Source organism: Actinokineospora sp. NPDC051303 (assembly GCF_055586285.1).
In genome coordinates, this window is record NZ_JBVJIN010000022.1 from 54249 (window position 1) to 111919 (window position 57671).

Consider the following 57671-nt stretch of genomic DNA (forward strand, 5'->3'; position numbering starts at 1 on the left):
TTGGGGTGGAGGGGGTGGTGTCCCTTGCTCTTGGGCTTGGGGGGGGGGGTTGGTGTGCTTGTCGGGGACCTCTTTTTGTCCTCCCCCCCCCCCCCCCAGCCCCCCTCCCCCCCCCCACGGCGGAAGATCAGGACTCGGCCGGGGTGTCGGTCGCGGCCTCGACCGCCGCCGCGGCCTGCTCGCCGTCGGCCGCTGCGGTCTCGGCGCCGACGAGCAGCTCCTTCTCCCACTCGGCCAGCGGCTCGCTGCCCGCGCCCACCTCGGGCTTGTCAGCACCGTTGCGCGCACCGGACCGCGCCATCAGACCGGCGGCCGCGGCCTCGGCCACCACCTTGGTCAGCAGCGCGGCGGAGCGGATCGCGTCGTCGTTGCCCGGAATCGGGTAGTCGACCTCGTCCGGGTCGCAGTTCGTGTCGAGGATCGCCACGATCGGGATGTGCAGCTTGCGCGCCTCGCCGACGGCGATGTGCTCCTTCTTGGTGTCCACGATCCAGATGGCGGAGGGGACCTTCGCCATGTCGCGGATACCGCCGAGGGTGCGGTCAAGCTTGTCCTTCTCGCGGGTGAGCATCAGGATCTCCTTCTTGGTGAGACCCTGGAAGCCACCGGTCTGCTCCATCGCCTCAAGCTCCTTGAGGCGCTGCAGGCGCTTGTGCACGGTGGAGAAGTTGGTGAGCATGCCGCCCAGCCAGCGCTGGTTGACGAACGGCATGCCGACGCGGAGCGCCTCGTTGGCGATGGCCTCCTGCGCCTGCTTCTTCGTGCCGACGAACAGAATCGAACCGCCGTGCGCGACCGTCTCCTTGACGAACTCGTACGCGCGGTCGATGTAGGTCAGCGTCTGCCGCAGGTCGATGATGTAGATACCGTTGCGGTCGGTGAGGATGTAGCGCTTCATCTTCGGGTTCCAGCGGCGGGTCTGGTGCCCGAAGTGCACGCCGGAATCCAACAGCTGCTTCATGGTGACGACGGCCATGGCCGGGTTCGCACCTTTGCTTTCGGGCGCACCGGGCGGGTGAGGCCTGGCACGCGGTGTCGGTTTGTCGCCGCGGACCGGTGGCCCGCCGCCCTGGTGCCGTGCAGACGCCCGGACCCGCTGGTGAACTGCACCATCGAGACCGCCGGGCGTCGGTGGCCGCGGTCTGAGAACCACGGACGCGCACTGGCACGCGAAGTCGTCCGATGTCGCCACGGGACGCGGACACAGTGTACGCCGACGCCCGGCCGGGCAGAGAATCGGAGCCCGAGTTGTCAACAGTCGGCCGATTCATCCACAGGTTCGGGCACACCCTGGCACCGCCCCACCCCGCCCGGCACAGTCGAACCATGCCCACAGACCAGCGCGAACACCGAATCCGCGCCATCGCGGCGACCATCGTCACAGCGTTGACAGCCGCCTTCCTGACGGTCATGTCCGCCCCGCCCGCCCCCGCGTCGCCGCCCGGCCGCGAGCGTCCCCTGTCACTCGGCGCCGCCACGCTCGCCCAGAGCCTCGACCCGCCTCCGCCGCCGGGCAGGCCCGTTCCCGGCCTTCGGTTCACCTGGCCGCTTGCCCCACCCAGACCGGTCACCCGCCCGTTCCAACCGCCCGCCACCCTCTACGGCCCCGGCCACCGCGGCGTCGACCTCCCCGGCGCCCCCGGCGAGCCGGTCCACGCGGCCGCCGCCGGTGTGGTCACGTTCGCGGGCCAAGTGGCCGCCCGCGGCGTGGTGTCGATCGAGCACGCCCCGGGCCTGCGCACCACCTACGAGCCGCTGAACCCCACGGTCACCCAGGGAACCAGAGTCCGCGGCGGCGACCAGATCGGCCTGCTGGCGGCAGGCCATCCCGGCTGCCGCCAAGCCCCCGCGTGCCTGCACTGGGGCCTACGCCGAGGCCAGGAGTACCTAGACCCGCTGATGCTGCTGAAAACTCACCACCACGTCCGTCTCCTCCCGCCCCACCCAGGGCCAGTCCCCCCACCCAACCCAGCCAACTTCCACCCCGAACCACCCCTCCACCGAGCCCGACACCCACCTCAACTCGACCCGCTACCCGCCTGACTCCGCCGACTCCCACTTCGGGCCGACGCCCTTCTCACCTGGCCCAGCCGGCAGCGCTCTGCCTCGACCATCTGTTTCACCACCTGCCCGGGGCTCACCACCGACCTGCGGCGCGCGTTCGCCCGGGGTCGCCGTGGTGACCGCCTCCATGGCCTCCAAGTGGCTTAACGCGCCTGCTTGGCGGTCTGGCAAACGGAATGCGCGCGGAGGCTCTGGGGTGAGCCGTGTCGCCAGGACGGCTTGGCACCGACAGCGATGGTGTGCGCGAGCTGGGTGGTGCGGGGTTGCCTAGGTGATCCCGTCAGGCTCGGGGGTCGGTGTGCCGTCGTGGAGGTTGGCGGCGGGACGGTCGGTGATGGGCAGGCGGGTCAGACCTCGGCGGTTTCCATCAGCTTGGCCCGTAGGCGCAGGACGGCTCGGGTGTGCAGCTGGCAGACCCGCGACTCGGTCACGCCGAGCACGCGGCCGATCTCGGCGAGAGTGAGGTTCTCGAAGTAGTAGAGGGTGACCACCACGCGGTCGCGCTCAACGAGCAGGCCGATGGCCTCGGCTAGTTGGCGGCGGTTGTCCTGGTCGACCAGGAGGGCCACGGGGTCTTCCGCGGTCTCGTCTTCGAGGATGTCGGCGAGTGAGTTCGCGCCGCGGCCAGCGGCGGCCAGTTCGTCCAGTGCGACGACGCTGGTGAGCTGGAGCTGGGCGTAGACGTCGCGGAGTTCGCTGACGGTGAGGCCGAGTTCGGCGGCGAGTTCGGCGTCGTTGGGGGTGCGCTGGAGTTTGGCGCCGAGCCGTTCGATGCCGCGTTCGACCTCGCGCGCGCGGCCGCGCACGGTGCGCGGCACCCAGTCCTGGGCGCGCAGGTCGTCCAGGATGGCGCCGCGGATGCGCTGCATCGCGTACGTCTCGAACTTGAGGCCGCGCTCGGGCTCGAACTTCTCGATCGCGTCGACCAGGCCGAAGATGCCGGACTGGATCAGGTCGGACACGTCGACGTGCGCGGGCAGCCCGGTGCCCACGCGGCCCGCGACGTACTTGACCAGCGGCGCGTAGTGCAGGACGAGCCGGTCGCGCAGCGACTGCTCACGCTGCTCGCCGAATCTTCGCCACAGCGCGACGATGCCCGCTTCGACGTCGTCGGCGGTGCGTTGGTCCCCGGGCAGCACGCCGTCCGGCCTGCCCGCCCTGGACAGGGCGGCGTGGCCGTTCACCTGGTTCGTCGGGTCGACCGGTGCGGAAGCCTGGGACGGCTCCGCCGGTGCCCGAGAGCCATCCCCGGCGCTATCGGGAACGGGGGTGGGTTCGGTCATGGATCGCCTTCAGCCGTTCGACGGTCACGTGGGTGTAAAGCTGCGTTGTCGAGAGCGTAGCGTGACCGAGTAACTCCTGGACGCTACGAAGATCAGCACCCCCTTCGAGCAGGTGTGTGGCCGCTGAGTGACGAAGCCCGTGCGGCCCCATGTCGGGGGCCCCGGGCACCGCGGCCACGGCCTCATGCACGATACGCCGTACGGCGGCCTGGTGGAGCCGTCCGCCGCGAACGCCTAACCACACTGCCGGCGGTGAATCGTCCCGGACAAGTGACGGACGGCCCTGACGCAACCACGCTTCGACGGCTATGGCGGCCGGAACACCGAACGGGACTGTCCGCTCCTTGCGCCCTTTGCCCAGCACGCGCAGCACTCGGGCGCCCAGGTCGATGTCGTCCACATCCAACCCGCAGAACTCCGACACCCGGATCCCCGTCGCGTACAGCAACTCCACCACGGCATGATCACGCAGCGCGACCGGGTCCTCCTCCCGCGCCCCGGACTCCGCCGCCCGCATCACCGCACCGGCCTGGTCCTGCCGCAACACCGAGGGCAACGCCCGGTGCCGCCGCGGCGCCATCAGCCGAAGCCCCGGGTCGACCGCCAGCCGCCCCCGCCGGTGCGCCCACGCGGTGAACGTCCGAGCCGCCGCCACCCGCCGAGCCAACGTCGTCCTCCCCGCACCCGCGGCGCGCTGCGCGGCCAACCACCCGCGCATGGCGGTCAGATCGAGCCCCACCGCGTCCAGGCTCGCCGCCGCCGCGCCTTCGTCTTCCCGCACATCGGAATCCCCCTCACCGGACCGCCCCAAACGACCCCCCACGCCGTCGCTGCCAAGCGACGACCCCGCCTCCCCTGGGCCGTGCGGCGAACCCGTCTCGCCCGGCTCTGAGTCCGGTGACGCCAAGCCGCCCGAACCCAGCGGCTCCAGACGGCGCCTTGGCGGCGCGCCCGGGCCCGCTGGTTCAGGGTTCGCGCCAGCCGGGCCCGCTCGGCCCGGGATCGGAGCGGCTGAGGGCAGGCTGTCCGAGGGTGGGTGGCCTGATGCCTGCCCGTCGGAATCCCGCGTCCCGGAACGCGTCTCCTTCGGTAGGTCAGGTTCACCTGATCGTGCCGTCTCCGAACCGGGCAGGACGCCCGGGACGCCGTGCAGGAAGCCGAGCAGGGAGACCGCGTCGCCGAGGTAGGCGCGGACCGTGTGGTCGGACAGGCCGCGTTCCAGGGCGAGATGCCGTTCGTACTCGGTCAGGACCGCGCGGACGTGGGCGGGCAGCACGGCGCGGACCCGGTGGAGGTCGGCTCGGGTGATGCGGGTGGACGCGTGCGGCACAGTCTTGACGCTGGGGCACCGGGGGCCCTTGGTCAAGCATCGCCACGCGGTTTCATGATCGGACTCTCGTCCAGCCCTCCTCTCCCCGGGCGGCCAGGCCGGTCAGTTCCAGTTCGGGCAGGAGCGCGCGAACCCGGTCCAGGGGCACGCCGGACTCCGCCGCGACCTGCTCGGGGCTGCGCCCGGCTCGGCCGCTGAGGGCGTCGTGGACGCGCAGCGCCTGCTCGCCCAGCCCGTCTGTCGGCCGCTTCGGCGCCGCGGCGACCGGGGCCAGTTCGCCGATCTGGCCGACCGCCTCCAGGATCTCCGGCACCGAGCACGTGAGGGTCGCGACCCCGGTGCGCAGCAGTTCATGGCAACCATGCGACATCGCCGAGCCGATTGAGCCGGGCACGGCCAGCAGGATCTTGCCCAGGGCCGCCGCGGAGCTTGCCGTGTTGCGGGCGCCGCTGCGCACCCCGGCCTCCACGACCACGGTTCCCAGGCCCATGGCCGCGATCAACCGGTTCCGGACCAGGAACCGGTGCTTGGCGGGCGGTGTGCCGGGGGCGTATTCGCTCACGACCGCGCCGTCCTTGGCGATGCGGTCGAGCAGTGCGGTGTGCGCGGCCGGGTAACTGAGGTCGACGCCGCACGCGAGGACGGCGATGGTCGTCCCGTGCCCAGCCAACGCCCCTCGATGGGCCGCGCCGTCGATGCCGTACGCGGCGCCGGAAACCACGGTCACGGACTCCTCGGCCAGCCCGTACCCGAACTCGCTCGCCACATGTTCGCCGTAGGCGGTGGCCGATCTGGCTCCCACCACCGAGACCGCGCGGTGGAGCGCGTCATCGAGCGGCGCCGGGCCGCGCACCCACAGGGCCAGCGGCGGCGCGGCCCACCGCAGTCCCCGGGCGAGGGCGTTGGTCAGGCACAGCAGCGGCCAGGCAGGCCACTCCGGGTCTTCTGGCACCACAAGCCGCGCCCCCACCGCCGCCGCGGCGGCCAAGTCCTGCGCGGCGAGATCCTGCTCCCGCCGCGCGGACGTCTCATCGCGCACCGCGTCGGGAACGCGTCCCTCCCGCACCAGAGCGGCGGCCCGCACCGGCCCGCAGTCCGCGACAAGCGCCCCCAACGCGGGCGCGGGCGGCTCGGCGACCCGAACCAGGTATGCCCGGGCAAGTCGGATGTCATCCACAGCCATGCCCCCAGCCCGACACGCCCGGCGACCGCGTTCTCCGGCCAGACCGTGTGGGCGGCGAACCCGGCGACCGGCAAGAACCTGATCGCGATGTCAGTGAGCGGCTGAGTGCAGTGGGACGCGGGTAGCAGCGACGATCAGCGAACACAGTGCGAACTCCTTGCTTTGGGTGGTCGATTGCGGGCTTGGTGAAACGTTCATGCGGCACTGGCAGTCGATTGGGGTCTGCGAGGGCGGTGGTCATGCGGCGCGGCGTTCGCGGAATTCGAGGGCGGTGGCGACGTGGTCCGCGGTGGGGGTGGGGGCGCCTGCCAGGTCGGCGAGGGTCCAGGCGACGCGGAGGCAGCGGTCGGCGCCTCGGGCGGTCACGGCTCCGGTGTTGAGGCCGCGGTCGAGCAGGGCGGTGGCCTCTCTGGGGAGGGAGAAGTCGCGGCGTAGTGCTGGGCCGGGCGCTTCCGCGTTGGTTTGCCAGCCGTGGGGGGACCAGCGGTGGGCGGCTCGGGCTCTGGCCTCTTCGACGCGGTCCCGGACCGTCGCGGTGCGCTCCGGGGTGATGTCGCCAGCGCGGGACATCGCGGTGATGGGGCGCATGCGGACCCGGAGGTCCACCCGGTCCAACAGCGGGCCGGAAAGGCGCGCGAGGTAGCGGCGGCGCGCGTACGGGGCGCAGGTGCAGTCAGCCTCGCGCGGCGGGGCGCAGGGACAGGTGTTGGTCGCGAGGACCAGTTGGAACCGGGCCGGATAGTGGACGACGGCGTCGCGGCGGGCCAGCCGGATCTCGCCTTCCTCCAACGCGGTGCGCAGGGCCTCCAGGCGGTCGGCGTGGAACTCGGCGGCCTCGTCGAGAAAGAGGATGCCGCGGTGGGCCTTGCTGATGGCGCCTGGTTTGGCCACGCCGACACCGCCGCCGACGAGGGCTGGAACCGAGGTCGTGTGGTGGGGCGCGATGAACGGCGGCACGGTGATCAGCGGAGACTCCGCGGCCAGGTCGCCCGCGACGGAGTGGATGGCGGTCACCTCCAGCGCGTGCTCACGCGGCAGCGGCGGGAGCAGGCCGGGAAGACGCTTGGCCAGCATCGTCTTACCGGTGCCCGGTGGGCCCAACAGCAAGATGTGGTGGCTGCCCGCCGCGGCGACCTCCAGCGCCCAGCGGGCCTCGGGCTGGCCGATCACATCCACTAGGTCCGGCGGAGCGGATGCCTGCGGGACGGCCGCTTCCCCCGGCCGCGACAGTGCCTCGGTGTCGCCGCGAGCCCAGGCGAGCACCTGGGACAGGGTGGCGGCTCCGCGCACGTCCATGCCGCTGACCAGGGACGCCTCGGCGAGCGCTGGCTCCGGGACGATCGCGCGGCGCAATCCGGACCGGCGGGCGGCGAGCAGGCACGGGAGGACGCCGCGGACCGTGCGGAGGCGGCCGTCGAGGGCCAGCTCGCCGAGCAGGACCGTGTCGGCGAAGGCGTCCGGCGGGATCTTGCGGTCGGCGACGAGCACGACGGCGGCCAGCGCCAGGTCGTAGCCGGAGCCGCCCTTGGGCAGGGCCGCCGGGGACAGTGCCAGGGTGACCAACTGGTCCGGCCACTCGATGCCGCTGTTGCGCACGGCCGCGCGCACGCGTTCCTTGGCCTCGTTGAGCGCGGCGTCGGGCAGGCCGACGATCTGCGTCCGGGGTTTGCCGCCGCCGATGTCCGCCTCGATCTCGACGGTGATGCCGTCGACACCGAACAGGGCCACCGACCAGACGCGGGCGAGGACCATCAGAACGCTCCGCGCAGGTGGCGGATCCGCGGCTCACCGCGCGGCGGCAGGACAACCGAGACGATGTCGAACCGGATCTCGCCCGGCGGAATGCCGCGGTCGACGCGCCAGCGCGTGGCGAGTCTGCGGATACGGGTCGCCTTGGCGTCGGTCACCGCTTCCGCCGGGGCGCCGAAGTCGGCGCCCGCGCGGGTCTTCACCTCGCAGACGACCAGGCGGGACCCGTCCGCGCAGACGAGGTCCAGCTCGCCGAGTTCGCAGCGCCAATTCCGGTCGAGGATGACGTGGCCGGAGTTCTGGAGATACCGCGCGGCGATGTCCTCGCCGCGTCGGCCGAGCAGCAGGTGTGCCGTCATGACCGCTCCTGTCGGGGATCGTGGCACGGCGGGCGCCGTGTCCGATTTCGACAGTGCCGTCAGGAGCGGGGGTGTCGCCAGGGGTGGTCGCGAGCTGTGGACAACTCTCGCGATTGGGGACAACCCGGCTCGCGATGATCTTCGCGAGCCGGGGGTTGTCGGTAGGCTGTGCTAGCCGCTGAACGGGCCGTCCTCGGGCAGCCTCAGGTCCGGTTTGTCGAGTTCTTCGACGTTCACGTCCTTGAACGTGATCACCCGGACGTTCTTGACGAACCGGGCGGGCCGGTACATGTCCCACACCCAGGCGTCGGACATCCGCACCTCGAAGTAGACCTCGCCATCGGCGTCGCGCACCTGCACGTCGACGCCGTTGGCCAGGTAGAACCGCCGCTCGGTCTCCACCACGTACGCGAACTGACCCACGATGTCGCGGTACTCCCGGTAGAGCTGCAGCTCCATCTCGGTCTCGTACTTTTCGAGATCCTCCGCGCTCATCTGCCGCGCGCCCCTCCTGGTAGTGGCCTGTGCCGCCCGCTACTGCGGGGGTTCACCATTCTGGACCACGGCCGATGCCGCGACACTCAGCGCCACCCGATGTGGCGCCCGAAGACCGTGCGCGACCCCCGCCGCGGCGACGTTCACATACGACCAGCGGTGCTCGTGGCTGGGCCCGTGCTCGCGCAGCGCCCGGCTGTGCAGGCCGGTGCAGTAGCCCTTGTGCACGTCGAACCGGTAGGCAGGCAGCGTCTCGTGCAGCTCCGCCATGATCCGGTCGCGGGTGACCTTGGCCAGCACCGACGCCGCCGCGACGCACGCGGCGGCCTGGTCGCCCTTGAGCACCGGCATGCTCGGCGCGGTCAGCCCCGGCACCCGGAACCCGTCGACAAGCACGTACCCGGGATGGGTGGTCAACCGGGCCACCGCCCGCCGCATGCCCTCGATGTTGGCCACGTGCACGCCCATCAGGTCGACCTCGGCGGTCGGCACGACCACGACGGAGTAGTCGACGGCGCGCTCGGTGACCAGGTCGAACATCCGCTCGCGCGCGGCGGCGGTCATGAGCTTGGAGTCGGTCAGCCCGTCGAGCCGGGCCGCGTCGCCGGGGCGCAGCACGCAGGAGGCGATCACCAGCGGGCCCGCGCACGCGCCTCGGCCCGCCTCGTCCACGCCCGCGACCGGGCCCAGGCCGCGCCGGTGCAGCGCGGCTTGCAGACTCCAGGTCCCCGCGTCGCGGCGCAGGACCGCGCGTGGCGGCATCAGCATCGCTCCCCCTTTCACCGCTCCCCCGTCCCGGGCCGGACCAGCGAGCGCACGCGCCTGCCCAGCCACAGCGTCGGCCACGCCGCCGCGACACCCAGACCAGCCGGAATACCCGCCTGCCACGCCGGAGCGGACAACGCCTGCGGATCGTGATCACCCACGCCCCGCCACCGCGACGGCGGCAAAATGATCGCCCGCGCCTTCCCGATCACATTGTCGACCGGGACAAGGCCGTTGAGCCCGCCGTTGCCCTGGGTGCGGGAGTCGCCCGAGTTGTTGCGGTTGTCGCCCATCACGAACAACAGTCCCTCCGGCACCGCGACCGGTGAGAACTCCTCTTGCTGGTTCCCCGTCTCAGGATCCCAGTGGATGTAAGGCTCGTCCAACGGCTTGCCGTCCACCAACACGCGGTTCTGGTCGTCGCAGCACTGCACTGTCTGCCCGCCGAGAGCGATGATGCGCTTCACCACGTCGTCCTCGTCCGGGGCGGCGAGCCCGAACTGCGCGCCGATGCCCTGGAGCCACCGCACGACCTCGTTGTCGGAGCGGTTCGCCCGGAACTCCGACCGGTTCCACGTGCCGGGCCGCTCGAAGACGACCACGTCGCCTGACCGCGGCTCGGTGAACAGGTAGGTGAGCTTGTCGACCACGATGCGGTCGCCGTAGCAGCCGGGGCAGCCGTGCAGGGTCTGCTCCATCGACTCGGACGGGATGACGAACACCCGCGCGATGAACGCCTGGATCAGGAACGTCAGCACCAGGGCGATGCCGATGAGAATCGGCAGCTCCTGCCAGAACGGACGCCGCTTCTTGGGTGATCCGGGGTCCCGCTCGGGCCGGTCGACGTCGTCCCGGTCGCCGTCTGGGGCGGTTGATCCGTCGGACACTGGGGCAGCCTACCGGGGCGTTCTCTTGTCATCGCGAGTCAGGACGCCGCGCACGCGCCTGCCCAGCCACAGCGTCGGCCACGCCGCCGCGACACCCAGACCAGCCGGAATGCCCGCCTGCCACGCCGGAGCAGACAACGCCTGCGGATTGTGATCACCCACGCCCCGCCACCGCGACGGCGGCAAAATAATCGCCCGCGCCTTGCCGATCACGTTGTCAGCCGGGACGAGACCGTTCTCCCCGCCGCCGCCCTGCTTGCGCGAGTCGAGGGAGTTGTTGCGGTTGTCGCCCATCACGAACAGCTTCCCGGGCGGGACGGTGATGGCGCCGAAGTCCTCTTGCATCACGTCCGCGTACGGGCGGTAGACGTACGGCTCGTCCAGCGGCTTGCCGTCCACCAGCACGCGGTTCTGGTCGTCGCAGCACTCGACGGTCTGCCCGCCGACCGCGATCACCCGCTTGACGACGTCTTCCTCACTCGGGTCGGCTAGGCCGAACTGCGCGCCGAGATCCTGGAACCAGGACACCAGGGGGTTGCCGGAGCGGCCGTTGAGGCCGGTCTGGTCCCAGGTCGAGGGGCGCTCGAACACGACGACGTCGCCCGGCGCGGGATCGCGGAAGTAGTAGACGACCCGGTCGACGAGGACCCGGTCGCCGGTGCAGCCCTCGCAGCCGTGCAGGGTCTGCTCCATCGACTCGGACGGGATGACGAACACCCGGGCGAGGAACGACTGGATCAGGAACGTCAGCAGCAGCGCGACGGCGATGAGGATCGGCAGTTCGACCCAGAACGGGCGCTTCTTCTTGGCCTGCTTCGCCTTCACGGGCACGTCGTCGCCGTCGGCGCCACCGGCCACTGTGTCACTGTCCACTGTGGGCGCGGTCTCGGCCTGGGCCATGGCGTCGACCTTGGCGATGGCGGCGTTCTTGTCCTGGGCGGCGATTTCGGCGGTCGCGGTCTCGGCGTCGATCTTGGTCTGGGTGTCGACCTCGGTCGATGGCCGCGTGGAGTCCCGGTCGGAGACGTCGAGATGGTCGGCGCCACGTCCATCCCCTGGCACGGCGCCGTGTGGGTCCGACAACTATTCAGCCTTCCTGGGTGTGAGGACGTCCTTGACGCGGCGGCTGAGCCAGAGCACTGGCCAGGCCGCGGTCAGCCCGATACCCATCGGGATCCCCTGATGCCAGCCTGCCGCCGCGAGGTCTGGGCTTTCCTGTGGGTTGTGGTCGCCGATTCCGCGCCACCGGGACGGCGGCAACACGATGTAGCGCGCCTTGCCGATGACCTTGCCGAGCGGAACGACACCGCGAACACCGCCACCACCCTGGAACCGGGAGTCCGACGAGTTCCCTCGGTTATCACCCATCACCCACAGTGTGCCCTCGGGCACGGTAACGCGTGAGAACTTCTGGCGCTCGTCGGGGCCGCCGTTTTCCCAGTACACGTAAGGCTCGTCCAACGGCTTGCCGTTGACCAGGACCCGGTTCTGGTCGTCGCAGCACTCGACGGTCTGCCCGCCGACCGCGATGACCCGCTTGACGAAGTCCCGTTCGTTGGGCGGGGCGATGCCGATGAACGCCCCGACGTAGCGCAGGCTGCGGGTGAAGACGTTGCCTTCTTCGGTCTTGACGTCGTTCTCGGTCCAGGTGTTGGGCCCCTCGAAGACGATGACGTCGCCCGGCTCTGGGTCGCGGAACGAATAGATGATCTTGTCGACGAAGACCCGGTCGCCCGTGCAGCCAGGGCAGCCGTGCAGGGTCTGCTCCATCGAGCCGGACGGGATCGAGTACACGCGGCCGACGAAGTGCTGGATGACGAACGTCAGCAGCAGCGCGACGCCGATCAGCACCAGGATCTCGCGCCAGAGCGGCTGACGGCGCGGCGGCCTGCGGTGCTTACCGCGCTTCGGACGGTCCTCGGCCTCTTCCGCGCTGTCAGCACTGTCCGCGACGCTCTGAACGGGCGTCTCGTCCGCGGTCTCCTCGGGCGGGGCCGTCGAGGGCTTCACGGGGGAATACGCCCGGACGCGCGGAATGAGGTCGGTGAGGTCGGAGTCGGCGCTGGCCACCGGCTCCCGCCTGCGCGAGATCGGCTCGGTGAGGCGCCGCGCGGTCGGGTCGGCGGGCCCGGCTTCCGGGGTGTCGCCCGGCGAGTCGGCCTCGGGCGGGGCCGGGGCGGGCGGCTGCGCACGTCCGGCGGCCTCCGGCGCGGCAGGACGCATGACCGGATCCGTGTCGGGGTCCGGGTCGGGCCGGAAGAGAACGTCCGTCGAATGAGTGGCCGGGGGGTCCACGGGCGGGTTGTCCGGCGACAATCGCGGCGCCGACAGGTCGTCCACCCGCAAGCGGGCGCTGTCTGACGACGCGGGGGTGATGCCCAGGCGGGCGTAGGTGTCTACCGGCGGCTCGGTAGCCGACGCCGGGAACCAGTCGGACGGATCGGACGGCTGCTCAGGTTCACCCGAACGGGTGGGCCGCGCGACAGGGGGCGGAGCGGCGGGCGTCCACCCCTCCGCAGGCGGCAGCGAGTCCTCCGGCAGCGGCGGGCCGAACCAGAACTCCGGCTCGGCTGGCTCGACCTGCGGCAGCTCCGGGATCTCGGGGAGCAGCGGCGGCTTGCGCGGGATGGCGTCGGTGTAGGCGGTCTCGCCGTTGGCGGCGATGCCGTTGGCCGAGGCCCCGTTCACGTGGTGACCATTGGTCTTGGTGCCGTTGACCGCACGACGGCTAATCGGTTCGGTGTACTGAACCTCGCCCTGATCATGCGAATGGTCGACCGCCTCCTGACGCCGCTGCTCCGGATCTGCCACGGCGTCCGGCGGCATGCGATGAAAGGGACGGTCGACCACGCACGTCAGACTACGTGAGCCGGTGTGCTAACCGCGTCAGGAAGCGGTCTGCGGCTCGCGCTTCTCCTTGATCTTCGCGGCCTTGCCGCGAAGCTCGCGGAGGTAGTACAGCTTGGCGCGGCGCACGTCGCCACGGCGGGCGACCTCGATCTCGGCGATGTTCGGGGTGTGCACCGGGAAGGTGCGCTCCACGCCGACGCCGAACGAGACCTTGCGCACGGTGAAGGTCTCCCGGATGCCGCCGCCCTGACGACGGATCACGACGCCCTGGAAGACCTGAACGCGCGAGCGCGAGCCCTCGATGACGCGAACGTGGACCTTCAGCGTGTCACCCGGGCGGAAGTCCGGGATGTCGGAACGCAGCGACTTGGCGTCCAGGGCATCCAGGGTGTTCATCGGTAGTCCGTCCTCGTCTTTGGAGAGATTCTTCGTGCCTCCCGGCCGCAGACGGCATGCTGCCGAACAGTCCAGCCTGGGAGTGGGCTTGGTGAGCCGCGCTCTGGGGGCGCGTCAACCCGGAAAGTATGTCAGACGCTGTCGGCGGATCGGAAATCGGCCCCCGCCGCCTGCTCCAGCCGGTCGATCAGCGCCCGGTCGTGCTTGTCGAGCGCGGCGGGCGGCAGCGCGGCGAGCAGGTCCGGCCTGCGCTCGAAGGTGCGCTCGATGGCCCGGTCGCGCCGCCAGCGGGTGATGGCCGCGTGGTTGCCCGAGCGCAGCACGTCGGGGACGGCGCGGTCGCGCCACACCTCGGGCCGGGTGTAGCTCGGGCCTTCTAACAGGCCATCGGAGAACGAGTCCTGTTCGGCGGAGGCGGGATTGCCCAGCACGCCGGGAAGCAGCCGGGCCACCGCCTCGACCATGACCATGACCGCGACCTCGCCGCCGACGAGCACGTAGTCGCCGATGGAGACCTCGTCCACCCGCATCCGGGTGGCCGCGTCGTCCACGACGCGCTGGTCGATGCCCTCATAGCGACCGCAGGCGAACACCAGGCGCGGCTCGGCGGCGTACTCGTGCGCCATGGCCTGGGTGAACGGCCTGCCCGCTGGCGTCGGCACCACCAGGCGCGGCGCCGGGTCGCCCGCGCACACCTCGTCCAGCGCCTCGCCCCACACCTGGGGCTTCATGACCATGCCGGGGCCGCCGCCGTACGGGCTGTCGTCCACGCCCTTGTGCACGTCGTAGGTCCACTTGCGCAGGTCGTGCACGCCCAGGCTGAGCAGGCCGCGCTCGATGGCCCGCCCGAGCAGCGCGGCCCGCAGCGGTTCGAGGTATTCGGGGAAGATGGTGACGACGTCGATGCGCACGGCTACTCGATCAGACCTTCCGGCGGGTCGAGGACGACCTTGCCGCCGCGCACGTCGACCTCGGGGACGATCTCGCGGACGAAGGGCACCAGCACCTCGCCGCCGCCGTCGCGGTCGAGGACCAGCAGCTCGCCGCCGGGGCCGTGCGCGATCTCGCGGACCGTGCCCACGCGCGTTCCGTCGACCAGGAAAGCGGCCAGGCCCTCAAGCTCGTGGTCGTAGTACTCGTCCGGGTCGCCGGTCGGCGGCAGGTCGGCGGTGTCGGCGAGCAGGAGCGCGCCGCGCATCGTCTCGGCCGTGTCGCGGTCGGGGACCTCGGTGAAACGCACGAGCAGCCGCCCGGAGTGACTCCGGGCGGCTGCCACGGTGAGCGTGCGTTCGACGCCGTCGCGCGGCCGGGCGGTGACCGTCGCCCCGAGCGCGAACCGCCGCTCGGGGGAGTCCGTGCGCACGTCCACGGCGAGTTCACCGGTGATGCCGTGCGCCTTGGCCACGCGGCCGACGACAACGAGATTCACAGCGTTCATGGATGTGCTTCGCCGATCAATGCGATCAGTGATCGGTGTCCACCACGTCCACGCGGATACCGCGACCGCCGACACCGGCCATCACGGTCCGGAGCGCGGTCGCGGTGCGGCCACCCCGGCCGATCACCTTGCCGAGGTCCTCCGGGTTGACGTGCACTTCGAGCGTGCGGCCACGACGCGTCGTGATCAGCTCGACCTGCACGTCGTCGGGGTTGTCGACGATGCCGCGCACCAGGTGTTCGAGGGCGTCCGCGAGGGCACTCACTCGGCCGCGGCCTCGGTCTCGGCGGCCTCGGCGGGCTTGTCCTCGGCCTTCTTGGGCGCGGACTTCTTCTTCGGGGTCGTCGCGTCGGTGGCGGGCTCCTCGCCCGCGGCCTTGAGCGCGGCCTCGAACAGCTCCTGCTTCGAGGGCTTGGGCTCCTTGACCTTCAAGGTGCCCTCGGCGCCCGGCAGGCCCTTGAACTTCTGCCAGTCGCCGGTGACCTCGAACAGGTGCTTCACCGAGTCGGTCGGCTGCGCGCCGACACCCAGCCAGTACTGGGCCCGCTCGGAGTCGACCTCGATGAGGCTCGGCTCCTCCTTCGGGCTGTACCGGCCGATCGTCTCGATCGCCTTGCCGTCGCGGCGGGTGCGCGCGTCGGCGACGACAATGCGGTAGAACGGCGCACGGATCTTTCCGAGCCGCTGCAGCTTGATCTTGACAGCCACGGGTTGGGGTGCTCCTCAAAGCTCTCGGTATCGCGGGGGTTGAGCGCGGCGGGCCCGAGTGGGGTCAGGTCGCCGAGCCCGAAGGTTCAGGCGTCATGGCGCGGTGAGAGGGTCCGGCCACGACGGACAGCCGCCAATTGTGCCAGACCCGCTCCCGCCACTCGACTCGCGGGTCAGGAAGCGAAGGCGGCGACCGTGATTCCGGCGCTGTCGAGGGCCGCCCGGACGGCCCGCGCGTGGCCGACCGCGCCGGGGGTGTCGCCGTGCAGGCACAGCGACCGGGCGGGCATGGACAGGACCGAGCCGTCCACCGCGACCACCTCGCCCGCCTCGGCCAGGCGCACGGCCCGCGCGACCACGGCGTCGGTCTCGGTGAGCAGCGCGCCCGGCTCGCCGCGCGGCACGAGCGCGCCTTCGGGGGTGTAGCCGCGGTCGACGAACGCTTCCCGGACCGCCGGTAGTCCGGCTGACTCGGCGGCGGTAAGCAGGCGCGATCCGGGTAGACCGAGGATCGGTAGCTCGCCGAACGCGCGAACACCGTCGACCACCGCGCGCGCTTGCGCGTCGTGGTGAACGGTGGCGTTGTAGAGGGCGCCGTGCGGCTTCACGTAGACCACGCGGGTCCCCTCGGCGCGGGCGCACGCGTCGAGGGCGCCGATCTGGTAGAGCACCTCGTCGGCCAGGCGGGCGGGCTCGACGTCGATGAACCGCCGCCCGAAGCCCGCGAGGTCGCGGTAGGACACCTGCGCGCCCACGGCCACTCCCCTGGCCGCCGCCGACGCGCACACCGCGCGCATGGTGGACGCGTCGCCCGCGTGGAAACCGCAGGCCACGTTGGCCGAGGTGACCACGTCGAGCAGCGCGTCGTCGTCGCCGAGGCGCCAGACGCCGAAGCCCTCGCCGAGGTCGCTGTTGAGGTCGACGCTCACGGCTGCATCACGCCCAGGCTGATGAGCAGCACGGCCAGCGCGGGCAGGAAGTTGTTGACCTGGTGGGCGACCACGCTCGCGCCGAGCCGGCCGGTGACGAGCCGGGCCAGGCCGATGGGCACGCCGATGACCAGCAGCAGCGACGTGCGCAGCGGTTCGAGGTGGCTGACGGCGAAGATGACGGTGGTGAGGGCGAACACCACCCAGCGGCCCCACTCCAGCCGTTCGAGGGCGCCCCAGAGCAGGCCGCGGTAGATGATCTCCTCCAGCAGCGGGCCGATCAGCCACACGTAGAGGAACAGCAGGACAGCGGCCGCCACGGGCATGGCCTGGTTGTCGACCAGCCTGCCGAGCGAAGACGTGGCGTTGTCCTCGCCGACGACGCGCGTCCAAATGGCCGCGGCGACGGTCGTGCACACCAGGCCGATGAGCCCGAACTTGATGCCGACCCGCACGTCCTCGCGGTTGTAGGACAAGCGGAGGTCTATTTTGGGGCCGTTTCCGCGCAGCTTGGTCACTAAGAGCGCGGCGGCGGTGGCGAGCATGGTGGGCACCATCGTGCCGACCAGAATCGCCGCGACCGAGTCGGTCGACTTCGGGGAGGCCAGGCCTATCAGCGCCCCGATAAGCACCGCGGAGAGCACGAAGATCGCGAAGACCAGCAGGAAAGCGCCGAAGCCCCACCGGTGATCGCGCACGGGCGGCGAGGCCGCCGCGTCGGTGATCGGTGCGGCGGTGGGCTCCCCCGGAAGCGGGGTCATCACGCGCCTCCCCCCTGTCCGATAATTGCTGTGTCGACGAGACTATCGGCCCGCGAAACGGGATCAGCCGACTACTCGTCCTCTCAGGATGATTCTGGTCGGCGCGCGCAGCACGTCGAGATCCGCGCGGGGATCACGGTCGAAAGCGAGCAGATCCGCCGCCGAGCCCTCCTCAAGGCCGGACCAGCCGAGCCAGCCGCGGGCCGACCACGACGCCGCGCCTATCGCCTGCTCGGCGGTAATGCCCGCGCGGTGCAAGGCGACGATCTCGTCCACGATCCGGCCGTGCGCGATGCCGCCGCCCGCGTCGGTGCCCGCGTAGACGGGCACGCCCGCGGCCACGGCCTCGGCGACCATCGCGCCCGCGCGGGCGTGCAGGTCGAGCATGTGCTTGGCGTAACCGGGGAACCGGCCCGCGCCAGCGGCGATGCCCGGGAAGTTCTCGATGTTGATCAGGGTGGGCACCAGCGCGGTGCCGCGCGCGGCCATCTCGGCGATGACCTCGGCGGACAGGCCGGTGCCGTGCTCGATGCAGTCGATGCCCGCGTTGACCAGGCCGGGCAGGGCGTCTTCGCCGAAGACGTGCGCGGTGACCCGGGCGCCCGCCTCGTGCGCGACGGAGATCGCCTTGGCCAGCACGTCGTCGGACCAGAGCGGGGCCAGGTCGCCCTGGTCGCGGTCGATCCAGTCGCCGACCAGCTTGACCCACCCGTCGCCGTAGGCCGCCTGCTCGGCGACGACCTCGGGCAGCTGCTCCGGCTCGATCTCCACGCCCAGGTGCCGGATGTAGCGGCGGGGGCGGGCCACGTGCCTGCCCGCCCGGATGATGCGCGGCAGGTCCAGCCGCTCTTGCAGCGGCCGGGTGTCGATGGGCGCGCCGCAGTCGCGGATGAGCAGGGTGCCCGCGTCCCGGTCGGTCTCGGCCTGCGTCGCCGCGGTGTCGAGGTCGACCGGGCCGCCCGGGCCGATGCCGACGTGGCAGTGCGCGTCGACCAGACCGGGCAGCAGGTAGCCGCCGTCCACGACCGTCTCCGCGTTCGGCACCGGCTGGGTGCGCACGCGGCCGTTGACCACCCACAGATCGCGTTCGTCGTGGCCGGGCAGGACCACGCCACGCACGTGCAGCGCGGTCATTTGCTCTTGGGGAACTTCAGCTTCGACGGATCGAAGCCGGGTGGGAGACCGTCGAGCCCGCCGAAACCGGGGGGCATGCCCGTCGGGTTCGGCGGCATGCCGGACAGGTCGGGCATGCCACCGGGGAAGCCGGGCATACCGCCGCGCACACGGGGCGGCGTCGGGCCGCGGCCCTTGCCCTTCTTCCCCTTCTTGCCCTTCTGCTTGCGCTGGTTGGCCCGGTTGCCGCCGGGCATCCCGAAGCGGCCCGCCATCTGCTGCATCATCTTGCGGGCCTCGTAGAACCGGTTCACCAGGTCGTTGACCTCGCGGACCTCGACGCCGGAGCCCTTGGCGATGCGCAGCCTGCGGGAGGCGTTGATGATCTTCGGGTCCTGCCGCTCGCCGGGCGTCATGCCGCGGATGATCGCCTGCAGCCGGTCGATGTGCTTCTCGTCCACCTGGGCGAGCGCGTCCTTCATCTGGCCAGCGCCGGGAAGCATGCCGAGCAGGTTCGCGATCGGGCCCATCTTGCGCACGGCGAGCATCTGCTCAAGGAAGTCCTCCAGCGTCAGCTCGCCGGAGCCGATCTTCGCCGCGGCCTTCTCGGCCTGCTCCTGGTCGAAGTGCTGCTCGGCCTGCTCGATCAGGGTGAGGACATCGCCCATGCCGAGGATGCGCGAAGCCATCCGGTCGGGGTGGAACGCGTCGAAGTCCTCAAGCTTCTCGCCGTTGGAGGCGAACATGATCGGCGCGCCGGTGACCTCGCGGACCGAGAGCGCCGCGCCGCCGCGCGCGTCGCCGTCGAGCTTGGTCAGCACCACGCCGGTGAAGCCGACGCCGTCGCGGAACGCCTCGGCCGTGGTCACCGCGTCCTGGCCGATCATCGCGTCCACGACGAAGAGGACCTCGTCGGCGGCGACCGCGGCCTTGATGTCGGCCGCCTGCCGCATCAGCTCCTCGTCCACGCCGAGGCGGCCCGCGGTGTCCACGACGACGATGTCGTGCTGGCTGCGGCGGGCCTCATCGATGCTGCGCCGGGCCACGTCCACGGGGTTGCCGACGCCGTTGCCCGGCTCCGGGGCGAACACGGTCACCCCCGCGCGCTCGGCGACGACCTGGAGCTGGGTGACGGCGTTGGGGCGCTGGAGGTCGCAGGCGACCAGCATCGGCGCGTGGCCCTGGCCCTTGAGCCAGCGGGCCAGCTTGCCCGCCAGCGTCGTCTTACCGGCGCCCTGGAGACCGGCGAGCATGATGACCGTGGGCGGGGTCTTGGCCAGATTCAGCCGCCGGGTCTCGCCGCCGAGGATGCCGATGAGCTCCTCGTTCACGATCTTGACGACCTGCTGCGCCGGATTCAGCGCGGCGGAGACCTCCGCGCCCTTCGCGCGCTCCTTGATCCGCGCGATGAACGTGCGCACGACCGGCAGCGCGACGTCGGCCTCCAGCAGCGCGATCCGGATCTCGCGCGCGGTGGCGTCGATGTCGGCGTCGGTCAGGCGTCCCTTGCCCCGCAGGTTCTGCAGGACCGAGGTGAGCCGATCGGAGAGGGTGTCGAACACGGGTGCGGCACTCCAGCCATGCGGTGTCGTCGTCGGACGGCCGCACGCGGTGCGGCTACTGGTCGAGGGTAGTCGCCCGGGGAACCCGACCGCTCGGACCTCCGCCGATCGGCCTGTGGATAACTTCCGACGGCCGTCTCCGCCCGGTGCTAGCTTCGATTCAAAGACCCACTACGACCAGGGGAGACGCACGGTGATCGGGATCGGGGCGAGGGAGCGGGAGGCGGGCCCGCTGGCGGCGCCCGCTGCCGCGCTGCTCATCGCCGCGGCCGCGATCGCGGTCTTCGCCATGGTCTTCACCGGGCTGCCGCCTGCCGTGGTCGTCTTCGGCGCGGTGATGTCCAGCGTGGTCTTGTGGCCCCGGCGAAGCGACTCGCGGCGCAGGCCGGGCGGCTCGCTCCACCGGCGATTCGGCTTGAGGCACCGGCGAAGCGACTTCTGACGCCGGTGGAGCGCCCCGCGCTTGTGGTGGGGCGGCTTGGGGCACCGACGGGGCGACTCGCGGCGGCCGAGGAGCGACCCGCGGGTCCGGCGGGGCGACTCGCGTGATCGGTGGTTCGCCAGGATGGGGCCCGACCCCTCGACGGGCCCCTTCCCGGCAGCTGTCTCGCCGAGCAGGGCGGTCCCTCTCCCGCTGATCCGCCCAACCCCCCGGTTCGGGCGGGCCCCCGAACCGGGTTCCCTGTCCGCCCTGCTCGGCGTGACAGGACAAAGATTGCCCTGGTTAGCCGGGCGGTCCCAGCGTGATGGCCCGTGAGTGGGGCTGAGTAGCACTACTCAACCCGGCACGGGGGCCTTCCTCACCGGCTGGCGCGCAGGACCGCTGTCTCCACTGTTCGACGCCAGCCCGCGGTGGCTCCGGGGGCGAAGCCGAACGAGTCCACCGCGGAGCCGCCCATGGTGGCCACCCGCGCCCAGAGCACGTCCACGCCGCACTTCTCCAACGCGGCGGCGACGCCGTGCAGGAGGCCGATGCGGTCCGCCGCGCGGAGTTCCAGGACCACGGCGCCGGAGTCGGGGCCGCCCGCCTCGTGGTCGAACCAGAGGACCTTGGGGTCCGGGGCGTCTTCGACGCGGCCGCCGTAGTCGCGTTCCTTGGCGGCCAGTTTCTCGGCCAGGGGGAGGGAACCGGCGATGACTCGGGCGTACTGCTCGCGCAGGAGGGCCGGGTCGGGCATGGAGCCGAAACGGGGGGTCACCGAGAACACCCCGACGGCGACGCCCTGGTGGGTGGCGACGGTCGCGGCGTGGACCTCCAGGGAATTGAGGGCCAGCACGCCCGCGGACTGCGACAGCACGCCGGGGCGGTCCTTGGTGACCAGGGTGACCGTGGACAGCCGGTCCACCGTGTCGACCAGCACGTCCGGTTTTCCGGACGCCGCTGTGGACTCGGCGAGGGCGCGTTGGGCCGCGTCCAGGGGCACCGGCTCCGGCAGGGGGCCGCCCGCCATCGCGGTGCGGCAGCGGGCGACCAGGTCGGCGGTGAGGCGGGCCTTCCAGTCCGTCCAGACGCCGGGGCCGGTGGCCAGCGAGTCCGCCTCGGTGAGGGCGTGGAGCAGTTCCAGCAGAACCGGGTCGCCGTCGACGGTGTCCACGACGCGGCGGACGGTGTTCTCGTCCTCGATGTCGCGGCGGGTGGCCGTGTGCGGGAGAAGGAGGTGGTGGCGAACCATCGCGGAAAGGGTGTCCACGTCCTGTTTGGACAGTCCGAGCCGGTGGCCGACCTGGGTGGCCAGGGCGGCGCCGACAACCGAGTGGTCCTGGTCGCGGCCCTTGCCGATGTCGTGCAGGAGCGCGCCGATGAGCAGCAGGTCCGGGCGGGACACCGAGGTCACCAGGCGCGCGGCGTTCACCGTGGTCTGCACAAGGTGGCGGTCGACGGTCCACACGTGCGCCGCGTCGCGCGGCGGGAGGTCGCGGACCGCGCCCCACTCGGGGAACAGCCGCGCCCACAGGCCGGTGCGGTCGAGGGCCTCCACCACGTCGGTGAGGCCCTCGCCAGCGCCGAGCAGCGCCACCAGGTCCTGGCGGACCTCCGTGGGCCACGGGGCCCTGGGCTCCGGGGCGGACTCGCCGAGGCGGGTCAGCGCGGCGGGGGCGATGGGGTGGCCGGTGCGGCCCGCGGCGGCGGCCACGCGCAGCAGCAGGCCGGGGTCCTTGCCGGGGTCGGCGTCGCGGGCGAGGGCGACCTCGGCGCCGTGCAGCACCACCCCCTCGTCCAGCGGACGGCGCTCCGGGGCCCGGCGCAGGACGCCGAGCACCTTGCGGGCGGGCGCGGCCGCGCCGGTCGAGCGCAGGGCCACGTCCAGCGCGTAGGCGACCGCGCGGCCCGCGCCGGACAGCGCGCGGGCGAGGGCGAACCGGTCGCCGAGGCCGAGGACGGCGGCGATCTCGTCACCGTCCTGCGGGCGGAGCACGTCGCGGGCGCGCCCGGCGATGCGGCGCAGCTCGGTGCGGGTGTCGAGCAGCAGCGTGTGCGCCTGGGCGACCTCGCCGCCGGGGCGGTCGATGAGCTGCGCCAGCGCGAGCGCGTCGAGGATCGCCAGGTCGCGGAGGCCGCCTCGGCCGTGCTTGAGGTCCGGCTCGACCCAGTGCGCGACCTCGCCCGCGCGCTGCCAGCGCTTGCGCACGGACTCGATCAGCTCGCCGAGCCGCTTGCGGACCCCGACCCGCCACTGGTCGCGGGCCGCGGTGGCGAGCCGGACGGTGATCTCGGCGTCGCCCGCCATGTGCCGGGCGTCGAGCAGGCCCATCGCGGTGCGCAGGTCGCTGGCCGCGACGTCGAGCGCCTCGCCGACCGTGCGCACCGAGTGGTCCAGCCCCACGCCGGAGTTCCACAGCGGGTACCACAGCTTCTCGGCGATCCCGTCGACGGCTTTGCGGCCGTCGTGCACCAGCACCAGGTCGAGATCCGAGAACGGGACCAGCTCCCGCCTGCCCAGCCCCCCGACGGCCAGCAGGGCGACCCCTTCGCCGCGACCGCCGACCCCGGCCTGCGCCGCGTGCGCGGTGAGCCAGAACTCGTGCAGGTCGGCCAGCGCTTCCCGCAGGGCGGCCGGGCCCAAACGGTGCCCCGACGGGCCGGACCTGGCCCCCGTGCCCGCGCCGAGCAAACGGTCGCGGGCGAGGACCAGGTCCGCCGCTGTCGGGGTTGCGGGTGTTCCGCGTTCCCCCTTTGTCATGTGCTAGATCGCGTCCGTGCCGCGCTCTCCGGTGCGAACCCGGACAACGGTCTCCACCGGCGTGACCCAGACCTTGCCGTCGCCGATCTTGCCCGTGCGGGCCGCCTCGACAACCGCGTCCACGACCTTGTCGCCGTTGGTGTCGTCGGCGAGGACCTCGATGCGGATCTTCGGCACGAAGTCGACCGAGTACTCAGCGCCCCGGTAGACCTCGGTGTGGCCCTTCTGCCTGCCGTAGCCCTGGACCTCGCTGACGGTCATGCCGAGCACGCCGATCTGCTCCAGCGCGGCCTTCACATCATCCAGGGTGAACGGCTTGATGATCGCCGTAACCAGCTTCATGACCTCAGCCTTCCTTGCCTGCGTTAGCGGAGACCTTCTGGGCATGCACGTCGGCGGTCTTGCCCGTGACGCCGCCGCCACGGAGGCTGGAGAACTCGTAACCGCTCTCGGCGTGCTCCGCCTCGTCGATGCCGGTGGCCTCGGCTTCGGCGGAGACCCGGAAGCCGATCGTCTTCTGAATGATAAAGGCGATGATCAGCGTAAGCACGAACGAGTAGGCCATGACCGCGACCGCGGCGATCACCTGCTTGCCCAGCAGACCCAGGCCGCCGCCGTAGAACCAGCCGTCCTTGCCCAGCGAGTTCACGCTGGTGGTGGCGAAGAAGCCGATCGAGACGGTGCCGATCAGGCCGCCGACGAGGTGGACGCCGACGACGTCGAGCGAGTCGTCGTAGCCCAGCTTGTACTTGAGGCTGACCGCCAGCGCGCAGACGCCGCCCGCGATGAGGCCGATGGCCAGCGCGCCCAGCGGGGTCACGAAGCCCGCGGCCGGGGTGATCGCGACCAGGCCCGCGACCGCGCCGGAAGCGGCGCCCAGGGTGGTGGGCTTGCCGTCGCGGATCTGCTCCACGATCAGCCAGCCGAGCACCGCGGCCGCGGTCGCCGCGGTCGTGGTCACGAACGCCACGCCCGCGAGGTCACCGGCGCCGAGGGCGGAACCGGCGTTGAAGCCGTACCAGCCGAACCACAGCAGACCCGCGCCCAGCAGGACGAACGGCAGGTTGTGCGGACGCATGGGCTCACGCGGCCAGCCCTTGCGCTTGCCCAGGACGAGGACGAGGGCCAGCGCCGCGGCGCCCGCGTTGATGTGGACCGCGGTGCCACCGGCGAAGTCGAGCGCGCCGAGCTTGTTGGCGATCCAGCCGCCGACGAAGTCGGTGCCGGTGGTCCCGTTGAAGTTGAACACCCAGTGCGCCACCGGGAAGTACACGATCGTGGCCCACACCGCGATGAAGATCGTCCAGGCCCAGAACTTGGCGCGGTCGGCGATGGCGCCGGAGATCAGCGCCGCCGTGATGATCGCGAACATCAGCTGGAAGACGAGGAAAACGAGGTGCGGGATCTGGTGGCCGTCGACCCACGGCGCGTTCGGGTCGGCGGGCGCGGTGCCGAACAGGCCGCCGACGGTGCCCTTGAGCCCGGTGAAGTCGAGGCCGCCGAGCAGGCCGCCCCCGAGGTCGTTGCCGAAGGCGAGGCTGTAGCCGTAAAGCACCCACAGCACCGTCACGACGGCCAAAGAGATGAAGCTCATCATGAGCATGTTGAGCACGCTCTTAGCGCGCACCATGCCACCGTAGAAGAATGCGAGGCCGGGGGTCATGAGCATGACAAGAGCCGCGCTCACGAGCACCCAGGCTGTATCTCCTGCGTTCACATCGTCCTCCCGTGAACCTGTTGATTGCCGGGAAGCATCGAGCCGCCCTGTTTCGCGGGATCGCGTGTCAGGTTTCAGCCCGGTGAACTACCGGCCAGGACGTGTTACAGACATGTTTCCTACACGGGTCGTGAACGATCGACTACAGAAGCGCACCTGTAACTTGACTTCGCGATGACCGACGTGCGGCACGTGTACCGGATCCTGGACGCCAGGCTGCCCCACCACGCGGGCGCGGCCACGGCGGGACTGGCCCCGACCTCGGTGGACGCGCTCGGCGACCGCCGGTGGGTCGCGGCGCAGATCGCGGCGGCGGGGCGGCTCTACCGGTGCGGGGACCAGACCGTCCTCGGTGTCCTGTGGTGGTACTCGGCGAGTTCGGTCCTGGTGGCCCCGACGGTGGAGTCACTCCTGGTGACCGGATTGGCGCTGGATCCCACCCGGGCGCGGCTGTACCTGCACCCGGATGGGCGACTGCTGGCGGCCAGATCGGACGCGGTGTGCCCAGCTCCCGGTCCGGCGCTGCGGGCGGTGCTGTCGTCGGCGATCGACTGTGTTGCCGAGTTAACCGGAGCGCGGGGCCGCGCGCTGTGGGCCGTGGCGGGTGACTCGCTGTCCAACCGGGTGTTATGGGCGGGTGGCACGCCTGCCGACGCGGTGAAGTTGGTCGCGGCCAGCGGGCCGATGCCGGTTCCGCGTTTCGTTTCCGTTGGCGGGCGGAATATCGTCCGGCGGGCGTCCTGCTGCCTGATCTACGCGGCGACCGGCGGCGAGAAGTGCGTTTCCTGCCCTAGGCAGGCGCCAGCGGAACGGATGCGCCGACTGCGCGCTCTGTGATGGCCGCGCTCATTTCTCACTCGACTCGGTGAAACGGGCGCGGAAATCCGCTTGGCCCGCCGCGGTGAGCGCGCCGTGCAGGCGGAGGCGGGCCATGCCGCCGTCGGGGTGGATGTCGAGGCGCACGTGCGTGGTTTCCGGCGAGCCGGTGAGCGGGAAGCGGTGGCGGGTGTCCGGTTGCAGGCGCGTGCGGGGCAGCAGCGGAAACCAGGCCCCAGGGTCGTCAAGGTCGGGGTCACTGATCGTCTTGTCGCTGCCGGTCGCGTTGTGGCCGGTCAGGGTCGCCCAGCCGGGGGCGTTGCCCTTGAAGTGCGTGGTGTCGAGTTCGGCGAAGCGCACCACGCCCGCGGCCGCGAGGGCCACGACCACCCAGTCGTTGCCGCCGTCGCGTCGGCGGGCCGTCTCCCAGCCCTCGCCCATGACGGCGGCCTGCCCGGGGGCCAGCAGGTTGCTGGGCGTCGAGTAGAACATGTTGCTGCACCCGACGATGTGGCCGCCGTTCTCCAGGGCGGCGAGGTCCAGCGCGGTCAGGTCGAGCAGCGCCGGGTCGGCCACGGGCTCGCCGTGCGCGCGCAGCCTGGCCACGCCGCCGTCCGGGTGGATCGTCAGCCGCAGGTGGGTGTAGCGCCGCCGCGCGCGGGGACCGGTGACGTCGAAGAGGTTGCGCGAGTCGCCCTTGAGTTCGGCGTGCTCGACCAGGACGTCCCACTCCGCGGCCTGGAGTTCGTCCGGGCTCGGGTATCCGGCCACGGCGCAGGCCGAGACAGTGCAGGCGGGCGGGTAGTTGCCGGTGAAGAACGCGGTGTCCACCACGACGCCACGGACGCGGCCGGGCAGGCCCAGCCGGATCACGGCGTGGTCGTCGCCGGGCTCGCGCCGCCGCCGGGTCTCCCAGCCGTCGTAGACCTGGCCCTTGTGGCCGAAGGTCGCCGGGCGGAACCCGGGCGCGGCGGGGGTGATCAGGTTCTCCCGCTCGGCGAAGGTCTCGTCGTTGGCCCACACCACCGACCCGCCGAACCGGCGCGAGGCCAGGTCCGGCAGGCTCACCCAGGCTCGCTCGGTCACGCGTGGCCCCTCTCCAGCAGTCGGCCGCGCGGGTCGTCGCCGGTCACCTCGACGCCGCGCAGCCAGGTGGACCGGACGACGCCGCGCAGGCGGGCGCCGTGGTAGGCGGTGACCGGGTTGCGGTGGCGCAGCCGCGCGGCGTCCACAGTGAACTCTTCGTCGGGCGCGAACACACACAGGTCCGCGTCGTTCCCGGGGCGGATGCGGCCTTTGCGGCGCAGGCCGACCAGGTCGGCCGGGCCGGCGGCCATCCAGCGGGCCACCTCGGGCAGGCCGATCCCCCGGTCGCGCGCGGCCGTCCAGACCGCGGGCAGCCCCAGTTGCAGGCTCGCGATGCCGCCCCAGGCCGCGGCGAAGTCGCCGGTGTCGGGGCGCTTGAGCTCCGGCGTGCAGGGCGAGTGGTCGCTGACCACGATGTCGATCAGGCCGTCGACCAGGCCCTGCCACAGCGCGTCGCGGTTGGCGGCCTCGCGGATCGGCGGGCAGCACTTGAACTGGGTCGCGCCGTCGGGAACGTCTTCGGCGGCGAAGGACAGGTAGTGCGGGCAGGTCTCGACGGTCAGCCGCACGCCGTCGCGGCGGGCGGCCTCGATCAGCGGCAGGGCGTCCGATGAGGACAGATGGACCACGTGGACCCGGCCGCCGGTGGCGCGGGCGGCCTCGATGAGCAGCCCGATCGCGGCGTCCTCCGCCGCTCTCGGCCGGGAGGCGAGGAAATCCGCGTAGGCGCGGCCGGGCGGCGGGTCGGTGATCGCGGTCGCGTCCTCGGCGTGCGCGATCAGCAGCGCGCCCAGGCCCGCGAGCACGCCCAGGTGCTCGCGCAGCTCGGTGGGGGCGAGGTGGCCGAACTCCGGGACGCCGGAGTCGAGCAGGAAGCACTTGAAGCCGAACACGCCCGCCGCGTGCAGCGCCGCCAGCTCCCCCGCGTTTCCCGGGACCGCGCCGCCCCAGAACCCCACGTCCACGTGCGCCCGGCCCTGGGCCGCGGCGCGCTTGGCCGCCAGCGCGGGCAGGTCCGTGGTCGGCGGGACGCTGTTGAGCGGCATGTCCACGATCGTGGTCACCCCGCCCGCCGCAGCGGCGGCGGTCGCGCTCGGGAAGCCCTCCCACTCGGCGCGGCCGGGGTCGTTGACGTGCACGTGCGTGTCGACCAGGCCGGGCAGCAGCACCTCGTCGTCGGCCAGGTCGATCACGCGGGCGTCGCCGACCGGCGCGTCGAACGGGTCTACCGAGACAATGCGACCCGCGCGCACGCGGACGCAGGCCGCGGTCTCGCGGTCGGTGATTACCCGGGCCGCGCGGAAAACCAGGTCCGTCACTCGCCAGGCCCTGTCTCGGAGTGCCGGTGCGGGTCAGTCGTGATCGGGGTGGTTCCTGGCGGTGCGGGCGCGGCGGCGCTCGTACCGGTGTTGTCCTTGGGCGTCGCGGCCGTGCCGTCAGGGGCCGCATCCGGCGCGGCTGGCGCGTGCCAGCACTTCGAGACAGGGCCTGGCCTCCGGCGCTCGATCAACGCGGTCAGGTCGTCCACGCTCAGCCCCGAGTGGCCCGCGGCCTCTTCCGCGCTCAGTGCGCCGCAGTCGACGGCCCGGCGCAGCGACCGGGCGAGCGCGGCGGCGGTGGCGGGCTCGTCGAGGACCGCGCCGCCGGTCCGGGCGACATAGGCGGCGAGCCGCCTGCCGTTCGCCTCGGCGGACTCCAAGTGGTAGGCGTACGCGGCGGCGTAGCGGGTGACCAGCTGCGCCGGGTGCAGGTCCCAGCCCTGGAAGAAACCGTGCTCCAGCGACCGCCGCACCAGCCGGTAGTGCGTGCGCCACCCGTGCGCGACGGCCTCACCCACCGGGAGCACGTTGGTCGAGCCGTCGGACAGGCGCACGCCGGTGCCCGCCGCGCCGACCTGCATGGCGTGCCGGGCGAAGTCGCAGGCCGGGTGTGCGAGGTGCTGCTGGGCGGCGCCGAGCCCGCAGGCCGCGGTGTAGTCGTAGGTGCCGAAGTGCAGGCCGCACACCCGGCCCTGGCCCGCGGCGATGAGACCGGGGATGGCGAACCGGCCGGTGTGGTCGATGACAGCCTGGGTGGTCTCAATCTGGATCTCGAACCGCAGCGCCCCCTCGGCCAGGCCGAGCCGTTTCTCCAGCACCTCCAGCGCCTGCGCGAGCGCGGAGACCTGCTCGGGCGCGGTCACCTTGGGGAAGGTGAGCGCGGGCGCGCGGCCGAGGGCGGTGAGCACGATGTCGAGGGTGCGCAGGCCGCGGCGCAGCAGGTCGGGGGTGTCGAACGACTTCATCCGGATTCCCGCGCTTGCCAGGGGCCACGTGCCCAGCAGCAGGGCGGCGCGCTCGGCGTCGGCGTCCTCGGTGTCGTCGGCGCGGACGCCGTAGCCGTCCTCGAAGTCGACCCGCAGGTCCTCGACGGGCTCCGCGGCCAGCTTCGCGCGCACCCGGTCGTGCACGGTCGCGGCGAGCGGCACGGGCAGGCCGACGATCCCGGCGAGGGCGGCGGGGTCGGGGGCGTGCTCGTCCAGCGCGGCCAGCGCCTCGGCGCCCCACCGCGCGGGCAGGTCGTCGGTGAGCCGGTCGGCGGGGACGTAACAGGTGTGCACGGGCTGCCGGTCAGGCGATTCCCCGGGGTAGCGGCGGGCGCGGGCGCGGTCCGAGTCGGCCAGGTCCGCCAAGAGCCCGGTCACCAGCGCGCCGTCGAGGGTCGTCCGCACGTCAGATCCGCTCGTAGGCGGGGATGGTGAGGAAGTCCGGATAGTCGTCGGCGAGCGCTACGTCCGCGAAGAGGTCGACGGCAGTGTTGACCGTGTCCTGGGGAAGGTCGGTCAGGGACGCGCGGACATCCGCGAGGACCGCGCGCACCAGTTCGGCGGTGACCTTGTCGCCGGTGTCCAAGACGACCCCGTTGTGCGCCCACTGCCAGATCTGGGAGCGGGAGATCTCGGCCGTGGCGGCGTCCTCCATCAGGTTGTGGATGGCCGCCGCGCCGTTGCCCGACAGCCACGAGACCAGGTACCGCACGCCGACGTCAACGGCCGCGCGCAGTCCTTCCGCGGTGGCCCTGCCGAGGATGGCGGCCACGTCGAGCAGGTCGGCCGCCCCGACCGAGACGTCCTCGCGCAGGCGGTCGAGCTGGTTGGGGCGGTCGCCGAGCACGGCGTCGAACATCTCCCGGCACACCGGGACCAGGTCGGGGTGGGCGACCCACGAGCCGTCGAACCCGTCGTTCGCCTCGCGGCCCTTGTCTTCCCGGACCTTGGCCAGCGCCCGCGCGGTGACCTCCGGGTCCCGGCGGTTGGGGATGAAGGCGGCCATGCCGCCCATGGCGAACGCGCCCCGGCGGTGGCAGGTCTTCACCAGCAGCTCGGTGTACGCGCGCATGAACGGCGCGGTCATGGTCACGCTGTTGCGGTCAGGCAGCACGTATCGCGAACCGGCGTCGCGGAAGTACTTGATAAGACTGAACAGGTAGTCCCACCGGCCCGCGTTAAGACCCGACGCGTGGTCGCGCAGCTCGTAGAGGATCTCGTCCATCTCGAACGCGGCCGGGATGGTCTCGATGAGCACGGTGGCGCGGACGGTCCCGCGCGGGATGCCGAGTTCGCGCTGGGCGTGGGTGAACACCTCGTCCCACAGCCGCGCCTCCCGGTGGCTCTCCAGCTTCGGCAGGTAGTAGTACGGCCCGGCGCCGCGGGCGAGGGCGGCCCGCGCGTTGTGGAAGAAGTGCAGCCCGAAGTCGACCAGCGCGCCGACCGCGCGCTTGCCGTCGATCAGGATGTGCTTCTCGTCCAGGTGCCAGCCGCGCGGGCGGACGACGATCACGGCGGGGCGGACCCGGGGGTCCAGCGCGTAGCGCTTGCCCTGGGGTGAGGTGAACGCGATCTCGCCGCGCACGGCGTCGTAGAGGTTCACCTGGCCGGAGACGACGTTGTGCCAGTGCGGGGTGTTGGCGTCCTCCAGGTCGGCCAGCCAGACGCGGGCGCCGGAGTTGAGCGCGTTGATCGCCATCTTGCGCTCGGTGGGGCCGGTGATCTCGACCCGGCGATCGGCCAGGGCGGGCGGAGCCGGTGCCACCCGCCACTCGGACTCGCGGACCTCGCGCGTCTCGGGGAGGAAATCGAGCCCGCCGTCCCGGGCGGCGCGCTCGCGGCGCTCGACGCGGGCGGCCAGCAGCTCAGCGCGCCGGTCGGCGAAAGCGGCGTGCAGCCGCGCCACGAACGCCAGCGCGCCGGGGGTGAGGATTTCCGCGCCCCGCTCGACCGGCCCACCCAGCACCTCGATCTCGGCCATGGGGACCATAGTGGCCCCCTGCCGCCGGTTTTGGTACCAGGCGGGGATCAGCCGAGCAGGGCGTCAACGAAAGCCGCCGGGTCGAACGGCGCCAGGTCGTCGGCGCCCTCGCCCAGGCCGACCAGCTTCACCGGGACGCCAAGCTCGCGCTGGACCTGGAAGACGATGCCGCCCTTGGCGGTGCCGTCGAGCTTGGTGAGCACGATCCCGGACACGTCGACCACCTCGCCGAACACCCGGGCCTGGGTGAGGCCGTTCTGCCCGGTGGTGGCGTCGAGGACGAGCAGCACCTCGTCCACCTTGGTCTGCTTCTCCACCACGCGCTTGACCTTGCCCAGCTCGTCCATCAGGCCGGTCTTGGTGTGCAGCCTGCCCGCGGTGTCGACCAGCACGGCGTCCACGCCCGCGCCCCGGCCGCGCTTGACCGCGTCGAACGCGACGGCGGCGGGGTCGGCGCCCTCCTTGCCGCGCACGACCTCGGCGCCCACCCGGTCGGCCCAGGTCTGCAACTGGTCCGCGGCGGCGGCGCGGAAGGTGTCGGCCGCGCCGAGGACGACCGTGCGGCCGTCGGCGACCAGGACGCGGGCGAGCTTGCCCGTCGTGGTCGTCTTGCCGGTGCCGTTGACGCCCGCGATCAGCACCACGGCGGGCTGCCGGTCCGCGCCGTCGCCGTGCGGGAGGGCGCGGACGGCGCGGTCCATCTCCGGGTGCAGCGCGTCGATCAGCACCTCGCGCAGCAGGGCACGGGCCTGCTCGGCGGTCCGCACGCCGCGGGCGACCAGTTCGGTGCGCAGCCGGATCACGATCTCCTGGGTGGTGGCCGCGCCGAGGTCGGCGAGCAGCAGGGTGTCCTCGACGTCGGTCCAGGAGTCCTCGTCCAGGTCGCCCGCGCCGAGCAGGCCGAGCAGTCCTTGGCCCAGCGTCGACCGGGAGCGGGAGAGCCTGCCGCGCAGCCGCTCCAACCGGCCCGAGGTGGGCGCGATCGGCTCGACGGGCTCCGGTTCCCGCTGCGCGGGGATGCGCTCGGTCTCCGGTTCAGCCTGGACGGGGATGCGCTCGGTTTCCAGCTCCCCCTGGACCGGGATCTGCTCGGTCTCCGGTTCGGCCGTCCTGGGTTCGGCGATCTCGGGCTCGGTCGACGGCTCGCCCGCCGCGGGCTCGGCGACCTCGGTGGCGCCCGGCGCGGCGCCGGACAGGGTGGCGTCGGGGAGAGTCACGTCGACGATGCCGCGCTTCTCGGAGTCGCGCGGGACCGCGGCGTCGTCGCCGACGCCGGGCTGTCCGTCGACCTCGGTGCGCTCGCCCGCCGGGTGGACCGGCGGCGCTGTCGGAGCTGCTGGAACTGTCGGGGCGGCTGGGGTGTTCTTGGGCCCGCCGGGGGCGAGGCTGATGCCGCCGCCCGCCTGGTAGCCGCCGCCCTTGGGCTTGGGCTTCTCGGTGATCTCGGGCTTGGGCTCGCCAAGGCTGATCCGCCTGCGCCGGGCCAGCACGACCCCGGTGACCAGGGCGGCGACCAGCAGCGCCAGGACGACGACGAGGATGACGATCACGGTGTCCGACACCGGGCCATCCTCGCATCCCGGCCGAACGCCCCGCTTGCCGCCGCGCGCAGTGGACGACAAACCAAGTGGAGTAAATCTTGGTCAATAACCAACTCAAGCCTTGCGCGGGCCGCCACTGTGCAATAGACCACAGATCATGGGCTGGCAGCGAGTGGTCGGGTTGATCTCCGGCACGTCGATGGACGGCGTGGACGCCGCCGTCGCCGACCTGCGGCTGCGCGACGGGGTGATCGAGATGGTCCCGGTGCGCCACCGCGAGACCCCTTACCCCGGGTCGCTGGGCGCGGACCTGCGGGCGGCGCTGCCGCCCAACGTCTGCACCGCCGAGCGGCTGTGCAGGCTCGACACCGAGGTCGGGCACGCGTTCGCCGTCGCGGCGGTGGCCGCCATCGGCGCGGGCGGCGCGGACCTGGTCTCCTCGCTCGGGCAGACGGTGTTCCACTGGGTCGAGGCGGGCCTGTGCCGGGGGACGCTGCAACTGGGCCAGCCCGCGTGGATCGCCGAGGCGACCGGCCTGCCGGTGGTGGCCGACCTGCGGGCCCGCGACGTGGCCGCGGGCGGGCACGGCGCGCCGCTCGCGGTCGTCTTGGACCGGCTGCTGCTCGCCGACCCCGACACCACGATCGCCGCGCTGAACCTCGGCGGCATCGCCAACGTGACGATCCTGGCTCCGAGCCTGCCCGCGCTCGCCTTCGACACCGGCCCGGCGAACGCTCTGCTCGACGCCGCCACCCGGCTGCGCACCGGCGCCGACCGCGACACCGACGGCGCGTTGGCCGCCCGCGGCGCGGTCCGCCACGACCTGCTCGACATCCTGCTGACCGACCCGTACTACGCCGCGCCGCCGCCGAAGTCGACCGGCAAGGAGCACTTCCACGCCCACTACCTCGCCGACGCGCTCGCCCGCGTCCCCGACGTCGGCGACGCCGACCTGCTGGCGACCCTGGTGGCGCTGACCGCGACGACGGTGGCGCGGGTGTGCCGCCCGCACGGCGTGCGCCGGGTGCTGGCCTCCGGCGGCGGGGTGCGCAACCCGGTCCTGATGGCCGCGCTGGCTTCGGCGCTGGCGCCCGCCGAGCTGACCACGACCGACGCGCTGGGGCTGCCCGCCGAGGCCAAGGAGGCCTACCTCGCCGCCCTGCTCGGCTTCCTGACCTGGCACGGTGTGCCCGCGGACCCGGCGTCGGGGGCGGACGGCCCGCGGCTGCTGGGCAGCATCACCCCCGGCCGCTTCCCCGCGCGCTGGCCCGACCCGGTTCCCAGTCCGGTGCGCGGCCTGCGGATCGTCGACCATGTCCCCGAACCGGCTGGAGGCCACCGTGCGCGCCCTTGACCTCGCGATCATCGTGGTGTTCCTGGTCGGCATGCCGCTGCTGGGCGTGCTGATCGCCGGTCGGCAGAAGTCGGCTGGCGACTACTTCGTCGGCGAGGGCAAGATCTCCTGGTGGGTCGCCTGCCTGTCGGTGGTGTCGGCGGAGACCTCGACGTTGACCGTGCTCAGCGTGCCTACCGTCGCCTATCTAGGCGCGTTTACCTACCTCCAGTTAGCCATTGGCTATGTGCTGGGCCGGATAGTCGTGTCGTTCGTGCTCTTGCCGCGCTATGTCGCCGGTGACATGACCACCGCCTACAACTTCCTCGGCAAGCGGTTCGGCGCGGGGTTGCAGGGCACGGCGTCGGTGACGTTCCTGTTCACCCGACTGCTGGCGGACGGGGTGCGGCTGTTCGCCACCGCTATCCCGATCAAGGTCGTGCTCGCCGCGTACGGGGTGAGCGCGGCGTACTGGCAGATCGTGGCCGTCCTCGGGGTCGCGATGGTGGTCTACACGTTCTTCGGCGGCGTCCGCGCGGTCGTGTGGGTCGACGCCATCCAGATGCTCTGGTACGTCCTCGGCGGCGTCGCGGTGATCGTGGTGCTTTCCGGGAAGCTGCCTGACGGCTGGTTCACGGCGGCGGTGGACGCGGGCAAGACGCAGCTGTTCGACTTCACCAGCGGGCCGTTGAGCAACCCGTACTCCTTCGTGACCGCTGTTCTCGGCGGCGCGGTGCTGTCGATGGCCTCGCACGGCGCGGACCAGCTCATCGTGCAGCGGCTGATGGCGTGCAACGACGTGAAGGCGAGCCAGAAGGCGCTCATCGCCAGCGGGGTCGTGGTCCTCGCGCAGTTCGCGCTGTTCCTGCTCATTGGCACGATGCTGTGGGCGTTCTACCGCGGCCTCGACCCGGTCAAGGACCTGGGGCTCACGGCCAACGACGAGCTGTTCGCCTCGTTCATCGTCACCGAGTTGCCCAGCGGCCTGTCCGGGTTCGTGATCGCGGGCATCCTCGCCGCCGCGCTCAGCTCGTCGCTGGGCGCGCTGGCGTCCTCGACGGTCACCGACGTCTACCAGCGGGTCGTCCGGCGGCCGCTGTCCGACCGGGAACTGCTGCGGCAGGGTCGCCTGTGGACAGTGGTGTGGGCGGGCGCGCTGATCGTGTTCGCGTCCCTGTTCACCACGACCAAGAACCCGATTGTCGAGACGGCGTTGGCGATCACCGGTTACACCTACGGCGCGCTCTTGGGCGCGTTCCTGCTCGGGCTCTTAGTGCGCAAGGCGCGGCAGACGGACGCGATCATCGCGTTCCTGGCCACGGTCGCGGTGATGGCGTTCGTGATCCTCGGGCTGAAGTTCAGCAAGAGCACCGGAGCGTTCCTCGGGGTCGACTTCGCCAAGGCGTCCGGCGACTCGGTGGCGCTGGCCTTCCCCTGGTACACCCCGCTGGGCGTGGTGGTGACCCTGGTCGTGGGCGGGCTGCTCGCCCTCCGGCACGCCGCCGATCCGCCGCGTCGGCGATAGCCTGGCGACATGCGCCCCCTGCGGTACTCCATCAACGTCACCTTGGACGGGTGCTGCGATCACCGCGGCATTCCCGCCGACGAGGAGCTGCATCGGCACGCGGTCGAGAACCTCAAGCGGGCCGACGCCCTTCTCTTCGGCCGGGTGACCTACGAGATGATGGAATCGGCGTTCCGGCCGTCCGCGCGGGCGGAAGCGCGTCCTGAGTGGACGGACCCCTTCGCCCGGACGATCGACGCGGCGAAGAAGTACGTCGTGTCCAGCACCCTGGAGCGGGTCGACTGGAACGCCGAGCTGGTGCGCGGGGATCTAGGCGAGGCCGTTCGGCGGCTCAAGCAGGAGCCGGGCAAGGGACTGTTCGTCGGCGGCGTGCGGCTCCCGTTGGCGCTGACGGAGCTGGGACTGATCGATGAGTACGAGATCGTGGTCCATCCCCGGCTCGCGGGCCACGGACCGACGCTGTTCGCGGGGCTGTCGAAGCCGGTCGACCTGCGGCTCGTAAGCCGACTGGAGCTTGGCTCGGGCGCGGTGGCGATGCGGTACGAGCCGAAACGGCAGTGAAGCGGCACTGCTAGCCGAAGACGCCTTGCTCGGGGGCGAGGACGCCGCGCGGGTCGAAGCGGGACTTGGCGAGCCGGGCGCGGCGGTACTCGGCGCCGTAGTGCGCGGGCCAGTCCTCGGGCCGGGTGGGGATGGCGCTGATCGGGTATTGCTTACCGCCGACCGCGACAGCGCGGTCATACGCGGCGCGGTTGTCGGCCAAGAGCCTGCTGACCGTGGTCTCGTCAGGCGGGGCGACCATGCGCAGGATCGCGAAGAGAAAGACGACAGCGCTGTCGGGCACGGCGACCAGCGGGCGGGTCAGCAGTGACCGCGGCATCGGGTAGAGCAGGATCGGGCCGCCCCCGGTGTCGGCCGGGGTGAGGGTGGCGAGCAGGTTGAGCCACGGGCTGGGGAACTTCAGCGCCTTGAGCTGCTCGACCAGGTCGTAGATCCGGTTCAGCCAGTCGAAGTACGGCAGGTCGGCGGTCTCGGCGGTGTCCGGGGCGGGCAGGCCGCGCTGGATCTCGGCGGCGTCCGGCGCGTCGGCGCCTGAGTGGTAGACGGCGCCTTCGAGCAGGTAGCCCCACCCGCTGTCGGTCGGCACTACCTGGCCTTCCAAGTAGTCGAACCGGCCGTCAGCTAGCGCTATCCGCTGGGCGTTGGTCAGGTCGGTCAGGCGGGAATAGCCGAGCCGGTAGACGCGGGCGGTCGTCTCGGCGGGGACGAGCCGGATCGTGGCCCGGACGATGATCGCGTACTGGCCCAGGCCGCCGAGGACGACGTCGAACAAGTCCCGGTTCACCCGCGGCGAGCACCGCACCCGCTTTCCCTCGCCGGTCACGACGTCGAGTTCCAGCACGTTGTCGACCTGGAAGCCGTGGTGCGCGCTGGCGCCGCCGACCCCGCCCACCGACAGCGTGCCGCCGACCGACAGGCCCAGGTAGTCGGTGGCGACCGGTGGGGTGAGGCCAGCGGCGGTCGCGGCGCGGAACAGGTCGAGCCAGGTGACGCCCGCGTCCACGACCGCGCCGCGCGGGGTCAGCTCGTGGATCTCGGCCAGGGTGCGGGAGTCGATCACCACGCCCGCCGGGGCCTGCGCCTGCCCGAAGGTGGAGTGGGCCTGCCCGCGCATGGCGACGGCGACGCCGTGCGCGGTGGCGAACCGCACGATCCGCTCGATGTCCTCGACCGACCCCGGCCGCAGCACCGCGCGCGGCCTGCGGTGCGCGATCTGCCCGTAGTCCTCGGCCGCCTCGGCGAGCGCGGCGTCGTCGGTCACCAGTTCGCCGTCGAGGCCGGGGACCGCGACGCCGCCCGCGCCGGTCTCGGCTTCCGCCCGGGTCACCCAGCCCAGGCCCGCCGGGTCGAAGGCCACGACGACGGCCGCGGCGGCGCTGGCGGCGAGGAATCGGCGGCGGTCGACATCGGCCATCGGGCACTCCTCGCAAGCGGATGATCACACTGGGGTCGTCACCCTAACGAGTGAGAGGGGCGTGGGCCAGCCTCATTTCCGGCGGTAGCCGACCAGCTCCAGGTGCAGGTCGAAGCCCAGGGCGGCGAACATCCGCTCCGAGGCGTCGTTGCCCAGCGCGATCACCGCCGCCGCCCGCTGCCGCGCGCCGTGCCGGGCGGCGAGGGCGCGCAGCAGGGACCGGACCAGCGCCCGGCCCGCCCCGGCGTCGCGCATGTTCGGGTCGACGGCGACGTAGTCCACGTAAAGCTCCTCCTCCGCGACGAAGCCCGCCGCGTAGCCGATCAGCCCGTCGACCCCGGTCAGCACGACCACGGTGTGCCCGCGCTCCCCGTCGACCAACTGCCTGCCGTTGACGGTGCGCTGCGGGAAACACCGCTCGTGCAGCTCGACTACCTGCGCGCGGATAGCGGAATCCGCCCCGAGCACGCGCGGGCCGTCCCCGGCGTCGACAGCGGACACCAGCACCGACCGCAGCGCCGAGCCGGTCAGGGTGAACACCCGGCTCGCCGAGCCAGCCGAGAAGCCCTGCCGAGCGGCGAAATCGCCCAGCCTGCGGTTGCGGCGGTGCCCGTACAGCTCCAGATCGCCGATGCCCTTGAGGCGGGGCAGCGCCAGGGCGGCGTCGAACAGGTCGTCGGCGGTGTTGTGCCACACCTGCCTGCCCGCAGGATGGGTGGCGGGCACGTCCACGAACGGGCCGTGCAGCCACGCGCGGCCGGTCTCCGCGTCGGCGTCCACGCTCAGCACCGCGCGCACCGCGCCGGTGTCGTCGGTGCCGAGCACCGCCCCCGAGACCCAGTCCGGGGCGAACCGCCCGAACTCCTCGGCCACTTCCTCGGCGGTCACGCCGTGGTAGCCGATGTGGTGCTCGGGGTCGGCCTGCAACCGGACGAGCAGGGCGACGACGGCGGGCTGATCCGCGGTGGTCGCGGGACGGATGGCGTACATGTCCGAAATCGTGAACTCTGGGGATGGCCCCGCGCGAGCGGATTACGAGCGGACACGACGGAGGGAGACCCGGTGAGCAGTGCGGACAGGGTGGCGTCGCTCGACCTGCGCGACGAGCAGGCCAAAAGCCAGTACGAGGGCTGGCACGAGGGCAGGCTGGCCGGTTACGTCCAGTACAACCGGCTGGACGGGTCGGTCGCGCTCATGCACACCCAGGTGACCGAGGAGTTCGAGGGCCGCGGCGTCGGCGGGGTGCTGGCCCGGGCCGTCCTGGACGACATCCGGGCCAAGGGGCACACCGTGCGGCCCTACTGCCCGTTCCTGAAGGGCTGGATCGACAAGCACCCCGAGTACCAGGACCTGCTGGCCGCCGACATCCCTGCGGGCTGAGCCGCACCCGCGGTCAGTCGGCGGCTGGCGGCTGGGCCGAAGGCTCGGCTTCCGAAGACGCCGCCACCGGCTCGACCGCGGGCGCGGCTTCCGCTGCCTGCCCGGCCGACGACTCGGCTTCCGCGGCACCGTCGTCCGTCACCGGCCTGGCTTCCGCGGCGTCCGGCGCGGTCGCCTCGGCGTCCTCGTCCGAGTCGGTCTCGGCCGCGTCGGCGGGCTTTTCGGCGGGTTTGCGGTGCGGGGAGATCCGGGGGCCCACCGGGTCGCGGTCGGCGCGCTGGAGGCGCTGGGAGATCACCTGGGTGATGCCGTCGCCGCGCATGCTGACGCCGTAGAGGGCGTCGGCGATCTCCATCGTCGGCTTCTGGTGGGTGATGATGATCAGCTGGGAGCTGGCCCGAAGCTGCTCAAGCAGGCCGATCAGCCGCCGCATGTTCGTGTCGTCCAGCGCGGCCTCGACCTCGTCCATCACGTAGAACGGCGAGGGGCGGGCGCGGAAGATCGCGACCAGCATCGCCACCGCGACCAGGGACTTCTCCCCGCCGGAAAGCAGCGACAGGCGCTTGACCTTCTTGCCGGGCGGGCGGGCCTCGACATCGACGCCGGTGGCGAGCATGTCGTCCGGCTCGGTGAGGATCATCCGGCCTTCGCCGCCGGGGAACAGGACGTCGAAGACGGTCTCGAACTCGCGGGCGACGTCGTGGTAGGCCGAGGTGAAGACCTCCAGGATCTTGTCGTCGACCTCCTTGATGACGGTGAGCAGGTCGCGGCGGGTGTCCTTGAGGTCTTCGAGCTGGGTGGAGAGGAACTTGTAGCGCTCCTCCAGCGCCGCGAACTCCTCCAGCGCCAGCGGGTTGACCTTGCCGAGCTGCGCCAGGTCGCGTTCGGCTCGCTTGGCGCGGCGGGCCTGGGTGTCGCGGTCGTACGGGGTGGGCGGCGGCATGCTGACGTCCTCGCCGCGCTCCTTGGCCTGCTCGTACTCGGCCAACTCGGCGGGGCTCGGCGGCACCGGCACGTCCGGGCCGTACTCGGCCACCAGGTCGTCCAGGCCGATGCCGAACGACTCGGCGATTTTGGTCTCCAGCTGCTCCAGCCGCAGCCGCTGCTCGGCGCGCAGCACCTCGTCGCGGTGCACGGCGTCGGTCAGCTTCTCCAGCTCGGTCGACAGCTCGCGCACCTTGCCGCGCACGTCGGCGAGCACCCGCTCGTGGTCGGCGCGCTGGGCCTGCACGACGTCGCGTTCCTCCGCGGCGCGGGCCAGCGACTGGGCGATGCGTTCCAGCGCCAGCTCGCCGCCCTCGACCACCGCCTGGGCGATCGTGGCTCCGCGCTTGCGGGCCGCCATCGCCCGGGACGCGCGCTCGCGGGCCTCCCGTTCGGCGCGGGCGGCGCGGCGGAGCTGGTCGGCCTTGCCCTGCAACGCCCGGTGCCGTTCCTCGGCGGTGCGCAGCGCCAGCCGCGCCTCCATTTCCTCCTGGCGGGCCGAGGCCAGCGCGGCGGTGTACTCGTCGCGCTCGGCGGAGTCCGGCTCGGACTCCAGCGGCTCCTCCTGGACGACGGCCAGGCGTTCTTCCAGGTCGGCGAGCTTGGTCAGCGCCTCTTCGCGGGCCTGCTCGACCTTGGCGCGCTGGTTGACCGCGCGCTCCACCTCGGCCTCGGCCGAGCGCAGCGCCTGCCGGAGCCGGTTGAGCCGCTCCGTCGAGCGCGCCGCGCGCACCTTGGCCTCGTTCATCGCCTCCTTGACCGCGCCGACCTCGGTTCGGCGGGCCTGCTGCTCGGCCCGCGCGCCCTCCAGCGCGGCCGACGAGTGCTCCAGCGACCGTTCGGCGGCGGCGAGCTTGGCGTTGGCCTCGTCCACGGCGGCCTGCACCTCGATGACGCTCTGCGCCCGCTCGGAGCCGCCGATCGCCCAGTACGCGCCGAGCACGTCGCCCTCGGGGGTGACCGCGCGCAGCTCAGGGTGCTCGCCGACCAGCGCCTTCGCGGCGGGCAGGTTCTCGACCACGGCCACCCGGTCGAGGGCGCGGTGCACGGCGGGCAGCAGCGCCTCGGGCGCGCGCACCAGGTCGACGGCCCACCGGGCGGTCGGCGGCAGCGGCGGCCAGCTCGCCCGGTCGAGCGGGACGGCCGGTCCGCCGACGAGCATCCCGGCGCGGCCCGCGTCGCCCGCGCGCAGCATCCGCAGCGCCTCGACGGCGCCGTCCGGGTCGGCAACGGCCACCGCGTCGGCGACCGGGCCCAGGGCGGCGGCGAGCGCCGCCTCGTTGCCTGGCTCGACAGTGAGCAGGGCGGCGACCGACCCGAGCAGTCCGGGCAGCCGGTCGGCGGCGGCGAGCAGCGCGCCCGCGCCGTCCTTGCGGGACAGGCCCAGCGACAGCGCGTCGACCCGGGCCCGCCAGGACGCGATGTCGCGCTCGGCCTGCCGCTCGGCCCGGACCAGTTCCTCGACCCGGGCCTTGGCGGCGTCGTTGGCCTCGACGGCGTGCCGGTGGCGCTCGGCCAGGCCCGCGTCGTCGGTGTCTTCCACGCCGGTCTCGGCCTGCGCCTCGGCCAGTTCCTCCGCGGCGATCTCGGCGCGCTCGCTGGCCTCGTTCAGGGCCACCGAGAGCCGGTCGATCTCCTCGGCGGTGGCGTTGGTCTTGCTGCGCAGCGCCTCGACCTGCCCGGCCAGCCGCGCCAGGCCCTCCCGGCGGTCGGCGATGGCCCGGACCGCGGCCAGGTGCGCCTTCTCCGCGGCCTGGACCATGCGCTCCAGCTCGGCGCGCCGCTCGGTGGACTCGGCAAGCGCGTAGCGGGCTTCGGCGACGGCCTCGCCCAGCTCCGCCTCCCGCATCGCGGTGTGCTCGGCCTCTTCGTCCAACTCGTCGGGGTCACGGCCGCCGCGCGGAGCCTCGACCGAGGCGGACAGGTGCCGGGCGCGCTCGACGGCGAGCCGGACCGTGCCGCGCAGCCGCTCCTCCAGCGCGGAAAGCCGGTACCAGGTCTCCTGGGCGGCGGCGAGCTTCGGCGCGTCAACCGAGAGCAGGTCCTCCAGCTCGGTCTGCCGCGACTGGCAGATTTCCAGAGCCTGCTCCACCTCCGAGCGCTTGCGCCGCGCGGTGGCCTCGTCGGCTTCCTCGCGGGCGATGTCGGCGCGCTGGGTGACCAGGTCGTCGGCGTGCAGCCGCAGCCGGGCGTCGCGCAGCTCCGACTGCACGGTCTGCGCCCGGCGCGCGATCTCGGCCTGCTTGCCCAGCGGCTTGAGCTGGCGGCGCAGCTCGGCGGTGAGGTCGTTGAGGCGGGTGAGGTTGGCCTGCATCGCGTCGAGCTTGCGGATGGCCTTCTCTTTGCGCTTGCGGTGCTTGAGGACGCCCGCGGCCTCCTCGATGAACGCGCGGCGCTCCTCCGGCTTGGACTCCAGGATCGCCGAGAGCTGCCCCTGCCCGACGATCACGTGCATCTCGCGGCCGATGCCGGAGTCCGACAGCAGCTCCTGGACGTCCATGAGCCTGCAACCCTGGCCGTTGATCTCGTACTCGCTGGCCCCGTCGCGGAACATCCGGCGGGTGATGGAGACCTCGGCGTACTCGATGGGCAGCGCGCCGTCGCCGTTGTCGATGGTGAGAGTCACCTCGGCGCGGCCGAGCGCGGCGCGGCCGGAGGTGCCCGCGAAGATGACGTCCTCCATCTTGCCGCCGCGCAGGCCCTTGGCGCTGCCCTCGCCCATGACCCAGCGCAGCGCGTCGAGCACGTTGGACTTGCCGGACCCGTTGGGCCCCACGACACAGGTGATGCCTGGCTCGAACTTCAGCGTCGTCGCCGAGGCGAAGGACTTGAACCCCTTCAGCGTCAGACTCTTGAGGTGCACGAGGCAGGGACCCTTCCGGGGAGGCGAAAGCTGCCGTTATCCGGCTGAGACTACCCGTGGCCGCCCGGGGTCCGGCGCAGGTGGGCCGCGCGTCGGGTCAGGACGGCGCGGGGACGTCCACCAGGACGACGTCGTCGTCGGTGACCACCTCAAGGCGGGCGATCTTGGCCAGATCGATCGACGTGCTGCCGGGAATCCGCTCCCCCTGGGCGTAGCCGGTGTCCCACCAGCCCGCGATCTCGCGGTTGCCGTAGCGGTCGCGCACGACCAGCTTGCACGGCTTGCCGGGCGGCACGTCGTGCAGGCGGATCGCAACCTCGGTGCCCCAGGCGCGGTCGGTGAGGTCGACGTCGGCGCGCACGCCGCTGGCCGCGTCGGTCGCCGACCAGCTCACCGCGACCGGCTGCGGGGCGGCGGGGGTGCGCAGCGCCTGGTAGCCCAGGACGCCGCCGACGCACAGCGCCACGACGACGGCCGCGGCGGCGGCCATGAGCCAGCCGCGGCGCGGCTTCTTCCGCCGGTCGGCGATGGGGACGACCGGCGCCTGCTCGACGGGCCGCTGCTCCGCTTCCGTGTCGAAGGCCGGGTCCGAGAAAGCAGGGTCGGTGAAGGCAGGGTCCGAGAAGGCGGGGTCGGTGAGAGCGGAGCCCTCGGCCGCGGCGAGGTCGGCGGCGGTGACCTCGAAGGGGATGTCCTCGACGCCGTCCTCGAAGTCCTCCGGCGAGATGCGGTGCAGGAGGCCGGGCAGCGGAGCGAGCTGCACCAGCTCCGCGCGGCAGGCCGCGCAGCCGCTCAGGTGCGCCTCGAACGCCGAGCGCTCGGCCGGGTCCAGCGCCCCCAGCAGGTAGGCGCCGAGGGACAGGGTGTGCTTGCAGGTCACAGCTCGGTCACCCCCCGTTCCTCCAGCGCGCCGCGCAGGGCGCGCAGCGCGTAGAACGACCGCGACTTGACCGTGCCCGGGGGCACCCCGAGCACCTGGGCGGCCTCGGCGACCGTGCGGCGGCGGTAGAACAGCTCGGCGATGACCGCCCGGTGGTCGCGGGAGAGCGACCGCATCGCCTCGGCGACCTGCCAGCCCTGCAGCACCTGCTCGAACTCGTCGCCAGCGCGCGGCCAGTCGTCACCGTCGATCGGGACCTCGGCCACCCGGGCGCTCTGCTTGCGGTACCCGGAGATCACCAGGTTCTTCGCGACCGTGTACAGCCACGGCCCCGCTTTCTCGGCCTCCAGCGAGTCGGCGTTCCGCCATGCTCGCAACAGTGTTTCCTGCACGACATCCTCGGCGCGCTGATGGTCGCCGCCGACCGCGCGCAGCACATAGCCGAGCAGCGGCCGCCGGTAACGGCTGTAGAGCTCGCGGACGAACTCGTCGTCCCGCTCCGGGGTTCTCCCCACGTCAGGCTCTACGCCTCCCGGGTCCACGCGGTTCAGTCATCCCGGTCACCGCTCGGTGAACCCGTCGATCCCGCCCTTGGCTGGGCTCCACTGCTCGACCACGGCGGCCACCGCGCCCGGGGTGCGGCCGGAGCGCAGCGCGGCCAGCAGCCGGTCGCACCGGTCCCGGGCGCCCTCGGCGACGACCTCGACGCGGCCGTCCGCGGTGTTGCGCGCCCAGCCCGCGAGCCCCAGTTCCAGCGCCCTGGCCCGGGTCCACCAGCGGAAGCCGACGCCCTGGACCTGGCCGCGCACCCACGCGGTCAGCCGGACCTCGTCCGCTCTCGACTCCCCGGAGACCTCAGCCACCCGCCTATCGTGCCGCAGACCCGGGTCCCGCCGACTGTGAGGTGCGGCCGTCGTCGCCGATCCCCGGTGGGGCACCTGGTAATTTTGCCCGTCGTGGCCGCCGGAGTTCGGCGAGTCAGGGAGGTAGGACCTGCATGTCCGAACCAGACGACCGGGTCGAGGAATCACCGCCGGAACCAGACCGCCCCGGTCTGCGCCGGGCGCCCTACGCCATCCTCGGCGTCGCGGGCGTGGTGCTGTCCACGGTGTTCGCCGCGGTCGCCGCGCTGGCCACCGGCGACGTCGACGGCGCGAACTCCCCTGGCAACCAGCGGGTGCAGGTGAGCCAGACGCGGACCACGACGTCCAGCCCGGCCGCGACCAGCAGCCTCGACCCGACCACCACTGAGTCGAGCACCGAGTCCGCCACCACGTCGTCGTCGGAGTCGGCGGAATCGTCGCTGACCACGACCACCTCGTCATCGAAGAAGACAACCCGCCCAACCACCACGACCACTCCGCCGCCGCCCCCGGCTGGCGGCGGGCCGACGACGACCGACCGCCCTCCCGTCGTGACCACCACGAAGCCGCCGGTCATCACTACCACGACCACGACGACCACCACGACAACTACCAGCGACGAGCCCCCCACCTCGTAGAACCACCAGGCGCAGACCACCCTCGGTGATGTGATCCACATCTCACCCGAAAGGTGCTACGTTGCCGAGCCGTGACACCTGGTCGGGGACCTGGCGGCTGGCTGCCCGCCGTGCTGGTGGCGCTCGCGGTGGGAGCGGGCATGGCCGGGATCGGCTCTGTCCTGGCTGCTGAGCCACCGGCAGTGGTCGGCGCGCCTGACCGGGTCACGGCGGGTTCACCGCCGTCTCTAGAGCCCTTGCTGCCGCCCGCGCCGCCGCGCACCCAAAAGCCGATCCGGCCCACGACGGCGCCGACCCGGGGCAACGGGATGAGCGCCCTGGCTCCGACCACGGCCCCCGCACTGTCGAGCGCGCCGCTGTCCGCTCCCCCGTTGAGCCCGCCGACGACCACCGTGTCCAGCGCGTCCACGGTGTCCCCCGCATCCACTGAGTCCACAGACCAGTCGGTCGCCGCCCAGGTGCTCGCGCTGACCAACGCGGAGCGGGCCGCCGCGGGCTGCGCGCCGCTGGCTCCGGACGCCCGGCTCGACCGCGCGGCGCGCACGCACAGCGCGGACATGGCCGCCCGGGACTACTTCTCGCACGTCGGCCTCGACGGGCGCACGTTCGTCGACCGCGTCCTGGCCGCCGGTTACGCGAACCCGGGCGCGGAGAACATCGCGTTCGGCCAGCGCACCGCGGCGCAGGTCATGGACGCGTGGATGGCCTCGGCGGGCCACCGGGCGCACATCCTCGACTGCGAGCTGAAAACCATGGGCCTCGGCATGGACACCGACGGCTACTACTGGACCCAGCTCTTCGGGCGCTAAAGCTCGAACCGGTAGCCCATCCCGGCTTCGGTGATGAGGTGCCGGGGCCGGGACGGCTGCGGCTCCAGCTTGCGCCGCAGTTGCGCCAGGTAAACCCGCAGGTAGTGCGTCTCGGCCCCGTACGCCGGTCCCCACACGTCCTGCAAGAGCTGCTTCTGCGCGACCAGGCGGCCCCGGTTGCGGACCAGGACCTCCAGCACCCCCCACTCGGTGGGCGTCAGGTGGACCTCGGCGCCGTCGCGGTGGACCTTCTTGGCCGCCAGGTCGACGGTGAACGACGCCGTCTCGACCACGGCCTCTTCCACCCCGGGCGCGGCGGCCGCGCCCCGGCGGACGGCGGCGCGCAGCCGGGCCAGCAACTCGTCCATCCCGAACGGCTTGGTGACGTAGTCGTCGGCGCCCGCGTCGAGCGCGCGGACCTTGTCGCCGCTATCCGTGCGGGCGGACAGCACGATGATCGGCACCGCCGTCCACCCACGCAGCCCCTCGATGACCTCGGCCCCGTCGATGTCGGGCAGCCCCAGGTCGAGGACGACGACGTCGGGGCGGCCCTCGGCGGCGGCGCGCAGGGCGGCTGCCCCGTCGTGCGCGGTGAGCACGTCGTAGCCGCGCGCGGCGAGGTTGATCCGCAGCGCGCGCACGATCTGCGGTTCGTCGTCCACGACGAGCACTCTGGTCACGGTGCGGCCTCCCCAGCCGAAGTGAATAGGGGCAACGAGATGACGACGGTGAGCCCGCCGCCGGGGGTGTCCTCGGCGCGGATGTCGCCGCCCATCGCCTCGGTGAAGCCCTTCGCCACCGACAGTCCCAGCCCGACGCCGGGGGTGGCGTCCCGGTCGCCGAGCCGCTGGAACGGCGCGAACGCGGTCTCCGCCGCGCCCCGGGGCAGGCCCGGGCCGTGGTCGACCACGCGCAGCTCGACGCGCTCGGCGTGCGCGCTCGCCCGGATCGCCACGTCCGGGCCGCCGTGGCGCAGGGCGTTGTCGACCACGTTGGCGATGACCCGCTCCAGCAGGCCCGCGTCGGCGACCACCGGCGGCAGGTCCTCGTCCACGTCCAGCTCCACCGCGGACCAGCCGTCGAGCCCGGCCAGCGCCCGGGAGACGGCCTCGTCAAAGGTGACCGCGCGCAGGGTCGGGGCGACCGCGCCGGTGGCCAGCCGGGACGAGTCGAGCAGGTTGTCCACCAGCCCGGCGAGCCGGTCGGCGGACTCCTCCACGGTGGCGAGCAGTTCCTCGGTGTCCTGTTCGGACAGCTCGATGTCGGTGGCGCGCAGGCTGCTCGCCGCGGCCTTGATCGAGGTCAGCGGGGTGCGCAGGTCGTGGCCGACCGCGGAGAGCAGGGCGGTGCGCAGCTCGGTGGTCTCCGCGCGGCGGCGGGCGAGGTCGGCCTCGGCGGCCATCCGCTGCTGGCGCAGGGCCAGCAGCGCCTGCCCGGCCGCGGCCTCCAGCACCCGCCGGTCGGAGGCGGGCAGCCTGCGCCCGCGCAGGGACAGGTGGACCTCCGGGGTGACCGGGATGTCCACGTCGGCCTCGTCCGGCTCGGCGCACGGCCCGGGACCGACGCAGGCGACCCGCTGCCACTGGCCGTCGACGCGCTCCAGCAGGGCCACCGAGGTCAGCGCGAAGTTCTCCCGCACCTTCTCCAGCAGCCGGGCCAGCGGGTAGGGATGGGTGAGGACGGTGCGCGCGTACGAGGCGAGCAGCGCCGCCTCGGTGCGGGCGCGCGCGGCCTGCTCGGCGCGGCGGGCCGCCCGGTCGACCACGAGGGCGACCAGCACCGCGACGACGACCATGGCGACCAGGGTGACCACGTTCTGCGGCGCCTCGATGGTGAGGGTGTTCAGGGGCGGGGTGAAGAACCAGTTGAGCAGCAGAGCCGACAGCACCGAGGCGAGCAGCGCGGGCCCCAGTCCGCCGACCAGCGCGACCACGACGGTGGCCAGGACGTAGTCGACCACATCGGTGGACAGGGTCAGCTCGTCGCGCAGCAGCACGCCGACCAGGGTCGCCAGCGCGGGCGCGACGACGGCGAGCACCCAGCCCGCGATCCGCCGCGACCGCCGGTGCGGGCTGCGGCCGACCGGGGCGCGCACACCGCTGTTGGCCTGCTCGTGGGTGACCATGTGCACGTCGATCGGGCCCGAGCGGCGCACGACGCTCGCGCCGATGCCCTCATCGAACAGCCGGGCCAGCCGGGAGCGGCGGGAGGTCCCGATGACGAGCTGGGTCGCGTTGACGCCCCGGGCGAAGTCCAGCATCGCGGTCGGCACGTCCTCGCCGACGACCGAGTGGAACGTGGCGCCGACGTCCTCGGCGAGGGTGCGGTAGCGGGTGGTCTCCTGCGGCGCGATGCCCGCCAGCCCGTCGCCGCGCAGCACCGTGAGCACCAGCAGCTCCGCGCCCGCGCGGGCGGCGATGCGCCTGCCCCGGCGGATCAGCGTCTCGCTTTCCGGGCCGCCGGTAATGGCCACCACGACCCGTTCACGCGCTTCCCAGGTGTCGGTGATGCTCTGCTCGGCCCGGTAGCGCTGGAGCGCGACGTCCACCTGGTCGGCGACCCACAGCAGCGCCAGTTCCCGCAGCGCGGTCAGGTTGCCGGGCCGGAAGTAGTTGGCCAGGGCGGCGTCGACCCGCCGGGCCGGGTAGACGTTGCCGTGCGCGAGCCTGCGGCGCAGCGCCTCCGGGGTGATGTCGACCAGCTCGACCTGCTCGGCGCGGCGCACCACCTCGTCGGGCACCGTCTCCTGCTGCGGCACCCCGGTGATGCGCTCCACCACGTCGTTGAGGCTCTCCAGGTGCTGCACGTTGACCGTGGAGAGCACGTCGATGCCCGCGTCGAGCAGCTCGGCGACGTCCTGCCAGCGCTTGGCGTTGCGGGAGCCGGGCACGTTGGTGTGCGCGAGCTCGTCAACCAGGGCGACCTGGGGCGCGCGGGCCAGCACGGCGTCGAGGTCCAGCTCGGCGAACACGTGCCCGCGGTGCTCCACGCGCCGGGGCGGCACGGTCTCCAGCCCGTCCAGCAGCGCCGCGGTCTTCGCCCGGCCGTGCGTCTCGACCAGGCCGACGACGACGTCGGTGCCGCGCTCGATCCGGCGGCGCGCCTCGCCGAGCATGGCGAAGGTCTTGCCGACGCCCGGCGCCGCGCCGAGATAGATGCGCAGCTCGCCGCGGCGCGCCGCCCGTTGCCCCACGGTCCTCCCTCAGCTCATCTGGCGGCCTGGACCGCCAGGTTCAGGCTCAGCACGGTCACGGTCGGCTCGCCGAGGAAGCCCAGCGCGCGGCCGTCGGTGTGCTCGGCCACCAGTCTCCGCACCCGATCCTCAGTCAGGCCGCTCGCCCGCGCCACCCGCGGGACCTGGATCTCGGCGTAGGCGGGGCTGATGTGCGGGTCGAGGCCGGAGCCGGACGCGGTCACCGCGTCGACCGGGACCTGGGCGGGGTCGACGTTCTCCCGCAGGGAGATCAGCTCGATACGGCGGCGGATGCGGCCGTTGAGGTCGTCGTTCGCCGCGCCCTTGTTGGACCCGCCGGAGTTCGACGGGTCGCCGGGGCCGAGCGGGTCGGCCGAGCCCGCCGAGGGGCGGGTGTGGAACCACGGGTCGTTCGCCGGGTCGGCGGCGACCGGGTCGACGCCGATCAGCGTGGATCCAACCGGGCGGCCGTCAACGGTGACGATGGAGCCCTCGGCGTTGTCGCGCAGGCCCGGGGCCCGACTGACCGTCCACACCGCGAACGGGTAGAGGATTCCGGTGAGGACAGTGAGCGCGAGCAGCGCCCGCAGGCCCGCCATGCTTTGGGTGAGCAGTCGTTTCATGTCACATCCCCGGGATCAGTCGGACGAGCAGGTCGATGAGCCAGATGCCCGCGAACGGGGTCACGATGCCGCCGAGGCCGTAGACCAGCAGGTTGCGCCGCAGCAGCGACTGGGCGCCCGATGGCCGGTAGCGCACGCCGCGCAGAGCCAGCGGGATCAGGCCCACGATGACCAGGGCGTTGAAGACCACCGCGGACAGGATCGCCGAGTCCGGCGAGTGCAGGCGCATGATGTTGAGCTGGCCGAGCTGCGGGTACACCGCGGCGAACATCGCGGGCAGGATCGCGAAGTACTTCGCCAGGTCGTTGGCGATGCTGAAGGTGGTCAGCGCGCCGCGGGTGATGAGCAACTGCTTGCCGATCTCGACTATCTCGATGAGCTTGGTCGGGTCGGAGTCGAGGTCGACAATGTTGCCCGCCTCCTTGGCGGCCATGGTCCCGGTGTTCATCGCGACCCCCACGTCGGCCTGGGCGAGCGCGGGCGCGTCGTTGGTGCCGTCGCCGGTCATCGCGACCAGCCGCCCGCCCTCCTGCTCGGCGCGGATCAGGGCCATCTTGTCCTCGGGCTTGGCGTCGGCGAGGTAGTCGTCCACGCCCGCCTCCTCGGCGATGGCGCGCGCCGTCAGCGGGTTGTCGCCGGTGATCATGACCGTCCTGATGCCCATGGCGCGCAGCTCGCCGAACCGCTGCCGCATCCCGGGTTTGACCACATCGGACAGTCGGATGACGCCGCGGACGATCCGGCCCTCCGCGCACACCAGCGGGGTGCCGCCCTCGGCGCCGATCCGGTCGACCACCTCGCGCACCTCGTCGGGCACCAGCCCACCCTGGCCGACGACCCACTCCCGCACCGCGCTCGCCGCGCCTTTGCGGACCCGGCGGCCGTCGAGGTCGATGCCGCTCATCCGGGTCTGCGCGGTGAACGGGACGAACGCCGCGGCCCGCTCCCGGTCCGTCGCCCCCTTGAGCAGCCCGTGCTCCTTGGCGCACAGGGCCACGATGCTGCGGCCTTCCGGGGTCTCGTCGGCCAGGCTGGACAGCCGCGCCGCGACGGCCAGTTCGTGGACGGTGGTGACGCCGATCGGGATCAGCTCGGTGGCCTGCCGGTTGCCGAAGGTGATGGTGCCGGTCTTGTCCAGCAGCAGCGTGCTCACATCGCCCGCGGCCTCGACGGCGCGACCGGAGGTGGCCAGGACGTTGCGCTGCACTAGCCGGTCCATGCCCGCGATGCCGATGGCCGAGAGCAGCGCGCCGATGGTCGTGGGGATCAGGCAGACCAGCAGCGCGGTCAGCACGATCACCGACTGCCGCGCCCCGGAGTAGGTCGACATCGGTTGCAGCGCCACGACGGCGAGCAGGAAGATGATCGTCAGGGTGGCGAGCAGGATGGTCAGTGCGACCTCGTTCGGGGTCTTCTGCCGCCGCGCGCCCTCCACGAGCGCGATCATCCGATCCACAAAGGACTCACCGGGTTTGGTCGCGATCCGCACCACGATCCGGTCGGACAGCACGGTGGTGCCGCCGGTCACCGCGGACCGGTCGCCGCCGGACTCGCGGATCACCGGGGCCGACTCGCCGGTGATGGCCGACTCGTCCACGGTCGCGATGCCCTCGACCACGTCGCCGTCGCCCGGGATCACCTCGCCCGCCTCGACCACCACCAGGTCGCCGACGCGCAACGCCGCCCCCGGCACGCTTTCCTGGCCGCCGTCGGCGAGGACGCGCCGCGCCATGGTGTCGCGTTTGGCGCGGCGCAACGACTCCGCCTGCGCCTTGCCCCGGCCCTCGGCGACCGCCTCGGCCAGATTCGCAAACAGCACGGTGAACCACAGCCACACGGCCACCGCGACGGAGAACACGCTCGGGTCGGCCACGGCGAACACGGTGACCAGCACCGAACCCGCCCACACCACGAACAGCACCGGGTTGCGCACCTGGTGGCGCGGGCCGAGCTTGCGCAGCGCGTCCGGCAGCGAGGTGAGCAACTGCCGGGGCGCGAACACCCCAGCCCCCACCCGCTTCGGCTCGGTCAGGGCTGTCACGCCAACGCCTCCGCGATCGGGCCGAGCGCGAGCGCCGGGACGAAGGTGAGGGCGGCGACCAGAACGACGGTCCCGCCCAGCATGGTGGCGAACAGCGGTCCCGTGGTGGGCAGCGTGCCCGCGGTCTGCGGCACTTTCCGTTGCTCGGCAACAGAACCCGCCAGGCACAGCACGGCGAGAATCGGCACGAACCGGCCGAACAGCATGCACAGCCCCAAACTCGTCTGGAACCAGTCACTGGTCACGGTGATACCGGCGAACGCGCTGCCGTTGTTGTTGCCCGCGGACGCGTAGGCGTAGAGGACTTCGGACAGCCCGTGCGCGCCCGGGTTGTTCAGCGCGGCGGTGGTCTCCGGCAGCAGCAGGGCAGCGCCCGCGCCGAGCAGGACCACGGTCGGCATGGCCAGCATCGCGATCGCCGCGCAGGTGATCTCGCGCCTGCCGAGTTTCTTGCCCAGGTACTCCGGCGTCCGCCCGACCATCAGCCCGGCGAGGAACATGGCGATCACAGCCATGATCAGGATGCTGTAGAGGCCGGAGCCGACGCCGCCAGGCGTCATCTCGCCGAAGAGCATGTTGAGCAGCGTCCCGCCGCCGCCGAGCCCGCTGAAGCTGTCGTGCATCGCGTTGACCGCGCCGGTGGACGTCGCGGTCGTGCTGTTGGCGAACAACGCGGACCCGGCGATGCCGAACCGCTGCTCCTTTCCTTCCAGGCCACCGCCCGCGAGCAGCGCCGCGGTCCCGTTCGGGTGCGCCTCGGCCCACCAGATGACCGCGAGCATGGCGCCCCACAGCACACCCATGACCGACAGCAGGACGTAACCCTGCCGCCGGTTGCCGACCAGCGTGCCGAACGTCCTAGTGAGACAGACGGGGATGAGCAGGATCAGGAAGACCTCGACCAGGTTGCTCCACGCGCCCGGGTTCTCGAACGGGTGCGCGGAGTTGGCGTTGAACACGCCGCCGCCGTTGGTCCCGAGCTGCTTGATCGCCTCCTGGCTCGCCGCCGGGGCCAGCGCGATCGTGCTCGTGGACCCGTCCGGATTCACCACGTCCACTCCGGACTTGACGCTCATCACCACACCCAGCCCGACCAGCACGATCGCGGAAACAAAGGCAAGCGGCAGCAGAATCCGCACCGTGCCCCGCACCAGATCGACCCAGAAGTTCCCGATCCGGTCGGCCCCCGACCGCGCGAACCCCCGCACCAGCCCGACCGCGACGGCCATGCCCACCGCGGCGGACAGGAAGTTCTGCACGGTGAGCCCGACCATCTGCACCGTGTGCCCCATGACCGCTTCGGGCACATAGGACTGCCAGTTGGTGTTGGTCACGAAGCTGATGGCGGTGTTGAACGCGACGCCCGTGGGCACCGGTCCCCTGCCCAAGTCCAGCGGCAACAGGCTTTGCAGCCGCTGCAACAGAAACAGGAAGACCACCGACACCGCCGAGAACCCCAGCACCGCGGACGCGTAGGTCTTCCAGTGCTGCTCCGTCCTCGGCTCCACCCGCACGATCCGGTAGAGGAAACGCTCCACCCGCCAGTGCTTCTCGTCCGAGTAGACCCGCGCCATGTAGTCCCCCAGCGGCCGGTAAGCGACCGCCAGCGCCACCAGGAGCAGAGCCACCTGCAGCAGACCCGCCATCAGAACTTCTCCGGCCGAATCAACGCGACGAAGAGATACACGATGAGCGCCAAAGCGAGAACGCCCCCGACGACGTTCTCGATCACAGCTTCTCCAACCCGCGCAGGGCCAGCGCGAGCACCAGGAAACCGCCGATCAGCAGGGCGGCGTAGGCCAGGTCGGCCATGGGTTCCCTCTCTCCACGAGCCACCCCACCGGCGGCCCGACCCCCGAGAGCGTGCCCCCGCCCCCACCCCGTCTTAAGTGGACCTGACAACCCCTTGACGCGGCGACCAGCCGTTTTTACGCCATCCTGACGCCCGGTGACCCCCGTCTCCCACCTGAGCCCGGATGCGCTGCCCCGGCCGTTGACAACCAGACACAATCAGACCCCAGAGACGACCGTCCACCTGACAGAAGTGATGCTGGAACCAGCTACTAACCGGTAGACTCCCAGGTCAGCGAGTGTCTTCCCCGCGCACGCAGGGCTGCTCCCGCCGCCTGCCAGCGCGCAGAGCATCATGATCAGTCTTCCCCGCGCACGCGGGGCTGTTCCTGGCAAGGGAATCTCCCTTTCTGTGTGGCAGATGTCTTCCCCGCGCACGCGGGGCTGTTCCGCATGGTGCAGTCGCGGGGGTGCATCCCGTCGAGGTCTTCCCCGCGCACGCGGGGCTGCTCCTCTCACCTCGTCCCTGCGGGCGCGGGCTGTTTCGTCGGCTACTGGGATGTCCCCGTTGGGCATGTCTTTCGCACTTGCGGAACTGTTGCCTCAGCCGTCCGAAGGCGTCCCGGGTTGGGCCATTCAGGGGTATCTCGTGGTCCGTTGGAAACGGACCCGCGCGCTCGGCAGATGCTAATGATCTAGAGGCCTCGGCCGACCGCGATCGAAAGCGAGTGCATGCTCAACCGGAACACCTGGCTGTCGGCCTGGGCCAAGTCGGACCGCGATGAACACAACGCAGTCGTCGCCTGGTTGCCGTTGCACCAGCACCTTGACGACACGGCCGCCGTGGCGGGTCGGCTGGTCGATGACTGGTTGTCGCCCCAGGTGATCGCGCGGATCGCGCGTGATCTTCCGGATGGTTCGGCTGGGGTGCGGAAGCTCGCCTGCTGGTTGGCGGGGGTCCACGACGTCGGCAAAGCCTCGCCTGCGTTCGCCGTGCAGGTGTCGGCACTGTTCGATCACATGGCACAGCACGGTCTTGTCGCTTCACCGCGAGTCGCCGATAACCCGGATCGGCGGAGGGCGAAACATGCTCTGGTCGGTCACTGTGTGGTGCAGGACTGGCTGGTCGAGGAGATGGGTTTCGCGAAGCGGCATGGGGCCAGGCAGTTGGGGGCGATCGTCGGCAGCCACCACGGTGTGCCTCCTGAGCAGACCGAGCCGTCCTGGCTTCGCGGCCATCCCGACCTCATCGGCACGGGACCATGGGCCGAGGTGCGAGCCCACCTCCTGGAACGCGCCACGACCGGGATCGGCGGCCGGGACGCGCTCGCGACGTACCGGGACGTCGTGCTCGGCAAACCCGCTCAGGTGCTTCTCACCGCCATCGTGATCGTCGCCGACTGGATCGCCTCCAACACCGACCTGTTCCCCCTGCGGCCTATCGCCACGCTCGCCGAGCCACCGCCGCCACCGGACGACGACGAAACCGCGGAACGTCTGCGACAGGCGTGGAAACAGCTCGATTTCCCGCCGCGCTGGGCCGCCCAGCCCCTCGGCGAGGACTTGGACCAGGTGTTCCGGGACCGGTTCCGCCGTCCGACCGGGGCCGTCCGACCGGTGCAGGTCGCCGCCGTGGACACGGCTCGGGCGCAGACCACGCCGGGTCTGATCATCATCGAGGCGCCGATGGGCACGGGCAAGACCGAGGCCGCACTGATGGCCGCCGAGCAGCTCGCGCACGTGTCCGGGGCGGACGGCTGTTTCCTCGCGCTGCCGACCCGGGCGACCTCGGACGCGATGTTCAGCCGCATTCATGACTGGCTGGAAGTGCTGCCCGGCCGCGCCGACGACCGTCCGGTTTCGGTGAGCCTCGCGCACGGCAAGGCCCACCTCAACGACCGGTACGCCGGGCTCGTCCGGAAGTCGCGGTTCGCGAAGATCGGCGACGACGACCTCGGCGCCTTGATCGCGCACCAATGGCTCAGCGGGAGCAAGAAGTCCGGTCTGGCGTTGTTCGTGGTCGGCACGATCGACCAGGCGCTCTTCTCCGCGCTCAAGAGCAGGCACGTCATGCTGCGGCACCTGGGCCTGGCCGGGAAAGTCGTGATCATCGACGAGGCGCACGCCTACGACGTCTACATGTCCCAGTATCTGCACCGGACGCTGCACTGGCTGGGCGCGTACGGGGTCCCGGTGGTCCTGCTTTCGGCGACCCTGCCGAACCGACGGCGTGCGGAACTGTTGCACGCCTACGACTCGGGAAGCGGCGCGCTGTCCTCGGCGACAAACGAAGACTTGGGCTATCCGGTGGTCGTCGGATCCGGGGGCGTCAAGCCTCAGGTGCTTGACCTTCCACCCGCGGGCACCGAGGTCAGCATCGACCACCTGCCCGACGACCTCGACACACTGGTGGCGTACCTCCACCTGTGCTTGGCCGAAGGCGGGTGCGCGGTGGTCGTGCGCAACACGGTCAGCCGAGTTCAGGAAACCGCCGATCGACTGACACAGGAGTTCGGCGAGGAAGACGTCACCGTCAACCACTCCCGATTCCTGGCTTGCGACCGCGCGCGACTCGACCGGGACCTGGTCCGCGAGTTCGGTCCCCCCACCGCGGACACCCACCGGCCCGCCCGGCATATCGTCGTCGCCTCACAGGTTGTCGAACAGTCCCTTGACGTCGACTTCGACCTGATGGTCACCGATCTCGCACCAGCCGACTTGGTGCTGCAACGACTCGGCCGACTGCACCGGCACGACCGCGATCGGCCTTCCCCGGTCCGCCTCCCGCGCTGCGCTCTAGTCGGTGTGGCGGACTGGACCGCGGCGCCGGTGACGGCGGTGCGGGGCTCGCGGGCCGTCTACGGCGAACACACGCTGCTGAGGTCCGCCGCGCTGCTCACCGCACGAACGAAGATCAAGCTGCCGCACGACATCGCGCCGCTGGTCGAAGCCGCCTACGACGATGCGCCTCTCGGCCCCGCCACCTGGCAGCCCGCGATGGCCGCCGCGGCCGACGCCGCGGCCGCCAAATCCCGCAAGCGCACGGAGAACGCGCAGAACTTCCTCCTGGGCAAAGCCACCGGGGCGGGCAATCTGATCGGCTGGCTCAGCGCCGGGGTCGGCGACGTGGACGACGGTCCGAAGGGACTCGCCCAGGTCCGCGACGGTGGCGAGTCGCTTGAGGTCCTGGTCGTCCAGCGAGACCAGGACGGCGGTCTGCTCACCCCGGACTGGATCGAGGGCGGAGGCGAACAGATCCCCCTCGACCAGCCGGTGTCGCACCAGCAGGCGCGAGTGATCGCGGCCTGCGCGCTGCGGCTGCCACCCGCGCTGTGCCACCCCGGCGTGATCGACCAAGTGATCGCCGAACTGGAACGCGAGCGGATCATCAGCTTCGAGCAGACCCACCTGCTCAAGGGGCAACTCGTCCTCGTGCTCGACCTGGACCGCACCACTGTCCTGCACGGATTCCACTTGACCTACGACATCCGCCGAGGACTGCTGCATGACCGAATCTGACCCCCACTCCTTCGACCTGATCGACCAGCCGTGGCTGCTGGTCCGTCGACTCGACGGCAGCGTGACCGAGCTGTCCCTGCTGGAGACCTTCCGTCAGGCGGGCGACCTGACCGGGCTCGTCGGCGAAGTACCCACCCAGGTTTTCGCGTTGACGCGAATGCTGCTGGCCGTGTTGCACGACGTGACCGAAGGCCCACAAGACCTCGATGAGTGGATCGAGCTGTGGAGCGCGGCCGACCTGCCCGTCGAGGACATCGCGGCGTATCTGGACCGCTGCCGGGACCGTTTCGACCTGTTCCACCCGCGGACGCCGTTCCTCCAGGTCGCCGGACTCCGCACAGCGAAAGGCGAAGTCTCCGGGCTGGACAAGATCATCGCGGACATTCCCAACGGAAAGCCGTTTTTCTCCACCCGCCTCGGCTCGGACCAAGTGCTGACCTTCGCCGAGGCCGCGCGGTGGGTGGTGCACTGCCACGCGTTCGACCCGTCCGGCATCAAGTCCGGCGCGGTCGGCGACGACCGAGTCAAGGGCGGCAAGGGCTACCCGATCGGCACCGGTTGGTCCGGCTACCTGGGCGGGGTGCTCCCCGAGGGAGCGAACCTGCGGGAAACGCTGCTGCTCAACCTCATCGCGCGCGATTTCGACCTCACGGCGGCCGACGCCGACATCGACCGCCCCGCCTGGCGGCGTGAGCCGGTAGCCGCGGGCGTCGAAGACCCGGATGGACGGGCGCCGACCGGGCCGGTCGACCTG

51 protein-coding genes (1 of these 51 only partly in view) are annotated in these 57671 nt (G+C 72.0%); 11 read left to right on the plus strand and 40 right to left on the minus strand.

The genetic code is table 11. From position 1 onward, the window contains the following. Window positions 1–127 precede the first annotated feature (127 nt). Complete coding sequence (gene rpsB / locus ACZ6SD_RS18495; protein ID WP_465318157.1) at window positions 128–976, minus strand: 30S ribosomal protein S2; 849 nt, start codon at window positions 974–976, stop codon at window positions 128–130. 350 nt (window positions 977–1326) lie between these two features. Between rpsB and ACZ6SD_RS18500 the strand changes: the two genes are divergently transcribed. Further along, window positions 1327–2043 carry a M23 family metallopeptidase gene (locus ACZ6SD_RS18500; protein ID WP_465318158.1) on the plus strand — a complete coding sequence of 239 codons (717 nt, stop codon included), beginning with the start codon at window positions 1327–1329 and terminating at the stop codon, window positions 2041–2043. Window positions 2044–2411: 368 nt separating this feature from the next. Here the strand turns inward: ACZ6SD_RS18500 and ACZ6SD_RS18505 are convergent, their stop codons facing one another. The 19 genes from ACZ6SD_RS18505 to ffh all read right to left on the minus strand — a co-directional run bounded on the left by ACZ6SD_RS18505 (window position 2412) and on the right by ffh (window position 19872). After that, window positions 2412–3347, minus strand: a complete 936-nt coding sequence (locus ACZ6SD_RS18505; protein WP_465318159.1) for a FliA/WhiG family RNA polymerase sigma factor — start codon at window positions 3345–3347, stop codon at window positions 2412–2414. Continuing rightward, window positions 3319–4158, minus strand: coding sequence for a tyrosine recombinase XerC (locus ACZ6SD_RS18510; RefSeq protein ID WP_465318207.1), 840 nt, complete (start codon window positions 4156–4158; stop codon window positions 3319–3321). The genes ACZ6SD_RS18505 and ACZ6SD_RS18510 overlap by 29 nt, the downstream gene beginning before the upstream one ends. Before the next feature lie 571 nt (window positions 4159–4729). Then, window positions 4730–5860 (minus strand): DNA-processing protein DprA, encoded by a 1131-nt coding sequence (dprA, locus tag ACZ6SD_RS18515; protein ID WP_465318160.1) that lies wholly within the window; start codon window positions 5858–5860, stop codon window positions 4730–4732. 237 nt (window positions 5861–6097) lie between these two features. Further along, a complete protein-coding gene (locus tag ACZ6SD_RS18520) occupies window positions 6098–7612 on the minus strand; it encodes a YifB family Mg chelatase-like AAA ATPase (RefSeq protein ID WP_465318161.1) in 1515 nt (504 codons plus the stop codon). Next, window positions 7612–7968, minus strand: a complete 357-nt coding sequence (locus ACZ6SD_RS18525) for a YraN family protein (RefSeq protein ID WP_465318162.1) — start codon at window positions 7966–7968, stop codon at window positions 7612–7614. The genes ACZ6SD_RS18520 and ACZ6SD_RS18525 overlap by 1 nt, the downstream gene beginning before the upstream one ends. Window positions 7969–8139: 171 nt before the next feature. Beyond that, the gene (locus ACZ6SD_RS18530; protein WP_018682033.1) at window positions 8140–8463 is read right to left on the minus strand and encodes a DUF2469 domain-containing protein; all 324 of its coding nucleotides are present in this window, start codon (window positions 8461–8463) and stop codon (window positions 8140–8142) included. A gap of 39 nt (window positions 8464–8502) precedes the next feature. Continuing rightward, window positions 8503–9231 (minus strand): ribonuclease HII, encoded by a 729-nt coding sequence (locus tag ACZ6SD_RS18535; protein WP_465318163.1) that lies wholly within the window; start codon window positions 9229–9231, stop codon window positions 8503–8505. An 11-nt stretch (window positions 9232–9242) separates the two neighbouring features. After that, a complete protein-coding gene (lepB, locus tag ACZ6SD_RS18540; RefSeq protein ID WP_465318164.1) occupies window positions 9243–10115 on the minus strand; it encodes a signal peptidase I in 873 nt (290 codons plus the stop codon). Between the two features lie 9 nt (window positions 10116–10124). After that, the gene (lepB, locus tag ACZ6SD_RS18545; protein ID WP_465318208.1) at window positions 10125–11015 is read right to left on the minus strand and encodes a signal peptidase I; all 891 of its coding nucleotides are present in this window, start codon (window positions 11013–11015) and stop codon (window positions 10125–10127) included. Window positions 11016–11198: 183 nt separating this feature from the next. Further along, window positions 11199–12803 (minus strand): signal peptidase I, encoded by a 1605-nt coding sequence (gene lepB, locus ACZ6SD_RS18550; protein ID WP_465318165.1) that lies wholly within the window; start codon window positions 12801–12803, stop codon window positions 11199–11201. 198 nt (window positions 12804–13001) lie between these two features. Next, entirely contained in the window at window positions 13002–13361 is a 360-nt protein-coding gene (rplS, locus tag ACZ6SD_RS18555; protein ID WP_018682038.1) for a 50S ribosomal protein L19, read from the minus strand. 131 nt (window positions 13362–13492) lie between these two features. Continuing rightward, window positions 13493–14272, minus strand: coding sequence for a tRNA (guanosine(37)-N1)-methyltransferase TrmD (gene trmD, locus ACZ6SD_RS18560; protein ID WP_465318166.1), 780 nt, complete (start codon window positions 14270–14272; stop codon window positions 13493–13495). A gap of 2 nt (window positions 14273–14274) precedes the next feature. Then, window positions 14275–14799, minus strand: a complete 525-nt coding sequence (rimM, locus tag ACZ6SD_RS18565; protein WP_465318167.1) for a ribosome maturation factor RimM — start codon at window positions 14797–14799, stop codon at window positions 14275–14277. 25 nt (window positions 14800–14824) lie between these two features. After that, complete coding sequence (locus ACZ6SD_RS18570; protein WP_091449555.1) at window positions 14825–15064, minus strand: RNA-binding protein; 240 nt, start codon at window positions 15062–15064, stop codon at window positions 14825–14827. Then, window positions 15061–15507: a 30S ribosomal protein S16 gene (gene rpsP, locus ACZ6SD_RS18575; RefSeq protein WP_465318168.1), complete on the minus strand. Its 447-nt coding sequence runs from the start codon at window positions 15505–15507 to the stop codon at window positions 15061–15063. The genes ACZ6SD_RS18570 and rpsP overlap by 4 nt, the downstream gene beginning before the upstream one ends. 173 nt (window positions 15508–15680) lie before the next feature. After that, on the minus strand, window positions 15681–16436 hold the full coding sequence (locus ACZ6SD_RS18580) for a LamB/YcsF family protein (RefSeq protein ID WP_465318169.1): 756 nt from the start codon (window positions 16434–16436) through the stop codon (window positions 15681–15683). After that, on the minus strand, window positions 16433–17197 hold the full coding sequence (locus ACZ6SD_RS18585; RefSeq protein WP_465318170.1) for a lysostaphin resistance A-like protein: 765 nt from the start codon (window positions 17195–17197) through the stop codon (window positions 16433–16435). The genes ACZ6SD_RS18580 and ACZ6SD_RS18585 overlap by 4 nt, the downstream gene beginning before the upstream one ends. 63 nt (window positions 17198–17260) lie before the next feature. Continuing rightward, entirely contained in the window at window positions 17261–18331 is a 1071-nt protein-coding gene (locus ACZ6SD_RS18590; protein WP_465318171.1) for an amidohydrolase family protein, read from the minus strand. After that, on the minus strand, window positions 18328–19872 hold the full coding sequence (gene ffh / locus ACZ6SD_RS18595; RefSeq protein ID WP_465318172.1) for a signal recognition particle protein: 1545 nt from the start codon (window positions 19870–19872) through the stop codon (window positions 18328–18330). Before ffh ends, ACZ6SD_RS18590 begins: the two co-directional genes overlap by 4 nt. 193 nt (window positions 19873–20065) lie before the next feature. Here ffh and ACZ6SD_RS18600 point away from each other — a divergent pair, with 193 nt between their 5' ends. Then, complete coding sequence (locus ACZ6SD_RS18600; protein WP_465318173.1) at window positions 20066–20314, plus strand: hypothetical protein; 249 nt, start codon at window positions 20066–20068, stop codon at window positions 20312–20314. A gap of 358 nt (window positions 20315–20672) precedes the next feature. Here ACZ6SD_RS18600 and ACZ6SD_RS18605 read toward each other — a convergent pair whose 3' ends face one another. From ACZ6SD_RS18605 to ACZ6SD_RS18615, 3 genes are read right to left on the minus strand one after another with little or no spacing between them, the layout of a single operon-like run. Beyond that, complete coding sequence (locus ACZ6SD_RS18605) at window positions 20673–23054, minus strand: [protein-PII] uridylyltransferase (RefSeq protein WP_465318174.1); 2382 nt, start codon at window positions 23052–23054, stop codon at window positions 20673–20675. 3 nt (window positions 23055–23057) lie between these two features. Further along, the gene (locus tag ACZ6SD_RS18610; protein WP_091449549.1) at window positions 23058–23396 is read right to left on the minus strand and encodes a P-II family nitrogen regulator; all 339 of its coding nucleotides are present in this window, start codon (window positions 23394–23396) and stop codon (window positions 23058–23060) included. A 4-nt stretch (window positions 23397–23400) separates the two neighbouring features. Beyond that, complete coding sequence (locus ACZ6SD_RS18615; protein WP_465318209.1) at window positions 23401–24723, minus strand: ammonium transporter; 1323 nt, start codon at window positions 24721–24723, stop codon at window positions 23401–23403. A gap of 222 nt (window positions 24724–24945) precedes the next feature. On the opposite strand from ACZ6SD_RS18615, the gene ACZ6SD_RS18620 reads away from it, so the two are divergent. After that, complete coding sequence (locus ACZ6SD_RS18620) at window positions 24946–25608, plus strand: (2Fe-2S)-binding protein (RefSeq protein WP_465318175.1); 663 nt, start codon at window positions 24946–24948, stop codon at window positions 25606–25608. A 9-nt stretch (window positions 25609–25617) separates the two neighbouring features. Here the strand turns inward: ACZ6SD_RS18620 and alc are convergent, their stop codons facing one another. From alc to ftsY, 5 genes are read right to left on the minus strand one after another with little or no spacing between them, the layout of a single operon-like run. Next, window positions 25618–26673 (minus strand): allantoicase, encoded by a 1056-nt coding sequence (gene alc, locus ACZ6SD_RS18625; protein WP_465318176.1) that lies wholly within the window; start codon window positions 26671–26673, stop codon window positions 25618–25620. Next, on the minus strand, window positions 26670–27992 hold the full coding sequence (gene allB / locus ACZ6SD_RS18630; RefSeq protein WP_465318177.1) for an allantoinase AllB: 1323 nt from the start codon (window positions 27990–27992) through the stop codon (window positions 26670–26672). Before allB ends, alc begins: the two co-directional genes overlap by 4 nt. Further along, a complete protein-coding gene (locus ACZ6SD_RS18635; RefSeq protein ID WP_465318178.1) occupies window positions 27989–29383 on the minus strand; it encodes a DUF6986 family protein in 1395 nt (464 codons plus the stop codon). The genes allB and ACZ6SD_RS18635 overlap by 4 nt, the downstream gene beginning before the upstream one ends. Window position 29384: 1 nt before the next feature. Further along, a complete protein-coding gene (aceB, locus tag ACZ6SD_RS18640) occupies window positions 29385–30959 on the minus strand; it encodes a malate synthase A (RefSeq protein WP_465318179.1) in 1575 nt (524 codons plus the stop codon). A gap of 47 nt (window positions 30960–31006) precedes the next feature. Further along, window positions 31007–32521, minus strand: a complete 1515-nt coding sequence (gene ftsY / locus ACZ6SD_RS18645) for a signal recognition particle-docking protein FtsY (RefSeq protein WP_465318180.1) — start codon at window positions 32519–32521, stop codon at window positions 31007–31009. Window positions 32522–32657: 136 nt separating this feature from the next. Between ftsY and ACZ6SD_RS18650 the strand changes: the two genes are divergently transcribed. Genes ACZ6SD_RS18650 through ACZ6SD_RS18660 form a run of 3 tightly spaced genes read left to right on the plus strand, consistent with a single transcriptional unit; the run spans window position 32658 to window position 35919 of the window. After that, entirely contained in the window at window positions 32658–33854 is a 1197-nt protein-coding gene (locus tag ACZ6SD_RS18650; protein ID WP_465318181.1) for an anhydro-N-acetylmuramic acid kinase, read from the plus strand. Further along, window positions 33841–35358, plus strand: coding sequence for a sodium:solute symporter (locus ACZ6SD_RS18655; RefSeq protein ID WP_465318210.1), 1518 nt, complete (start codon window positions 33841–33843; stop codon window positions 35356–35358). Before ACZ6SD_RS18650 ends, ACZ6SD_RS18655 begins: the two co-directional genes overlap by 14 nt. 9 nt (window positions 35359–35367) lie before the next feature. Next, the gene (locus ACZ6SD_RS18660) at window positions 35368–35919 is read left to right on the plus strand and encodes a dihydrofolate reductase family protein (RefSeq protein WP_465318182.1); all 552 of its coding nucleotides are present in this window, start codon (window positions 35368–35370) and stop codon (window positions 35917–35919) included. Between the two features lie 10 nt (window positions 35920–35929). Here ACZ6SD_RS18660 and ACZ6SD_RS18665 read toward each other — a convergent pair whose 3' ends face one another. Both ACZ6SD_RS18665 and ACZ6SD_RS18670 read right to left on the minus strand, forming a co-directional pair. Next, entirely contained in the window at window positions 35930–37333 is a 1404-nt protein-coding gene (locus ACZ6SD_RS18665) for an FAD-binding protein (RefSeq protein WP_465318183.1), read from the minus strand. Window positions 37334–37405: 72 nt separating this feature from the next. Next, complete coding sequence (locus ACZ6SD_RS18670; protein WP_465318184.1) at window positions 37406–38323, minus strand: GNAT family N-acetyltransferase; 918 nt, start codon at window positions 38321–38323, stop codon at window positions 37406–37408. A 72-nt stretch (window positions 38324–38395) separates the two neighbouring features. Here ACZ6SD_RS18670 and ACZ6SD_RS18675 point away from each other — a divergent pair, with 72 nt between their 5' ends. Further along, the gene (locus ACZ6SD_RS18675) at window positions 38396–38713 is read left to right on the plus strand and encodes a GNAT family N-acetyltransferase (RefSeq protein WP_465318185.1); all 318 of its coding nucleotides are present in this window, start codon (window positions 38396–38398) and stop codon (window positions 38711–38713) included. 13 nt (window positions 38714–38726) lie between these two features. Here ACZ6SD_RS18675 and smc read toward each other — a convergent pair whose 3' ends face one another. From smc to ACZ6SD_RS18695, 4 genes are all read right to left on the minus strand, one after another. Beyond that, window positions 38727–42560: a chromosome segregation protein SMC gene (gene smc / locus ACZ6SD_RS18680; protein WP_465318186.1), complete on the minus strand. Its 3834-nt coding sequence runs from the start codon at window positions 42558–42560 to the stop codon at window positions 38727–38729. Between the two features lie 97 nt (window positions 42561–42657). Then, window positions 42658–43440 (minus strand): anti-sigma factor family protein, encoded by a 783-nt coding sequence (locus tag ACZ6SD_RS18685; RefSeq protein ID WP_465318187.1) that lies wholly within the window; start codon window positions 43438–43440, stop codon window positions 42658–42660. After that, on the minus strand, window positions 43437–43955 hold the full coding sequence (locus tag ACZ6SD_RS18690; protein WP_465318188.1) for a sigma-70 family RNA polymerase sigma factor: 519 nt from the start codon (window positions 43953–43955) through the stop codon (window positions 43437–43439). Before ACZ6SD_RS18690 ends, ACZ6SD_RS18685 begins: the two co-directional genes overlap by 4 nt. Window positions 43956–44000: 45 nt before the next feature. Next, window positions 44001–44303 carry an acylphosphatase gene (locus ACZ6SD_RS18695; protein WP_465318189.1) on the minus strand — a complete coding sequence of 101 codons (303 nt, stop codon included), beginning with the start codon at window positions 44301–44303 and terminating at the stop codon, window positions 44001–44003. 134 nt (window positions 44304–44437) lie between these two features. Between ACZ6SD_RS18695 and ACZ6SD_RS18700 the strand changes: the two genes are divergently transcribed. Next, entirely contained in the window at window positions 44438–44941 is a 504-nt protein-coding gene (locus ACZ6SD_RS18700; RefSeq protein ID WP_465318190.1) for a hypothetical protein, read from the plus strand. Window positions 44942–45012: 71 nt separating this feature from the next. After that, on the plus strand, window positions 45013–45750 hold the full coding sequence (locus tag ACZ6SD_RS18705) for a CAP domain-containing protein (RefSeq protein ID WP_465318191.1): 738 nt from the start codon (window positions 45013–45015) through the stop codon (window positions 45748–45750). Here the strand turns inward: ACZ6SD_RS18705 and ACZ6SD_RS18710 are convergent. The 6 genes from ACZ6SD_RS18710 to kdpF are packed head-to-tail and all read right to left on the minus strand — an operon-like array spanning window position 45747 to window position 53339. Beyond that, window positions 45747–46430 (minus strand): response regulator, encoded by a 684-nt coding sequence (locus ACZ6SD_RS18710; RefSeq protein WP_465318192.1) that lies wholly within the window; start codon window positions 46428–46430, stop codon window positions 45747–45749. The genes ACZ6SD_RS18705 and ACZ6SD_RS18710 overlap by 4 nt on opposite strands. Next, window positions 46427–48943, minus strand: coding sequence for a sensor histidine kinase (locus ACZ6SD_RS18715; protein ID WP_465318193.1), 2517 nt, complete (start codon window positions 48941–48943; stop codon window positions 46427–46429). The genes ACZ6SD_RS18710 and ACZ6SD_RS18715 overlap by 4 nt, the downstream gene beginning before the upstream one ends. A 14-nt stretch (window positions 48944–48957) precedes the next feature. Then, the gene (kdpC, locus tag ACZ6SD_RS18720; RefSeq protein WP_465318194.1) at window positions 48958–49566 is read right to left on the minus strand and encodes a K(+)-transporting ATPase subunit C; all 609 of its coding nucleotides are present in this window, start codon (window positions 49564–49566) and stop codon (window positions 48958–48960) included. A gap of 1 nt (window position 49567) precedes the next feature. Next, window positions 49568–51607 carry a potassium-transporting ATPase subunit KdpB gene (gene kdpB / locus ACZ6SD_RS18725; protein WP_465318195.1) on the minus strand — a complete coding sequence of 680 codons (2040 nt, stop codon included), beginning with the start codon at window positions 51605–51607 and terminating at the stop codon, window positions 49568–49570. Further along, a complete protein-coding gene (gene kdpA / locus ACZ6SD_RS18730; RefSeq protein ID WP_465318196.1) occupies window positions 51604–53253 on the minus strand; it encodes a potassium-transporting ATPase subunit KdpA in 1650 nt (549 codons plus the stop codon). The genes kdpB and kdpA overlap by 4 nt, the downstream gene beginning before the upstream one ends. Then, entirely contained in the window at window positions 53253–53339 is an 87-nt protein-coding gene (kdpF, locus tag ACZ6SD_RS18735; RefSeq protein ID WP_465318211.1) for a K(+)-transporting ATPase subunit F, read from the minus strand. Before kdpF ends, kdpA begins: the two co-directional genes overlap by 1 nt. A gap of 791 nt (window positions 53340–54130) precedes the next feature. Here kdpF and cas3 point away from each other — a divergent pair. Next, the gene (cas3, locus tag ACZ6SD_RS18740) at window positions 54131–56917 is read left to right on the plus strand and encodes a CRISPR-associated helicase Cas3' (RefSeq protein WP_465318197.1); all 2787 of its coding nucleotides are present in this window, start codon (window positions 54131–54133) and stop codon (window positions 56915–56917) included. After that, window positions 56904–57671: the 5' end (the start) of a type I-E CRISPR-associated protein Cse1/CasA gene (gene casA / locus ACZ6SD_RS18745; protein ID WP_465318198.1), read on the plus strand. It continues 855 nt past the right edge of the window; 768 of the gene's 1623 nt are visible here — the first part of the coding sequence; its start codon is at window positions 56904–56906; its stop codon lies off the right edge, out of view. Before cas3 ends, casA begins: the two co-directional genes overlap by 14 nt.

What these genes read in the sequence shown, in the direction of transcription:
- lepB (WP_465318208.1), bottom strand. Translation starts at nt 11,015, where the DNA reads ATGGCCCAGGCCGAGACCGCGCCCACAGTGGACAGTGACACAGTGGCC.
- ACZ6SD_RS18530 (WP_018682033.1), bottom strand. Translation starts at nt 8,463, where the DNA reads ATGAGCGCGGAGGATCTCGAAAAGTACGAGACCGAGATGGAGCTGCAG.
- ACZ6SD_RS18620 (WP_465318175.1), top strand. Translation starts at nt 24,946, where the DNA reads ATGACCGACGTGCGGCACGTGTACCGGATCCTGGACGCCAGGCTGCCC.
- aceB (WP_465318179.1), bottom strand. Translation starts at nt 30,959, where the DNA reads ATGGCCGAGATCGAGGTGCTGGGTGGGCCGGTCGAGCGGGGCGCGGAA.
- rplS (WP_018682038.1), bottom strand. Translation starts at nt 13,361, where the DNA reads ATGAACACCCTGGATGCCCTGGACGCCAAGTCGCTGCGTTCCGACATC.
- kdpC (WP_465318194.1), bottom strand. Translation starts at nt 49,566, where the DNA reads ATGAAACGACTGCTCACCCAAAGCATGGCGGGCCTGCGGGCGCTGCTC.
- dprA (WP_465318160.1), bottom strand. Translation starts at nt 5,860, where the DNA reads ATGGCTGTGGATGACATCCGACTTGCCCGGGCATACCTGGTTCGGGTC.
- ACZ6SD_RS18605 (WP_465318174.1), bottom strand. Translation starts at nt 23,054, where the DNA reads ATGACAAAGGGGGAACGCGGAACACCCGCAACCCCGACAGCGGCGGAC.
- ACZ6SD_RS18590 (WP_465318171.1), bottom strand. Translation starts at nt 18,331, where the DNA reads ATGACCGCGCTGCACGTGCGTGGCGTGGTCCTGCCCGGCCACGACGAA.
- ACZ6SD_RS18500 (WP_465318158.1), top strand. Translation starts at nt 1,327, where the DNA reads ATGCCCACAGACCAGCGCGAACACCGAATCCGCGCCATCGCGGCGACC.
- ACZ6SD_RS18665 (WP_465318183.1), bottom strand. Translation starts at nt 37,333, where the DNA reads ATGGCCGATGTCGACCGCCGCCGATTCCTCGCCGCCAGCGCCGCCGCG.
- kdpA (WP_465318196.1), bottom strand. Translation starts at nt 53,253, where the DNA reads ATGGCGGGTCTGCTGCAGGTGGCTCTGCTCCTGGTGGCGCTGGCGGTC.
- ACZ6SD_RS18650 (WP_465318181.1), top strand. Translation starts at nt 32,658, where the DNA reads ATGGGCTGGCAGCGAGTGGTCGGGTTGATCTCCGGCACGTCGATGGAC.
- ACZ6SD_RS18670 (WP_465318184.1), bottom strand. Translation starts at nt 38,323, where the DNA reads ATGTACGCCATCCGTCCCGCGACCACCGCGGATCAGCCCGCCGTCGTC.
- ACZ6SD_RS18615 (WP_465318209.1), bottom strand. Translation starts at nt 24,723, where the DNA reads ATGCTCATGACCCCCGGCCTCGCATTCTTCTACGGTGGCATGGTGCGC.
- ACZ6SD_RS18585 (WP_465318170.1), bottom strand. Translation starts at nt 17,197, where the DNA reads ATGACCCCGCTTCCGGGGGAGCCCACCGCCGCACCGATCACCGACGCG.
- ACZ6SD_RS18525 (WP_465318162.1), bottom strand. Translation starts at nt 7,968, where the DNA reads ATGACGGCACACCTGCTGCTCGGCCGACGCGGCGAGGACATCGCCGCG.
- ACZ6SD_RS18520 (WP_465318161.1), bottom strand. Translation starts at nt 7,612, where the DNA reads ATGGTCCTCGCCCGCGTCTGGTCGGTGGCCCTGTTCGGTGTCGACGGC.
- rpsB (WP_465318157.1), bottom strand. Translation starts at nt 976, where the DNA reads ATGGCCGTCGTCACCATGAAGCAGCTGTTGGATTCCGGCGTGCACTTC.
- ACZ6SD_RS18700 (WP_465318190.1), top strand. Translation starts at nt 44,438, where the DNA reads ATGTCCGAACCAGACGACCGGGTCGAGGAATCACCGCCGGAACCAGAC.
- cas3 (WP_465318197.1), top strand. Translation starts at nt 54,131, where the DNA reads ATGCTCAACCGGAACACCTGGCTGTCGGCCTGGGCCAAGTCGGACCGC.
- ACZ6SD_RS18505 (WP_465318159.1), bottom strand. Translation starts at nt 3,347, where the DNA reads ATGACCGAACCCACCCCCGTTCCCGATAGCGCCGGGGATGGCTCTCGG.
- rimM (WP_465318167.1), bottom strand. Translation starts at nt 14,799, where the DNA reads ATGAACGCTGTGAATCTCGTTGTCGTCGGCCGCGTGGCCAAGGCGCAC.
- ACZ6SD_RS18535 (WP_465318163.1), bottom strand. Translation starts at nt 9,231, where the DNA reads ATGCTGATGCCGCCACGCGCGGTCCTGCGCCGCGACGCGGGGACCTGG.
- ACZ6SD_RS18660 (WP_465318182.1), top strand. Translation starts at nt 35,368, where the DNA reads ATGCGCCCCCTGCGGTACTCCATCAACGTCACCTTGGACGGGTGCTGC.
- ACZ6SD_RS18610 (WP_091449549.1), bottom strand. Translation starts at nt 23,396, where the DNA reads ATGAAGCTGGTTACGGCGATCATCAAGCCGTTCACCCTGGATGATGTG.